This window comes from Streptomyces sp. NPDC040622, assembly GCF_055593965.1.
Genome location: NZ_JBVIXD010000019.1, coordinates 1 through 57,671, shown reverse-complemented (window position 1 = coordinate 57,671; position 57,671 = coordinate 1). Strand labels below are relative to the sequence as shown.

General features: G+C 71.3%; 36 protein-coding genes (1 of these 36 running past the window's edge). 9 read left to right on the top strand and 27 right to left on the bottom strand.

Annotated elements, in window-relative coordinates; all coding sequences use genetic code 11:
* Window positions 1-811, top strand: partial view of an RNA polymerase recycling motor ATPase HelR gene (gene helR / locus ACZ592_RS36990; RefSeq protein WP_471586142.1) — the end only. It extends 1,400 nt beyond the left edge of the window; the window shows 811 of its 2,211 coding nt (coding positions 1,401-2,211); its start codon lies beyond the left edge, outside the window; it ends in the stop codon at window positions 809-811.
* Here helR and ACZ592_RS36985 read toward each other — a convergent pair.
* Together ACZ592_RS36985 and ACZ592_RS36980 are read right to left on the bottom strand one after the other, a co-directional pair.
* Complete coding sequence (locus ACZ592_RS36985; RefSeq protein WP_471586125.1) at window positions 798-2,399, bottom strand: amidohydrolase; 1,602 nt, start codon at window positions 2,397-2,399, stop codon at window positions 798-800. The two genes, helR and ACZ592_RS36985, sit on opposite strands and share 14 nt — an antisense overlap.
* A gap of 74 nt (window positions 2,400-2,473) precedes the next feature.
* Window positions 2,474-2,686 carry an MbtH family protein gene (locus ACZ592_RS36980; protein WP_471586124.1) on the bottom strand — a complete coding sequence of 71 codons (213 nt, stop codon included), beginning with the start codon at window positions 2,684-2,686 and terminating at the stop codon, window positions 2,474-2,476.
* A gap of 201 nt (window positions 2,687-2,887) precedes the next feature.
* Between ACZ592_RS36980 and ACZ592_RS36975 the strand changes: the two genes are divergently transcribed.
* Complete coding sequence (locus ACZ592_RS36975; protein WP_471586123.1) at window positions 2,888-4,006, top strand: alpha/beta hydrolase-fold protein; 1,119 nt, start codon at window positions 2,888-2,890, stop codon at window positions 4,004-4,006.
* Window positions 4,007-4,119: 113 nt separating this feature from the next.
* On the opposite strand, the gene ACZ592_RS36970 is transcribed toward ACZ592_RS36975, so the two are convergent.
* The 8 genes from ACZ592_RS36970 to ACZ592_RS36935 all read right to left on the bottom strand — a co-directional run bounded on the left by ACZ592_RS36970 (window position 4,120) and on the right by ACZ592_RS36935 (window position 24,463).
* Complete coding sequence (locus ACZ592_RS36970; RefSeq protein WP_471586122.1) at window positions 4,120-5,823, bottom strand: ABC transporter ATP-binding protein; 1,704 nt, start codon at window positions 5,821-5,823, stop codon at window positions 4,120-4,122.
* Window positions 5,810-16,828: an amino acid adenylation domain-containing protein gene (locus ACZ592_RS36965; protein WP_471586121.1), complete on the bottom strand. Its 11,019-nt coding sequence runs from the start codon at window positions 16,826-16,828 to the stop codon at window positions 5,810-5,812. Before ACZ592_RS36965 ends, ACZ592_RS36970 begins: the two co-directional genes overlap by 14 nt.
* A gap of 58 nt (window positions 16,829-16,886) precedes the next feature.
* Window positions 16,887-18,698, bottom strand: coding sequence for an ABC transporter ATP-binding protein (locus ACZ592_RS36960; RefSeq protein ID WP_471586120.1), 1,812 nt, complete (start codon window positions 18,696-18,698; stop codon window positions 16,887-16,889).
* A gap of 46 nt (window positions 18,699-18,744) precedes the next feature.
* A complete protein-coding gene (locus ACZ592_RS36955; protein WP_471586119.1) occupies window positions 18,745-19,794 on the bottom strand; it encodes an iron-siderophore ABC transporter substrate-binding protein in 1,050 nt (349 codons plus the stop codon).
* Between the two features lie 183 nt (window positions 19,795-19,977).
* Window positions 19,978-20,817 (bottom strand): ABC transporter ATP-binding protein, encoded by an 840-nt coding sequence (locus ACZ592_RS36950; RefSeq protein ID WP_471586118.1) that lies wholly within the window; start codon window positions 20,815-20,817, stop codon window positions 19,978-19,980.
* 58 nt (window positions 20,818-20,875) lie between these two features.
* On the bottom strand, window positions 20,876-21,937 hold the full coding sequence (locus ACZ592_RS36945) for a FecCD family ABC transporter permease (protein ID WP_471586141.1): 1,062 nt from the start codon (window positions 21,935-21,937) through the stop codon (window positions 20,876-20,878).
* Window positions 21,938-21,948: 11 nt separating this feature from the next.
* Window positions 21,949-23,007 (bottom strand): FecCD family ABC transporter permease, encoded by a 1,059-nt coding sequence (locus ACZ592_RS36940; RefSeq protein ID WP_471586117.1) that lies wholly within the window; start codon window positions 23,005-23,007, stop codon window positions 21,949-21,951.
* 100 nt (window positions 23,008-23,107) lie between these two features.
* A complete protein-coding gene (locus tag ACZ592_RS36935; RefSeq protein ID WP_471586116.1) occupies window positions 23,108-24,463 on the bottom strand; it encodes a lysine N(6)-hydroxylase/L-ornithine N(5)-oxygenase family protein in 1,356 nt (451 codons plus the stop codon).
* A gap of 260 nt (window positions 24,464-24,723) precedes the next feature.
* Here ACZ592_RS36935 and ACZ592_RS36930 point away from each other — a divergent pair, with 260 nt between their 5' ends.
* Entirely contained in the window at window positions 24,724-25,671 is a 948-nt protein-coding gene (locus tag ACZ592_RS36930; RefSeq protein WP_471586115.1) for a methionyl-tRNA formyltransferase, read from the top strand.
* A 54-nt stretch (window positions 25,672-25,725) separates the two neighbouring features.
* Here ACZ592_RS36930 and ACZ592_RS36925 read toward each other — a convergent pair whose 3' ends face one another.
* Window positions 25,726-27,885 (bottom strand): RecQ family ATP-dependent DNA helicase, encoded by a 2,160-nt coding sequence (locus ACZ592_RS36925; RefSeq protein WP_471586114.1) that lies wholly within the window; start codon window positions 27,883-27,885, stop codon window positions 25,726-25,728.
* A 328-nt stretch (window positions 27,886-28,213) separates the two neighbouring features.
* On the opposite strand from ACZ592_RS36925, the gene ACZ592_RS36920 reads away from it, so the two are divergent.
* Window positions 28,214-28,852: a hypothetical protein gene (locus tag ACZ592_RS36920; RefSeq protein ID WP_471586113.1), complete on the top strand. Its 639-nt coding sequence runs from the start codon at window positions 28,214-28,216 to the stop codon at window positions 28,850-28,852.
* 240 nt (window positions 28,853-29,092) lie between these two features.
* Here the strand turns inward: ACZ592_RS36920 and ACZ592_RS36915 are convergent, their stop codons facing one another.
* The 3 genes from ACZ592_RS36915 to ACZ592_RS36905 form a co-directional block, all read right to left on the bottom strand.
* Window positions 29,093-29,779 (bottom strand): hypothetical protein, encoded by a 687-nt coding sequence (locus ACZ592_RS36915; RefSeq protein WP_471586112.1) that lies wholly within the window; start codon window positions 29,777-29,779, stop codon window positions 29,093-29,095.
* A 79-nt stretch (window positions 29,780-29,858) separates the two neighbouring features.
* Window positions 29,859-30,560 carry a ribonuclease HII gene (locus tag ACZ592_RS36910; protein ID WP_471586111.1) on the bottom strand — a complete coding sequence of 234 codons (702 nt, stop codon included), beginning with the start codon at window positions 30,558-30,560 and terminating at the stop codon, window positions 29,859-29,861.
* A gap of 107 nt (window positions 30,561-30,667) precedes the next feature.
* A complete protein-coding gene (locus ACZ592_RS36905; RefSeq protein ID WP_471586110.1) occupies window positions 30,668-31,282 on the bottom strand; it encodes a TetR/AcrR family transcriptional regulator in 615 nt (204 codons plus the stop codon).
* Window positions 31,283-31,421: 139 nt separating this feature from the next.
* Here ACZ592_RS36905 and ACZ592_RS36900 point away from each other — a divergent pair, with 139 nt between their 5' ends.
* Entirely contained in the window at window positions 31,422-32,981 is a 1,560-nt protein-coding gene (locus ACZ592_RS36900; protein WP_471586109.1) for an MFS transporter, read from the top strand.
* Window positions 32,982-33,030: 49 nt separating this feature from the next.
* Here the strand turns inward: ACZ592_RS36900 and ACZ592_RS36895 are convergent, their stop codons facing one another.
* The 4 genes from ACZ592_RS36895 to ACZ592_RS36880 form a co-directional block, all read right to left on the bottom strand.
* Window positions 33,031-34,563 carry a DUF4153 domain-containing protein gene (locus ACZ592_RS36895; RefSeq protein ID WP_471586108.1) on the bottom strand — a complete coding sequence of 511 codons (1,533 nt, stop codon included), beginning with the start codon at window positions 34,561-34,563 and terminating at the stop codon, window positions 33,031-33,033.
* A 641-nt stretch (window positions 34,564-35,204) separates the two neighbouring features.
* The gene (locus tag ACZ592_RS36890; protein WP_471586107.1) at window positions 35,205-36,113 is read right to left on the bottom strand and encodes an ADP-ribosylglycohydrolase family protein; all 909 of its coding nucleotides are present in this window, start codon (window positions 36,111-36,113) and stop codon (window positions 35,205-35,207) included.
* A 12-nt stretch (window positions 36,114-36,125) separates the two neighbouring features.
* Window positions 36,126-36,785 carry a histidine phosphatase family protein gene (locus ACZ592_RS36885; protein WP_471586106.1) on the bottom strand — a complete coding sequence of 220 codons (660 nt, stop codon included), beginning with the start codon at window positions 36,783-36,785 and terminating at the stop codon, window positions 36,126-36,128.
* Window positions 36,786-36,819: 34 nt separating this feature from the next.
* Window positions 36,820-38,430: an ABC-F family ATP-binding cassette domain-containing protein gene (locus tag ACZ592_RS36880; RefSeq protein ID WP_471586105.1), complete on the bottom strand. Its 1,611-nt coding sequence runs from the start codon at window positions 38,428-38,430 to the stop codon at window positions 36,820-36,822.
* A 343-nt stretch (window positions 38,431-38,773) separates the two neighbouring features.
* Here ACZ592_RS36880 and ACZ592_RS36875 point away from each other — a divergent pair, with 343 nt between their 5' ends.
* Window positions 38,774-39,475: a TetR/AcrR family transcriptional regulator gene (locus ACZ592_RS36875; protein WP_471586140.1), complete on the top strand. Its 702-nt coding sequence runs from the start codon at window positions 38,774-38,776 to the stop codon at window positions 39,473-39,475.
* A 79-nt stretch (window positions 39,476-39,554) separates the two neighbouring features.
* On the opposite strand, the gene ACZ592_RS36870 is transcribed toward ACZ592_RS36875, so the two are convergent.
* Together ACZ592_RS36870 and ACZ592_RS36865 are read right to left on the bottom strand one after the other, a co-directional pair.
* Complete coding sequence (locus tag ACZ592_RS36870) at window positions 39,555-40,160, bottom strand: YdbC family protein (protein ID WP_471586104.1); 606 nt, start codon at window positions 40,158-40,160, stop codon at window positions 39,555-39,557.
* Window positions 40,161-40,193: 33 nt separating this feature from the next.
* Window positions 40,194-41,015 (bottom strand): arylamine N-acetyltransferase family protein, encoded by an 822-nt coding sequence (locus ACZ592_RS36865; RefSeq protein ID WP_471586103.1) that lies wholly within the window; start codon window positions 41,013-41,015, stop codon window positions 40,194-40,196.
* 130 nt (window positions 41,016-41,145) lie between these two features.
* Here ACZ592_RS36865 and ACZ592_RS36860 point away from each other — a divergent pair, with 130 nt between their 5' ends.
* Complete coding sequence (locus ACZ592_RS36860; RefSeq protein ID WP_471586102.1) at window positions 41,146-41,724, top strand: TerD family protein; 579 nt, start codon at window positions 41,146-41,148, stop codon at window positions 41,722-41,724.
* A gap of 423 nt (window positions 41,725-42,147) precedes the next feature.
* On the opposite strand, the gene ACZ592_RS36855 is transcribed toward ACZ592_RS36860, so the two are convergent.
* A complete protein-coding gene (locus ACZ592_RS36855) occupies window positions 42,148-45,051 on the bottom strand; it encodes a vitamin B12-dependent ribonucleotide reductase (protein WP_471586101.1) in 2,904 nt (967 codons plus the stop codon).
* A gap of 138 nt (window positions 45,052-45,189) precedes the next feature.
* Window positions 45,190-45,735 (bottom strand): transcriptional regulator NrdR, encoded by a 546-nt coding sequence (gene nrdR / locus ACZ592_RS36850; RefSeq protein WP_471586100.1) that lies wholly within the window; start codon window positions 45,733-45,735, stop codon window positions 45,190-45,192.
* A gap of 495 nt (window positions 45,736-46,230) precedes the next feature.
* On the opposite strand from nrdR, the gene lexA reads away from it, so the two are divergent.
* Window positions 46,231-47,016, top strand: a complete 786-nt coding sequence (gene lexA / locus ACZ592_RS36845) for a transcriptional repressor LexA (RefSeq protein WP_135333994.1) — start codon at window positions 46,231-46,233, stop codon at window positions 47,014-47,016.
* Window positions 47,017-47,148: 132 nt separating this feature from the next.
* On the opposite strand, the gene ACZ592_RS36840 is transcribed toward lexA, so the two are convergent.
* The 5 genes from ACZ592_RS36840 to ACZ592_RS36820 form a co-directional block, all read right to left on the bottom strand.
* Window positions 47,149-49,119, bottom strand: coding sequence for an ATP-dependent DNA helicase (locus ACZ592_RS36840; protein WP_471586099.1), 1,971 nt, complete (start codon window positions 49,117-49,119; stop codon window positions 47,149-47,151).
* A gap of 40 nt (window positions 49,120-49,159) precedes the next feature.
* On the bottom strand, window positions 49,160-51,082 hold the full coding sequence (locus ACZ592_RS36835; RefSeq protein WP_471586139.1) for an IucA/IucC family protein: 1,923 nt from the start codon (window positions 51,080-51,082) through the stop codon (window positions 49,160-49,162).
* A 169-nt stretch (window positions 51,083-51,251) separates the two neighbouring features.
* The gene (locus ACZ592_RS36830) at window positions 51,252-51,968 is read right to left on the bottom strand and encodes a GNAT family N-acetyltransferase (protein WP_471586098.1); all 717 of its coding nucleotides are present in this window, start codon (window positions 51,966-51,968) and stop codon (window positions 51,252-51,254) included.
* Between the two features lie 36 nt (window positions 51,969-52,004).
* Window positions 52,005-54,101: an IucA/IucC family protein gene (locus ACZ592_RS36825; protein WP_471586097.1), complete on the bottom strand. Its 2,097-nt coding sequence runs from the start codon at window positions 54,099-54,101 to the stop codon at window positions 52,005-52,007.
* Between the two features lie 99 nt (window positions 54,102-54,200).
* On the bottom strand, window positions 54,201-55,703 hold the full coding sequence (locus ACZ592_RS36820; RefSeq protein ID WP_471586138.1) for a diaminobutyrate--2-oxoglutarate transaminase family protein: 1,503 nt from the start codon (window positions 55,701-55,703) through the stop codon (window positions 54,201-54,203).
* Between the two features lie 605 nt (window positions 55,704-56,308).
* Between ACZ592_RS36820 and ACZ592_RS36815 the strand changes: the two genes are divergently transcribed.
* On the top strand, window positions 56,309-57,538 hold the full coding sequence (locus ACZ592_RS36815) for a trypsin-like serine peptidase (protein ID WP_471586096.1): 1,230 nt from the start codon (window positions 56,309-56,311) through the stop codon (window positions 57,536-57,538).
* Window positions 57,539-57,671: the final 133 nt, after the last annotated feature.

Sequence of the window (57,671 nt, the reverse complement as noted above, 5' to 3'; positions counted from 1 at the left end):
GGCCCGCCTCAAGCGCCGCCAGGCCGTCGCCGTGGCCGCCGAGCGCGAGCGCATGTCCCACGTCATCGACGACATCCTCTCGGCCGCCGACTTCTCCTCGGCCGGCGACGACAGCGAGGGCGCGGTGCGGATGCTGCGCGGCAAGGACCTCCAGGACACCCTGATCGACGAGAGCGCGCTGCCCACCGCGACCCCGGACCGGCTCGCGGGCCCGTTCGTGCACGTCGTCGTGGACGAGGCCCAGGAGCTGACCGACGCCGAGTGGCAGATGCTGCTGCTGCGCTGCCCGTCCCGGAGCTTCACGATCGTCGGCGACCGGGCCCAGGCACGGCACGGGTTCACCGAGTCGTGGGAGGAGCGCCTGGAGCGGGCGGGGATCGACCGGATCACGATGGCCTCCCTGAGCATCAACTACCGCACTCCGGAAGAGGTGATGGCCGAGGCCGAGCCGGTCATCCGGGCCGCGATTCCCGACGCCAACGTGCCGACGTCCGTGCGCAGCAGCGGCGTCCCCGTCGTCCACGGGCCGCTCACGGACCTGGACCGGGTCCTGGACACCTGGCTCGCCGCGCACGACGAGGGGGTCGCCTGCGTCATCGGCGGGCCCGCGTTCCAGGAGAAGTTCCGGGAGAGGGCCCACGACGTGCCGCGCGTCCGGGCCCTGACGCCCGAGCTGTCGAAGGGCCTGGAGTTCGACCTGATCGTGCTCGTCGACCCGCAGACGTACGGCGAGGGCATCGAAGGAGCGGTGGACCGCTATGTCGCGATGACCCGGGCGACCCAGCAGTTGGTCGTGCTCACGAGCTCGTGACCCGGTCGGGGGCCGGGGCGTGGGCCGAGGTGCGGGCCTCGCCGTCGACGTACGTCGCCACCACCTCGATGTCCCCGATGCGTGCGGGGCCGACCGTCCTCGGGTCGTCGCCGAGCACGACCAGGTCGGCGAGCTTGCCCGGCGTGAGGCTGCCCACCCGGTCCTCCCAGTGGCAGGCGAAGGCGCCCGCGGTCGTGTAGGCGCGCAGGGCCTCGTCGACGGTGATGCCCTCGTGCGGGCCGACCGTCCGGCCCGACTCCGTGGCCCGTTCGACCATGAACTGGATGGCGCGCAGCGGGGAGCCGTCCGTGACGGGGCGGTCGGAGCTGCCGACGAGGGGGATGCCGTGGTCCAGGAATCCCCGGCCCCGGTAGAGCCAGGGGGCGCGCTCCTCGCCCATGATCGCCGCGTAGTCGTCGCCGAAGCAGCGCAGGAAGTTGGGCTGGACGACCGCGCTGAGGCCGAGCCGTGCGAAGCGCGGGAGCTGGTCGGGACGGATCAGTCCCGCGTGTTCGATGCGGTGCCGGGCGCCGGGGCGGGGCCGCAGGCGCTGGGCGCGTTCGAGGGCGTCCAGGGCGAGGTCGGCGGCGCGGTCGCCGATCGCGTGGACGGCGAGCTGCCATCCCGCGAGGTGGCCGTCCACGATCGTGTCGAGGAGGGCGTCCGGGTCGCCCTGCAACTGGCCCGCGTGGTCGAGGCCTTCGTAGGGGCTGCTGAGGGCGGCGGTGCGGGCCATCATGCCGCCGTCGGTCCAGATCTTCAGCGCGCCCACGGAGAGCCAGTCGTCGCCGAACCCGGTGCGCAGGCCCAGGTCGAGGGCCCGGGGGATGCCGTCGCTCGCGTGTGCGTCGACCGGGTTCAGGCGGTCCGCGGAGACCATGAGCTGCACGCGCAGCGGCAGCAGCCCTTCGTCGCGGGCGAGTTGGTAGGCGCCGAGCTCGACCGGACTGTGGCCGAAGAGGGCGCCGCCGATGCCCGCCTCGGCGCAGGCGGTGACGCCCTCGGCCAGACAGATCCGGGCGGCGCGCCCGATCGCCTCGGCCAGATCGCGCTGGGAGTGGGGCAGGCGCAGCGCGCGGGCGGCACCCATGGCGGCCTCGGCGAGGAAGCCGTTCTCGTGCGGGACGCCGGCGGGGAGCAGGTCGAGGACGGCGGAGTTGACGACGCAGCCGTGCCCGGAGTCGTGCAGCAGGAAGACCTTGCGTCCGTGACTGACACGGTCCAGTTCGGCGGCGGTCAGGTGGCGGCCCAGGGCCCGCTGGTCGTAGCCGGCGACGCTCACCCAGTCCTGCGGAGAGCCCGTGCGGGCGGCCTCCTCGACGACGGCGAGGACGTCGTCGGCCCGGGTGCGGCCCGCGATGCTCGCGGTGTTCTCCTTGAACCCCGTCCAGGCCAGGTGCACATGGGCGTCGATGAAGCCGGGCAGCACGGTGGCGCCCTGGAGATCGACCACCTCGCGTGCGGGCAGGGAGGTCACCGCCTCGTCGAGGCCCGCGATCCGGCCCCGCCAGATGCCCAGGTCATGGGCGACGGGGTGATCCGGATCCATGGTGAGGAAGCGCGCGTTCGTCAGTCTGGTGCAGAGCATCGGTACTGTCCTCCCCGGCGTGGCGGGCCTCCCTGTGGCCGGCCGTCGACGTGGTCAGCCGTCGGCGTGGCCGGTCAGCCGTCGACGGACGCCGCGAGGGAGCGGGGGCGCAGGTCGGTCCAGTTGGTCTCGATGTACTCCAGGCAGGCGTCCCGGGTGTTCTCCTCGAAGGCGACGGTCCAGCCGCCGGGCACCTCGGAGAAGGACGGCCAGAGCGAGTGCTGCCCCTCGTCGTTCACCAGGACCAGGAAGCGGCCTTCGGGGTCGTCGAAGGGGTTGGTGCTCATGTGTCAGTGCCTCCTTGGGGCGACAGGCGCTGAAGACGGGCGGGAACAGGGCCCGTTCGGCCGGTGGATCGGGATGGAAGGGAAGAATACGATTAGGTTAGGCTCCCCTAATTAGTCGTGAGCTTAGCCTCTCCCCCTTCTCTCTCACAAGGAGACGTTCATGCGCCTGGTGACCGACCCCTGCTGCCTCACCAGCCGGTCATGACGCATCCCGCAGCGGGCCGCGCGGCCGACACCGAGAACGCCTTCGCCCGCTTCGGGCTGCCCGGCGAACCGGGCGCCGACGCCTTCTGGGCGCAGGCCCGGGGACCGGTCTCGGTGTCTGCCGACGACGGCGGCTGGACGACCCTGTTCCTCTGGCGCGGGTCACCGGCGAGCATCGGCTTCGAGAGCTGGTCGGAACAGGTGCCCCTGCATCGGTGGCGCGACACGGACTGCTGGTACGCCGAGGTCGCCATGCCCCCTCGGCTGCGGGTGACCTACCAGTTCCTGGTGGGCGAGGACGCGTACGCCGATCCGTTCAACCCGGTCGGCGCGGGCGGCGACCGGTCCGTCGCCGCGACCCCCGACGCCCCGGCCCAGCCCCACTGGCCGCTCGTCGGCGGCGGCTCCGACGTCGTCCTGCCCGTCCCGCGCGCCCGGATCCGCTGGGCGAGCGAACGGCTCGGCGGGCGGCGCACCGTGCGGGTCCATCCGGTGGCCGGCGGCGGGCCCGTGGTGCTGCTGCTCGACGGGGACGACTGGCTGTACCTGCACCCGGCCATGACCGCGTTCGACGCGGCGGCCGCCGCCGGTGACCTGCCTCCCGTCACGCTCGTGTTCCTCCCCGCCAAGGACAGGGAGGCCGAGTTCACGTGCCGGCCCGAGCTGTGGGAGGCGGTCCGCGACGAACTGCTCCCGCTGGTGGCCGCGAGCGACGTGCCGGCCGACACGGACCGCCTGGTCGTCACCGGACAGAGCCTCGGCGGGCTGAGCGCGCTGTACGCGGCGCTGGAGTTCCCCGAGCTGGTGTCCCGCGTCGCCTGCCAGTCGCCGTCGTTCTGGTGGACGCCCGACGCCGTCGGCTCGGCGGACCCGTTGGGCGGCCCGGCGGGGGGCGCGCTCGCCGCGCGCCTGCGGGAGCGGCCCGATCTGTCGGGGCTGCGCGTCGCGTTCGACGTCGGGGAGCACGAGGCGCGGATGCTGCCCCACTGCGAGGCGGCCGAATCGCTGGTGCGCGAGGCCGGTGCGACGGTACGCGTCTCGCGCTCGGCGGCGGGCCACGACCGGGCGGGCTGGCGGGGGGCCCTGCTCAGGGACGTCGCCTGGGCTCTCGCCTGAGGAACGCCCCGTAGGAGTGCGCCCAGTACCCCCACCAGCACACCTGATGCGCCGCGCTGCCTTACCGCACAGTTCGGCGCATCAGGCGCATCACCGGCCGGCCGGCCCACCGCTCACCGCGCCACCGCCGCGCAGTAGTCCTCGTCCGTGGCGAGCAGGTTCCGGTGGCTGTCCTCGGCGGCGATGACGCCGTCGTCCAGGACCAGTACGCGGTCGGCCGCGTCCAGCAGCGCCGGGCTGCTGGTGATCACGACCGTGGTGCGGCCCCGGCGCAGCTTCGCGACGTTGCGCGCGATGAGCTGCTCGGTGACCGCGTCGACGGCCGTCGTCGGGTTGTGCAGGACGAGCACGTCGGTGTCGGCGGCCAGCGCGCGGGCCAGCGAAAGCCGTTGGCGCTGCCCGCCGGAGAGGTTCGCGCCCCGGTCGCGGACGCCGTACTCCAGCCCTTCCTTGTGCAGGGCGACGACGTCGGTCAGCATCGACGCCTCGACGGCCTCGGGCACCGTGGCGCTGTTGCCCGACGGGTCGATGTTGGTGCGCAGGGTGCCCGCGAAGATCTCGCCGTCGTACGGGTTGACCAGCATGTGCTCGCGTACCGACTCGGCCGAGAGGTCCGCGATCTCCTGCCCGCTGACCCGCACCACCCCTTCGTACGCCTCGGGCGGCACGTTCACCGCGAGGATCGAGGCGAGGTCGGCCACCGCGCGCGGCTGGTAGCCGGCGATCGCCACGAACTCACCGGCCGCCACCGTGAACTTCAGCTTGCGCAGGGACCCGTACCGCACGCAGTCGATCTCCAGGTCGCCGCCCGCGGCCGGACGCCCGGGGCCGGGCGTCGTCACCGGCGGCGCGGCGAGCACCAGTGCCATCCGCTCGGCCGACGCCCGGGCGATCATCACGTACTTGGGCATCTCCGAGAACATCTTGAGCGGTTCCATGATGAACTGCGCGAGGCCCACGGCCATCACCAGCTCACCGATGGTGATCTGTCCCTCGAAGGCCAGCCAGCCCGCGGTCAGGGTCACCGCGGCCGCGAGGACCGCGTTGAGCGCCTGGGCGGTGCCCGCGTACACGCCGTTCACCTTGGCGACGGTGATCGACTGGTGCTTCGCCTCCGAGCTGACCGTCCGGTAGGACCCGAACGCCGCGTGGTTGCCGCCGAAGCCGTGCAGCGGACGCAGGCCGGAGATGAGGTCGGCGACCTTGGCGCCGGCCCGTGCCACCCGCGCCTGCTGCTCGCGGGTGCTGGAGCCGATGCGCTTGGACATGACGCTCAGGACCGTCAGGATCGCGACGGTGCCCACGATCACGAGCAGGCCGAGCCGGAGGTCGGCCATGCCGAGGGCGACCGCCGCGACCACCACCGCGACCAGCGAACTGACCAGCAGCGGCACCACCTCGATGATGTCGGCGGTCTGGTCGGCGTCCTCGGTGGCGATGGTCAGGACCTCGCCGGACTTCAGGTCGACGTCCCTGGCCACCGGCTGGAGTCCGCAGGACGCGACCCGCACCCGCCAGCGGTGTGCCTCGGTCGTGTTGGCCTTCTGCAGGACGCGCATGCCGAACCGCCACGACAGCGAGACGGTCGTGATGATCACGGCGAGCGCGGCGATGGAGAGGCCGAGCGCGCCGAGGGTCCTGTCGTCCTGCATCGTGTGCTCGACGATCATGCCGAGCGCGATGGGGAAGGCCGTCTCACCTGCCTGGTACAGGCCCATGAGAAGGGTGCCCGCGGCCATGGCGCCCAGGTTGCGGCGCAGCGCGGTCCGCAGGATGTCGGACCCCTTACGGGGTCGCTGCGTGTCAGTTGTCGGCATTGTCATCGAGATGGCGGGCAATCGCTTCCGGGGTTCGCAGGGTGAACAGGTCACGGATGGTGACCACGGGACCGTACTCCCGGCGGAGCAGCCCGATCAGGCGCACCGCCAGCATGGAGTGTCCCCCGAGGGCCACGAAATCGCTCACCGCGCTCACCTCGTCGTCGTCGAGGTCCAGGGCTTCGGCGAAGAACTCGCAGACCACGGTCTCGGTCTCGGTCTCGGGGCCGCGCTCCCCCACCGTCGTCAGCGCGCCGAGCGGCTTGGCCTCGGGCAGCGCCTCGGTGTCGGCCTTCCCGTTCACCGTGAGCGGGATGCTCTCGACCTGGGCGTAGTGCGTGGGGCGCAGGAAGTCGGGCAGCCCCGCGCCCACGTCGGCGGCGACGTCGGCGAGGTCCGCGCCGTCGAGCACGAGGTAGGCGGCGAGCCGGTGGGCACCGTCGACCTGCGGGTCGGGCTGGGCGACCGCCGCGGCGAAGCGCACCGCCCGGTGCGCCGCGAACGCGGCCTCGACCTCGCCCAGTTCGACCCGGTGGCCCCGGATCTTGACCTGCTGGTCGGTGCGGCCCAGGTACGTCAGGTTCCCGTCGGGCCGGCGGACCACGAGGTCGCCGGTGCGGTACATGCGCTCGCCGGGCGCGCCGAACGGGCAGGCCACGAAGCGGTGCGCGGTCTGGCCCTCCTGGCCGAGGTAGCCGCGCGCGATGCCGATGCCCGCCACGTACAGCTCGCCGGGCACTCCGTCCGGCAGGGGCCGCAGCCACGGGTCCAGGACGTACACGTCGGTGTTGTCGATCGCGACGCCCACCACCGGGTCCTGGCACTCGAAGGTGCCGACGCCGAGGGTGTTGATCGTGTACTCGGTCGGGCCGTAGAGGTTGTAGCCGACCGTTCCCTCGGTGTCCGCGAGCCGCCGCCACAGCGTCGGGGTGACGGCCTCGCCGCCGAGCAGGACGAGGGCCGGGCGGCGCTCCGGGGTGTCGAGCAGCCCCTCGGCGACGAGCTGCTGGGCGTACGTCGGCGTCACGTTGACGACGTCGACGGCGTGCTCCAGGCAGTACGCGACGAGTCCGGGCGCGTCACGGCGGAGTTCCTCGTCGCAGATGTGCACCTCGTGGCCGTCGGCGAGCCAGAGCAGCTCCTCCCACGACATGTCGAAGGCGAACGACACGGTGTGCGCGATCCGGAACGTCCGGTGCCCGTGCTCCGCGAGGACCGGCTCGAAGATCCGGCGCTGGTGGTTGACCAGCATGTTGGTGAGTCCGGCGTACTCGGTCACCACACCCTTGGGCTTTCCGGTCGAGCCGGAGGTGTAGATCGTGTACGCGGGGTGGCGCAGGCGGTCCGGGTCGTCCGGCGCGAACGTCACGAACGGCTCGGCCGCGGGCAGCGGACGGTCCAGTTCGATCAGGGCGTCGGCCCCGACCACGCTCCCGGTCAGCCGCGGTGACACGGCGCTCACGGTGAGGATGACGTCCGGTCGGGCGTCCCCGACGATCGCGGCGATCCGCTCGTCCGGGTGGTCGAGCTCCAGGGGCACGTACGCGGCGCCGACACGCAGCACCGCGAAGAGCGCCACGATCGAGTCGAGGGAGCGCGGGATCGCGAGCCCGACGTTGCGCTCGGGGCCGATGCCACGCGCGGCGAGCACGCCCGCCACCGCCCGGCTGCGGTCCCGGAGCTGGGCGAACGTCATGGTCGCGCCGTGGGCGACGAGGGCGACCCGCTCGGGGTCGCGGTCCGCCGCGCGGTCGAACCGGTCGACGACGGTGTCCGTGCCGACATCGGTGCGCTCGACGGGCCGGGGCTCCTCTGCGAGGCCCGGCAGCGCGCCGACGGGCCCGGTCGACGCGGCCAGGTCCGCGAGGACCCGCACGTAGTCGTCGAGGAGGCGACGGGCGTCGTCGGCGTCGCCGTGGCGGTGCTCCAGCTTGACCGTGAGCCGCTCACCCGGGGTGACGACCCAGGTGAACGGGTAGTGGGTGGAGTCGTCTGCCTTCACCGAGGTGATGCCGTGCCGGGAGTTCATCTCGGCGAACGCGTCCATGTCCAGGAAGTTCTGGAGCACGAAGAGGTTGTCGAACAGCGTGTCGTGACCGCTGGCGCGCTGGATCTCGCCGAGCCCGAGGTGCTCGTGCTCCATCGCCTCGACCCTGGCCGCCTGGACGGCCGACAGGTAGGCGCCGACGGTGTCGTCCGGCCGGGCCTTCGTCCACATCGGCACGGTGTTGAGGAGCACGCCGACGATGTCGGAGAGGCCCTCGCCGTCACGTCCCGAGACCGTCACGCCGAACACCGCGTCGCCGCGGCCCGTGTGCGCGCCGAGCAGCAGGCCGAACGCACCGGTCAGTACCGAGTTCAGCGTGACGCCGTGCGCCTTGGCCGCGTTGCGCAGCAGCTCCGACTGCTCCTCGGAGAGCGTGCGCACCAGCGCGGGCGGCAGCTCCTGGGAGAGGTCGGGACGCGGCCCGGCCAGCAGCGTCGGGCCCGGTAGCGCCGCCAGGTGCTCCGCCCAGAAACGCTCCGAGACGGCGGGGTCCTTGGCGTCGAGCGCCCTGGCGTACTCCTCGAAGCTCGGGGTGGCGGGCGCCGGGTCGAGCGGCTCGCCCGCCACGACGGCCTCGTAGGCGTCGAACAGGTCACGGAGCACGATCTCGCGGGACCAGCCGTCCCACAGCAGCAGGTGGTAGCTGAGCAGCAGGCCGTCGTGGCCGCCGGGCAGGCGGACCACGGTCAGCCGGATCAGCGGGGGCTCGACGGGGTCGAAGCCGGTGTCCCGGTCCCGGGTGCGCAGGTCCTCGACGTCCGCGTCGCTCGTGAGCTCGACCGTGCGGACGTCGACCCGCCGGCCCGCCTTGAGGACCTGGACCGGATTGCCGTCGTCGTCCGTGGTGAAGCCGGCGCCGACGACCGGGTGCCGCGCGATGACGTGCGCCATCGCCTCGGCCAGGGCGTCCTTGTCCAGCCGCCGGTCGAAGGTGAACCAGCTCTGCGCCACGTAGTGCCCGGCCGAACCCGCCATCTGCGCCTGGAAGAACAGGCCGCGCTGGAGCGGGGTGACCGGCGCGGTGCGCTCGGCCGTCACGGAGGCCTCGGCGACGCTCTCCAGTGCGCCGCGCCAGTGCTCGGTGATCGCGTCGGGGATGCCGTCGGCGAGGGTGAAGGCCGCGTGCAGGCTGCCGGTGGCGTCGTCGATCCAGGCGTTGACCTCGACGGCGTACGGGCTCGCCTGGTCGCCGCCCGTGACGTGCACGGCCTGCGACTCGCTGCCCCGGCCCAGGTAGTTGAAGAGCACCTGCGGGCGGGCGGTCAGCAGCGGCGCCGTCTGCGGGTTGAGGTACTTCAGCCGGCCGTACGCGACGTGCCCGTGCTCGTCCGGCTGGCGCTCGGCGACCTCGCGCGCCGCGGCGACGGGGTCGGTGTGCGGGCTCAGGCGCACCGGCGCGATGGAGGTGAACCAGCCGACGGTACGGGTGTAGTCGTGCTGCTCGACGGCCGGGACGCGGCCGTGCCGCTCCAGCTCGACCGCGAGGTCGGTGGGCGACGGCTGGACGTGGGTCAGCGCGGTGCGCAGCGCGCCGCACAGCAGCTCGGTCAGGCCGACGCCGAGGGCGGCGGGCGCGGTGCGCGTCACCCGGTCGCTGACCTCGGGCGCGAGGACGACCGTCGTCTCGCGCAGCGCGGCGGGCGTGGCTGCGTAGTCGGCGGCCCCGGCGGTTTCGGCATCCTCGGCGAGCAGCAGCGCGGGCGCCCCGAGCGTGCTGATCCAGTGCCCGAGGTCGTCGGACGCCTCGGCGGAACAGAGCGTCAGCGCCTCGGCGTACTCGGCGTAGGACGTGGTCGGCGGCGCGAGCTGCGCCCCGTTCATGACGGTGGCCAGGTCGTCGAGGAGGATCAGCCAGGACACCGCGTCGACGGCGAGGTGGTGGACGGTGACGACGAGGGTCCGGCTCGTCTCCAGCCACGAGAACGCGACGACGTCGCCGGACTCGGGGTCCAGCCGCCCCGCGGCCTCGTCCGCCGCGGCCCCCGCGGCGACGGCGTCGGTGCGCACGACGGCGACGTCACGGGCGGGCTCGGTGCGCAGGCTCCACACGCCATGCTCGACGCGCAGCCGCAGCCGCAGCACCGGGTGCGCGTCGACGACGGCGCGCGCGGCACGCTCGGCGTCGGCGAATCCGGTGCCCTCGGGGGCCGTGAGCGTCCTGGCCTGGACGAACCGGGCGAGGGAGCCGCCCAGTTCGCGCTGGCGCAGGATGATCGGCGTCGGCGTCAGCGGCCCGTCCTCGCGGCGGGCGGGCGCGGGCGCGGCCGCCCGCGGGACGCTCGTGCCCAGCTGTTCGGCGAGCGCGCGCGGCGTCCTGAACAGGAACACGTCCCGCGGGGCGATCGGCAGGCCGAGCGCCCTCGCGCGGTTGATCACGGTGATGGCGACGATGCTGTCGCCGCCCGCGGTGAAGAAGTCGGTGTCGGCGTCCGCGGCGGAGCCCGGCAGCGTCTCGGCGAAGATGTCGACGAGCGCGGCCAGCGCGGAGTCACTCGCGCCCGCCGGGGAACCGCCCGGGGAGCCGGCGGGGCCCGACGTGGTGGCGTCCTCGGCCGCACGCGCGACGAGCGCCTTGCGGTCCAGCTTGCCGTTGACCGTCAGCGGCAGCGCGTCGGCCGTCAGGACCCGGCCCGGCACCATGTGCACGGGCAGTTTCGCGGCGAGCGCGCCCGCGAGGTCGGCGGGCGCCCGGCCCACGACGTGCGCGACCAGGTGGTCGCCGCTGTCCGCGACGGTGACGGCCACGTCGACCACGCCGTCGAGCTCGCGGACCGCGGCCTCCACCTCGCCGAGCTCGATGCGGAACCCCTTGAGCTGCACCTGGTCATCGGCGCGTCCGGCGAACTCCAGCTCGCCGTCGAGCGTGCGCCGGGCCAGGTCACCCGTGTGGTACATCCGGGAGCCGTCGTCCGCGAACGGGTTCGCCACGAACCGGCCTGCGGTGAGCCCCGGCCGGCCCAGGTAGCCGAGCGACACCTGGTCGCCCGCGACGTAGATGGCGCCGGTCCGGCCCGGCGGCACCGGCCGCAGCCGGTCGTCGAGCAGGTGGACGACCAGGCCAGGGATGGGTCCGCCGATCGGGCTGACGTCGTCGCCGGGGCCGAAGTCGTCGTCGGTCAGGACCCGGTGGGTGACGTGGACGGTGGTCTCGGTGATGCCGTACATGTTGACCAGCTCGGGCGTCCCCGTGCCGTGCCGCTCGACCCAGCCGCGCAGCCGTCCGAGGTCCAGCGCCTCGCCGCCGAAGATGATCCGGCGCAGCGCGCTCACGGGTTCACCGGCATGCCGGTCAGCCTCGATGAACCGGTAGAACGCCGACGGGGTCTGGTTGAGCACGGTCACGCCGCGCTCGCGGACCAGGCGGTGGAAGTCGACCGGGGAGCGGGTCAGACCGTACTCCGGCACGAGCAGTTCGGCGCCGTGCGCCAGCGCGCCCCACAGCTCCCAGACCGCGAAGTCGAAGGAGTAGGAGTGGAACTGCACCCACACGTCGTGCGGGCCGAACTCCATGGCGGGGCGGGTGTTGGCCAGCAGGGTCACGACGCTGGAGTGCGGGACGACGACGCCCTTGGGACGGCCGGTCGACCCGGACGTGTAGATCACGTACGCGGGGTCGTGCCAGCCGGCGGCAGGCGCGGGCCCGCTGGTGTCCGACGGCTGCTCCTCGCCCTGGACGAGTACACGGGCCGGCACGCCGGCCCGCTCCAGGAGTCCGGCGAAGCGGTCCCTCTGCTCGCGGTCGACGAGGACGACCTGCGGGGCGGCGTCGGCGAGGATGTACTCCAGGCGCTCGTCGGGGTAGGCGAGGTCCAGCGGCACGTACGCGCCGCCCGCGGTGACGATCGCGACCAGCGCGACGACCTGCTCGACGGAGCGCGGCACGGCGACGGCGACCCGCCGGCCCGGGGCGACGCCCGCGGCACGCAGCGTGGCGGCCAACGTGTCCTTGGCGTCGGCCAGTTCGCCGTAGGTCAGGGACCGGGTGCCGCCGTCGAGAGCGCACTGGGTGACGGCGGTGGCCGCCGGGTCGCGCTGCGCGGCCGCGTCGAACAGGGCGCCCAGGGTGGCCGGTTCGACCCGCGCGGGGAGCCGGGTGCCCTCGGCCGTCAGGTCGGCGACCAGGGCGTCGGGCCGCGTGAGCAGCCCGGTGAGGGTGTCGGCGAACGTCCCGAGGATCTGCCGGGCGGTGCTCTCGCCCAGCAGTTCACCGTCGTAGATCAGGTTGAAGCGCGGGCGGCCGTCGAGCGCGCGCTCGACGACGAGCGTCAACGGGTAGTGCGGGGCGCCCTCGTTGACGATCTCGGCGATGACGAGTTCGGCGTCGGGGGTGCGCAGGTCGGCCACGTCGGTCGCCACGTCGAACACCACCAGGGTGTCGAACAGCGAGCCCGCGCCGGCCTGCCGGCCGATCCGTGCCAGTGAGACGTGCTGGTGCGGCAGGACGGCGCTCTGGTGCTCCCGCACCGAGGCGAGCAGGTCGCCCGCCGTGGTCGTGGCGGTCCACCGGGCGCGCACGGGGATCGTGTTGATGAACAGGCCCACCATGTCCCCGATGCCGGGGACGTCCGCGTCCCGCCCGGACACGGTGGATCCGAACACCACGTCGCCGGTGTGCAGGATGCCGCCGAGCGTCACCGCCCAGGCGCTGTGCACGGCCACGCTCAGCGGCACTCCGGCCGTGCGGACGGCCGTGTCGATGTCGTCCGCCGCCTCGACGGCGGTGTCGGCGAAGGAGTCGGAGGGGGTGTGGCCCTCGGCGACCAGCGAGGAGCCGGGCAGCCCGTCGAGCTCCTCGCCCCACACCCGGTCGCTCTCCTCGTCGTCGCGTCCGGCGAGCCAGGTCACGTAGTCGGCGAAGCCGCCGACCGGGTGCACCGTGCCCGGCGCGTGGTACTCGGTCAGGAGCGCGCGCAGCATCGGCGGCACCGACCAGCCGTCGGCGATGATGTGGTGCACGGTCTGCACCAGGACGGCACGGCCCGCGTCGGCGCGCACCAGCGTGTACCGCATCAGCGGTCCGGTGGCCAGGTCGAATCCGGCGCGGCGGTCCCGCTCGGCGAGCTCGCGCAGCTCGGCGTCGGTGATGCCGGGGCGGTCCAGGGTGGTGAACGGCGCCTGGACGCCGCTGTCCAGGACGGAGACCACGCGGCCGTCGGCGAGGGCCGTGAAGCGCGCGGCGAGGTTCGGGTAGAGCGTGAGCAGGCGGGTGGCCGCGGCCGCGAGCCGGTCGGCGTCCACCTCGCCCTTCAGCGTGAGGAGCTGCTGTTCGACGTACGCGCCCGCCGAGTCGTCGTCGAAGACCGAGTGGAAGTACAGGCCCTCCTGCAGCGGGGTGAGCGGCAGGATGTCCCGCAGTTCGGGTCCGTCCAGGGCGTCGACGTCGGCCTGGTCGAGGGCCACCAGGGGGAAGTCGCTGGGCGAGTGGCCGCCTTGGTCGAGGGCGGCGAGGGCGGCCAGCGCGGTCCTGAAGTAGCCGCCGAGCGTCGCGATGTCCGCGTCGGTGAAGACTCCCTCGGGCCAGGAGATGGTGGTGACGAGCTCGTACTCGCCGCCGGCCGAGGCAGGTTCGGCGATCGCGTTGAACTCCAGGGCGCGCGGCAGGCGCATCGCGGGGTCGCGCTTCTCGCCCAGCTGGCCGGTGGCGCCGGCGAGCTGCCAGTCACCGCCGGCGCCCGCGTCGAAGCGGCCGAGGTAGTTGAAGAGGACCTGCGGGGCCGAGGCGTCGAACGCGGTGTCGGCCAGGTAGCGCAGGGCGCCGTAGGAGATGCCGTTGCTCGGCACCCGGGAGAGGTCCTCCTTGACCGCCTTGAGCGCGGCGGCGAGGTAGGCGGGGTCGGTGAGGTCGGCGGCGGTGCCGGGGTCGACGGTCACCGGGAAGAGGGTGGTGAACCAGCCGACGGTGCGCGACAGTTCGGGCTCGAACCCGGCGAGGGCCGCCACGTGGCGGCCCTCGCGGCCGTGGCCCTCCAGCTCGATGTGGGCGAACGTCTGGTCCTGTCCGAGGTCGCGGCGCCAGCGGGCGAGGGTGACGGCGAGCGCGGTCAGCAGGACGTCGTTGACGCCCGCGTGGAACTTCGCCGGTATCTCGCCGAGGAGCGCGGCCGTGACCTCGGGACCGACCGTGACGGTCCGCAGCCGCTCCCGGTCCACCGTGTCGGCCTCGGCCAGTTCGCGCCGGCCCACCCGCTGGTCCACGCCGGGCAGGGGGCGCTGGAAGTAGCCGAGGTCCGCGTCGAAGTCCGTGCGTGCCAGGAGCTGGGTCCAGCGCCGGAACGACGTGCCCACCGCGGGCAGTTCGACCGTCTCTCCCGAGATGACCTGGCGCCACGCCGTGGCCAGGTCCTCCATCAGGACCCGCCAGGACACGCCGTCCATCACGACGTGGTGGACGACGACGACCAGTTGCTGTGCCTCTCGGCGCCAGACGGCGCGCAGCATCGCGCCCTCGTCGGGGTCGAGCCCGTCGGTGGCGAACGCGACACAGCCGTCGAGCGGCAGGTCGCTCTCCTGCCACACCGGAGCGGTCCCGTCGGCGGCGCCCGGACCGGCCTCGGGGATGTCGAAGCTCCACCGGTCGCCGCGCACCAGCCGGGCGCGCAGCATGTCGTGCCGTGCGAGCAGGGCGGTGAGGATCGTGTCGAGCCCGTCGGCGGTCAGCTCCGCCGGGGTGTTCAGAACCACGGACTGCACGAATCCGTCGATCGCGTCGGTCGTCTCGCCGAGCCACCGCACGATCGGCGAGCCCACGACGGAGCCGGTGCCGACGTCGCCGTGGTCCACGGTGGAGACGTCCTCGCGGCTCGCCACGGCCGCGAGCGCCCCCACGACGCTGTGCGTGAAGATCTGCCGCACCGTGACGTAGAGGCCCGCTTCGCGCAGCGCGCCGAGCAGCGAGATCGTCAGGATGCTGTCGCCGCCGAGCTGGAAGAAGTCCTGGTCGACGCCGACCTCGTCCAGCTGCAGCACGGAGGCGACGGCCGCGCACACCGCGCGCTCGTCCTCGGTGCTCGGCGGGACGATCGACCCCGTACGGGTGTCGGGTTCGGGCAGTGCCTTCCGGTCGAGCTTGCCGTTCGCGGTGAGCGGGAACTCCGTCATCACGACGACGTGCGTGGGCACCATGTACTCGACCATGTGGTCGACGGCCCAGGCCTTGACCTCGTCGGCCGTCAGGTTCTCGCTGGTGCCGGCCGGGATCACGTAGCCGACCAGGTAGGTGCCGCCCGAGGCGTTCTTCTTCGCGATGACGCAGGTGTGCCGTACGCCGGGGTGCTCGGCGAGGCCGGCCTCGACGTCCTCGATCTCCAGGCGCATGCCGCGGATCTTGATCTGGTTGTCGGCACGGCCGAGGAAGTCGAGGGAGCCGTCCGGGGCGAACCGGGCGAGGTCACCGGTCCGGTAGAGCCGGGAGCCGTCCTGGGCGAAGGGGTTCGCCACGAAGCGGGAGGCCGTCAGGCCGGGCGCGTTGACGTAGCCGCGGCCCAGGAGGAAGCCGCCCGCGTACAGTTCGCCGCCGACGCCCACGGGGACCGGGCGCAGCTCGTCGTCGAGGACGTACAGCTGGGTGTTCGGGTTGGCCTTGCCGATCGACGTCGACAGGCGCTCGGCCTCGCCCCGGTAGATGACGTGCGAGACGCCGATGGTCGTCTCGGCCGGGCCGTAGCCGTGGTAGAGCGGGATGTCGAGCTGGGCGCGGAACCGTTCGTACAGCTCGGGGGTCAGCACCTCGCCGCCGCACCAGACGTGCCGCAGGCTGCCGAGGCGGCCGGAGTCGCCCGCCATCTCCAGGAGCACGTCCAGCATGGACGAGACGAGGTACGTGAAGGTGACGCGCTGCTCGTCGATGACGCTCAGGAGGTGGTGCGGGTCGCGCTCGCCGCCGGTCCGCAGGACCACCAGCCTGCCGCCGGTGACCAGCGGAAGGAAGATCTCGTTGATGGAGATGTCGAAGGACAGCGGCGCCTTGAACAGGGACGCGTCGTCGTGGCCGAAGCCCAGGATCTCGGCGCTCTGCCAGAGCAGGCGCTCGCTGATCGCCTCGTGCCGGATCATCGCGCCCTTGGGCCGCCCGGTCGAGCCGGACGTGAAGATCACGTACGCGAGGGAGTTGCCCGCGACGGCGATGGCGGGCGCCTCGGTGGGGCGGTCGCCGTAGCGCCAGTCGGCGAGGTCGACGGCGACGGCGTCCGGTTCGCCGACGCCCTCGGGCGACTCGCCGGAGGAGTTGAGCTGCAGGACGATGCGGGCGTCCTCGATGACGACGGCGCGGCGCGCGGCGGGCCACTGCGGGTCGAGCGGCACGAAGGCGCCGCCCGCCTCGAGGACGCCGAGCAGGCCGATCACCATGTCGGCGGAGCGGCCCAGCGAGATGCCGACGACCTGTTCGGCGGTGAGCCCGCGCTCGATCAGGTGGTGGGCCAACTGGGCGGCCCGTTCGGCCGCTTCGCGGTAGGTCAGGCTGCGGTGCTCGTCGACGATCGCGATCTCGTCCGGGCGGGTGCGCGCCTGCTCGCGGAACATCTCGACGATCGTCGGGCGGGTGCGCTCGGCGTCCGTGTCGTTCCACCCGGCCAGGACGCGCAGCCGCTCGGCGGCGTCGGAGGGGGCGATGGTGCCGAGCGGACGGTCCGGGAAGTCGGCCAGGTCGTCGAGGGCGCGCTGCGCGTCGGACGGCTCGACCCCCTCGGGGACGGGGACGGACCAGCCGTGCGCGCCTTCCTCCCGGCTGCCGGGCCCGGTACCGCCGTTGTCGACCCAGCCGAGGACGTCTGCGAAGAGGGTGCCGGGAGCGAGCTCGATGCCGTCGGGACTGCGGCCGGTGGCCCAGTAGGCGAGACCGATGGAGCACGCCTCGGCGATGGTCCGGTCGGAGTAGGCACCGTGGTCCCCGGCCCTGCGGCGGAGGTCGGCCAGGCGGGCGGGGGTGAGCAGCACGAGGCGGGTGCTCGGTTCCATCATCGAAGACACAGCGTCCCTTCCAGGTAATCGCAGTTAGGCTAACCTAAATTAGGGTTGCCTAACTACCCTCTCGCCAGGCCCGCCACAGGCGTGCGTACCGGCCGCCGAGGGCGACCAACTCCTCGTGGGTGCCCTGCTCCACCACACGTCCCGCGTCCAGCACGGCGATCCGGTCCGCCGCCATCGCCTGCGTCAGCCGGTGCGCCACGAACAGCGTGGTCCGCCCCGCGCACGCGGCCAGCACGGCCCGCTCCAGCTCGGCGGCGCCCTCGCTGCCCGCCTCCGCGGTCGACTCGTCCAGCACCACCACCGGCGTCCGGCTCAGCACGAGCCGGGCCAGCGCGATCTGCGCGATCTTGGTGACGTCCAGGCGCTCGCCGCCCTCGCCGACCGGGGTGTCGAGCCCCTCGGGCAGGTGCTCGACCCAGCCGGCGGCGCCCACCGTGCGCAGCGCGTCGGTCAGTTCGGCGTCGGTGGCGCCGGGCGCGGCGAGCCGCAGGTCCTCCGCGAGCGGACCGGAGAACACGTGCGTCTCCTGCGTCAGGATGCTGACCAGGGCCCGCGCCCCGGCCTCGTCCAGCGCGCCGAGGTCGTGCGTGCCGACGTGCACCGATCCCGCCTGGGGAGTCCCGACGCCCGCGATCAGCGCCGCCAGGGTCGACTTGCCCGCGCCCGTCGCCCCCACCAGGGCCAGCGAACCGCCGGCCGGGATCGTCAGGTCGACGTTCCTGAGGACCGGTTCGTCGGTGCCGGGATAGGTGAAGGTCAGGCCCTCCACCCGCACCGGGTGCGGTCCCGCGTCGGCCGCCTCGACGGACGCGTCGCCGACCAGCCGCTCCTGCGCGGACTCGCCGAGGACCCCGACGAGACGGGTCAGGCTCGCGCCCGACTTCTGGGCCTCGTCGAAGGTGAACATGATGGCGCCGAGCGGCGTGAAGAGCCGGTGGAACATCAGCGGGGCCGCCGACACCTCGCCGAGAGTGGCGGCGTCGGCCTCCAGGAGGGCGTAGCCCACCACGAGGATCAGGACGAGCCCGATGAACTCGGCGCGGTTCTCCCGCCCGACGAAGCGGCCGAAGAACCGGAACACCTCGACACCGAGGTCGCGCACCCGCCACGACTCGTGGGTGACCTTCTCGCGCACGGAGTCCTCCAGGCGGTACGCCCGGACCGTGTCGATCCCGTTCAGGCCACTGATCAGCGCCTGCGCGCGGTCGGCCTGCGCCACCCGCTGCTTGCGGTAGAGCGGGGCCGACCGGGGCAGGTACCACCGCAGGGCCAGCGCGTACGCGGGCAGCGCGGCGGCACCCGCGAGACCGAGCCGCCAGTCGAGGCCGAACATGCCGACCGTGGCGATGAAGACGAGCACGCCCGCCGAGAACACGGTGGGGATGGCCGTCCTGATGCCCTTGGAGAGCACCGCCACGTCGTCACCGACCCGGGAGAGCACGTCTCCCCTGCCGACCTGCTCGATCCGTGCGCTCGGCATCCCGAGCACCGCCCGGACGGCGCCCTCGCGCAGCGTCGCGAGCAGATCCGCGCCCAGCCGCCCGATCAGATACGTCGAGAGCGCGGTGGCCACCGCGCCGAGCAGCGCGGCGGCCCCCATCAGGACACCGACCGTGACGAGGACCGAGCGCGAATCGCCCCCGACCACCCCGTCCACGACCCGGCCGAGCAGGAGCACGGGCAGCACTTGGAGCGCCGCTCCCGCCACCGTGCTCACCACGGTGGCGGTCGTCAGCCACGGCACGTCGCGGCAGTGCGCCGAGACCCACCGGGTGGCCTCACGTCCGCTCGCCGTGCGCAGCGTCGCCGGGGCGACGGAGGTGACGGGGATGTCGGGGGTCGGTGTTTCAGTGGTGCTCACGCGAAGACCAAGTCGGGCCGGGGACGGGAGGGGTTGAACGGCACTGCTATGCGACCGACTTGACGAGCTCGTCGATCGCGTACGGCAGGGAGAGCGCGGTGCCCTGGGACATGGCGGCACCGACGGCCGGGCCTTCGCTGTCCAGCAGGTAGGACACGTTGCCCTTCTTGACGGCCTTCAGGTTCTTGAAGAGTTCGAACTTCTTCAACGCGGCCTGGTCCGCCTTGTCGTTGATGACGACGATGCGGTCGACGTCGACCAGGTCCGTGCGCTCGGGCGAGAGCTCGGTGGAGAACTTGCCGCCCGCGATCCTGTCGATCTTGGTCTGGTACTTGAAGCCCATGCCCGTCAGGAGCCGGCCGCGCACGTCGATGGAGGTGAACGGGTTGATGGAGTCCTTGTACCAGGACAGCGCAACGGCCTTCTGGCCCGCGAACTTCGGGTGCTCCTTCTTCGCCTTGGCCAGCTTGTCCTCGATGCCGGCGACAAGCTCCTTGCCCTTGTCCTCCTTGCCGAGAGCCTTGGCGATGTGGACGACGTTGTCCTGCCACGGAGCGCTGAAGAGCTCCTTCTCGCCCTTGGTGCGGCCCACCGTCGGGGCGAGCTGGGACAACTTGTCGTAGGCGGCCTTGTCGATCTCGGAGTACACCGCGATGATCAGGTCCGGCCGCAGGGAGGCGATCTTCTCGTAATTGGGGCCGGAGTCACCGTTCTTCATGATGACCTCGGGCTTGGTGTCGCCCCACTTGTCCTTCACCCACGGCCACTGGGTGTTGATGTCGGGGGACTTGCCCTCCGGGTTCGGGTACTGGTCGACCATGCCCACCGGCTTGGTGCCGAGCCCGAGAACGGTCTGGTCGTCGGTGTAGCCGACGGTGACGACCCGCTTGGGGGCCTTGGTTATCTTGGTGGATCCGAACGCGTGCTCCACGGTGACCGGGAACGCGCCTCCGGCCGCGGCCGGGGCCTCGTCACTCGCCTTGTCGTCCGAGTCTGAACCGCAACCCGCGAGGAGGCCGACGCCGAGCGTCGTGGCGGTGAGTACCGCCGCCAGGCGCCGCCAAGGCTTCGTAACGGTCGTTCGATGGAGGAGCATCCGGATTCCCTTGCTTTAGCGCTGTCCGCCGCGTCCCTGTCTAAGGGCAGCCAAACCTTATCCTGTACAGATGAGGTTAGCCTAGCCTTACCTGCCTGCCTGCCGCTTCGCGGGCAGGGTCTTCACCGACGACCGCACGGATCGGCCGAGTTGGACCGGCGGCGCGCGGTGGGCCGAGCGGGGTCAGTCGAGCTGGACATGCGTACGGCCGATGGGCACGATCAACGGCCGGTCCCCCACCGGGTCGTCGACCACCTTGGCGCGCAGCCCGAACGCCTCGTGCAGCAGCTCCGCGGTGATCACGTCGCGCGGGTGACCCTGCGCCAGGATCGACCCCTCCTTCATCACGATGAGGTTGTCGCTGTACCGCGTGGCGAGATTGAGGTCGTGCAACACCATGACCACGGTGTTCCCCGACTCGTGCAGGTCGTCCACCAGGTCCAGCACGTCGATCGCGTGCGCCAGGTCCAGGTACGTGGTCGGCTCGTCCAGGAGCAGCAGGTCGGTGCCCTGGGCCAGGGTCATCGAGATCCAGACGCGCTGCCGCTGCCCGCCCGACAGCGAGTCGACGGGGCGGTCGGCCAGGTCCGAGACCCCGGTCATGGCGAGCGCCTGCTCGACGACGCCGGCGTCGTCCGACGACCACTGGCGCAGCCAACTCTGGTGCGGGTGACGTCCCCTGGCGACCAGGTCGGCCACGGTCAGCCCCTCGGGCGCGACCGGCGCCTGCGGGAGCAGGCCCAGCTTCTTCGCCACGTCCCTGGTCCTGAGCTTGTCGATGTCCTCGCCGTCCAGCACGACGGTCCCCGCGGTCGGCTTGAGCAGCCGCGTCAGGGTGCGCAACAGGGTGGACTTCCCGCAGCCGTTGGGGCCGATGATGGTGGTGATCACCCCGGGCGGGATCGCCACGTCGAGGCCGTCGATGACGGTCCGGCTGCCGTAGCCGACCGAGACGCCCCTGGCGGCGAGCCGCGCGGCGTCCTCGACCTTCGGATCGGTCTCGGTGACGTACTGAGTGACCACAAGCCCCCCTGTTATTAGGATTGCCTCACCTTTGTACCAGCTATCGGCACGGTACCGGCTATTTGAGGTTCGCCCGCACCAGCAGGTAGACGAGGAAGGGACCGCCGATCGCGGCGGTGACCACACCGACGGGCAGGCTGATCGGCAGCGCGGTGCGCGCGACCAGGTCGGCGCCGATCAGCAGCAGCGAGCCGACCAGGCCGGAGGCCACCAACGGCGGCGTGGGGCAGCGCGCGAGACGCATCGCCACCTGCGGCGCCACCAGCGCCACGAACGGCACCGGGCCCGCCGCGCTCACCGCCACGGCGGCCAGCAGCACCGCGCAGAGCAGCAGGACGGCCCGCACCCTGGTGTACCGGACCCCCAGGCCCGCGGCGACGTCGTCGCCGAGGTGCAGCGGCTTGAACTGGAAGGCGACGGCGGTCACCACGACCAGCAGGGCGAGCGAGCACCACAGCGCCACCCACACCTGGTCCCACGACCGGTTGTCCAGCGAGCCGACCAACCAGGCCTGGGCGCGGGCGACGTCCCTGATGTCGGCCGAGACGAGCAGCCAGGTCGTGATCGCCTCCATCACCGCGCTCACCGAGATGCCGATGAGGATGAGCCGGAAGCCGTCGACACCGCGCCGCCAGGCCAGGAAGTACACCAGCAGGCCCGTGCCGAGACCGCCCGCGAGGGCCGCGGTGGACAGGCCGACGGAGTCGACGACCGCGGTGGCGGCCCCGCCGGACACCGTCACCAGGAACACCGAGACCGCGCTCGCCCCACCGGTGATGCCCAGAATGTCCGGACTGGCCAGCGGATTGCGCGCGACGGACTGCGTGATCGCCCCGGAGACGCCCAGCGCGATCCCGACGATGAGCCCGGCCAGGGCCCGCGGCATCCGCAGGTCCATGATCACGAACTCGTCGACCTGCTCGCCCCTGCCGGTGAGCGTGGCGAACACCCGGGACATGCCGATGGAGAAGTCGCCGATGCTGATGGACAGGCAGAACACCAGGAAGGTGGCCGCCGCGAGGACCAGCGTGACGAGGACGGGCCAGGGCCGCCAGACGAACGACATCGTGCCGATCCGTACGCCCGGCGCCACCGAGGGCTGCGCGTCCGCCTTGTTCATGACCGTCTTGTTCATGCGCTCTTGAACTTTCCTCGCCAGACCAGGACCGCGAAGAACGGGGCCCCCAGCAGAGACACGACGACTCCCGCCTCCAACTCACCGGGCCGCACGACCAGCCGCCCCACGATGTCGCAGACCAGCAGGACGACGGCGCCGAGCAGGCCCGCGTACGGCACGAGCCAGCGGTAGTCGGGTCCGGTCAGGTACCGGGCCACGTGCGCGACCATGAGCCCGATGAACGCGATGGGACCGCACGCCGCCGTCGTGGCGCCCGCCAGCAAGGTGATGGCGATGATGCCGACGGTCCGGCTCAGCGCGATGTTCACGCCGAGCCCCCGTGCCACGTCGTCGCCGAGGTTGAGGAGGTTGAGGGAGGGGAGCATGGTCAGGGCGAGGACCAGGCCGACCGCGATGAACGCGGCGACCGGCCAGATGACGTCGAAGCCGACGCCTGCGACGGAGCCCGCGTTCCAGAACCGGAGCGCGTTCAGCGACTCCTTGTCCGAGAGCGAGACCGCCGTGGTCATCGCCGTGAGGAACACCGTGATCCCCTGCCCGGCCAGCGCCAGGGTCAGGGGGTTTCCCGCGCCCCGCCCGATGCTCGCGAGGCCGAACACGATCACCCCGGCGACCGCCGCTCCCAGGAAGGCGAACCAGACGTACTGGAAGGGGTTCGAGAGACCGAAGACAGCGATCACCGACACCACGGCGAACGAGGCGCCGGCGTTCACGCCGAGCAGTCCGGTGTCCGCGATCGGGTTGCGCGTGTAGCCCTGGATCAGCGCGCCGCCGACGCCGAGGGCGATGCCCGCGACCACCGCGAGCACCGTCCGGGGCACCCGCACGGTCTGCACGATGAGCCGGATCTCGGTGAGCCGCTGGTCGGCCTCCGGTCCGGCGAACAGCCCGTGCCACACCTCGGCGGGGGTCAGCGAGCGCGCGCCGACCGCCAGGGAGAGTGCCCCCGCGACCAGCAGGACCACGGCAAGCACGGCCAGGCCCGCAACCCGCCGTCGCCGGGCTTCCGTTGTCCCCCTCGCTACGGGGCGCTCCACTGCAGTCGTGCTCATGTCGACGTACGTTATCCCTTTGATCGGACCGGGCCGCACGGCCGGTGGCCCGCTCCGCCCGGAACGGGCAAAGCGGGCCAGGGCGGGAAGGGGCAGCGGACTAGCGGGCGGCGCTGCCGGTCTCGTCGGCGACCGGGCGGGCCTCGCCGGAGGCGGAGCGGGCGGCGCGCTCGCGCACCGAGTCCAGGATCTCGCCGACCCGGATCGCGATGTTGGACAGCAGCGACGACGTGATGCCGTGCGTGTGCTCCGTACCGCCCTGGAGGTAGATGCCGCAGTGCAGGTCGTCGTCGGTGGCGATGCGGTAGTCGCGCTCGACGCGGACGCGGCCCTCCTCGTCCCGCAGGCAGCGGTCGGCGATGTCACCGAGGAGGCCGACCGGGTCGGCGGGGCTGTAGCCGGTGGCGAACACCACGACGTCGGCGTCCACGGCGTTGTCCTCGCCGGTGACGAGCGACTTCACGGTGGCGCTGACCCCCTCGGGGGTCTCCTTGACGCCCGTGAGGCGGGACACGTTGAGGAAGCGGAGCCGCTCGGTACCGAGGACCTTCTCCCGGTACATCTCCCGGTACAGGTCGTCGATCAGGTCGATGTCCACCACGGAGTAGTTGGTGTTCCCGTGGTAGTCCATCAGCCGGCGCTTGACGTCACCGGGCGCGTCGAAGTACTCGTCGACCGCGTCCGGGTCGAATATCCGGTTGGCGAAGCTGCTGTCGTCGGCGGGGCTGTAGCCGTACCGCGAGAAGACGGCGCAGACCTCGGCGTCGGGGAAGCGGCGGTGCAGGTAGGCGACGTTCTCCGCGGCGCTCTGGCCGGCGCCCACGACGACGAAGCGGGAGGGCGACGTGCCCTCCAACGCGTCGACCTTCGTCAGCAGTTCGGAGTTGTGCCAGACGCGGTCGCCGCGCTCCACGCCCTCCGGCATGAGGGGGCGCAGGCCGGTGCCGATGACGAGGTTGCGGGCCCGGTGGACCGCGAGACCCTCGGCCGAGCGGACCGTGACGTCCAGGTACTCCACGACGCCGTCGCGGACGAACGGGGTCACGCCGACGACCTCGTGGCCGTAGGAGACCATGTCGTCGACCTTGGCCGCGGCCCACTCCAGGTAGTCGTGGAACTCCACGCGCAGCGGGAAGAGGTTCTTGTGGTTGATGAAGTCGGTCAGCCGCCCCTTGCTCTTCAGGTAGCAGAGGAAGCTGAACTCACTGGTCGGATTCCGCTGCGTGACCAGGTCCTTGAGGAACGACACCTGCATGGTCGCGTCGTCGATCAGCATGCCGCGGTGCCAGCCGAAGCTCGCCTGCTGCTCGAAGAAGTGGGCGGTGACCGTCTCCTCCCGGCCGGCGCTGGCGTTGTGCTCGCTCAGCGCGATCGCCATGGCCACATTGGACGGGCCGAAGCCGATGCCAATGAGGTCGTGGACCAGTGGTGCGTCGCCAGGAAGAACCTGTGACATGTCACTCCCATCGTGCGGGGAATCCGCCTGTCAGGCGTGGGGGAAGGTACAGCGGTGGGCACATCGACAGAGCGACCCACTCGAACTTAGGTGAGCCTAAGCTAATCGAGCGACGCTGTCGACCGGGCAAAACGGACGTCAGGCCCCTTAGCACGGCCACCCGCCCGGCATCAACTGAGCCGTCGAACCAGCTCGTTGCACACTAAGGTAAGCCTTGCTTTACTGGGCGTCGGCCATTCCCTGCTCTGAGGAGGAACCCCATGCGGGTCGTCATGTTCGGTTACCAGACCTGGGGGCACCGCACCCTGCAAGCCCTCCTGGACTCCGAGCACGACGTGGTGATGGTCGTGACCCACCCCAAGAGCGAGCACGCCTACGAGAAGATCTGGAGCGACTCGGTCGCCGACCTCGCCGCGGAGCACGGCGTTCCGGTCGTCATCCGCAACCGCCCTGACGACGAGGAGCTGTTCGAGCGCCTCAAGGAGGCCGACGCGGACATCATCGTCGCCAACAACTGGCGTACGTGGATTCCGCCGCGCATCTTCGACCTGCCGCGCCACGGCACACTGAACGTCCACGACTCGCTGCTGCCCAAGTACGCCGGTTTCTCTCCCATCATCTGGGCGCTGATCAACGGTGAGCCCGAGGTGGGCGTCACCGCGCACATGATGGACGGCGAGCTCGACGCCGGTGACATCGTCCGGCAGGAGGCGGTCGCGGTCGGCCCGAAGGACACCGCCACCGACCTCTTCCACAAGACCGTCGACCTCATCGCCCCGGTCACCATCGGCGCGCTCGACCTGATCGCCGGCGGGCAGACGGAGTTCACCAAGCAGGACCGCTCCCAGGCGAGCTTCTTCCACAAGCGCTCCGCCGAGGACATCCGCATCGACTGGACCTGGCCGGCCGAGGACCTCGAGCGCCTGGTCCGCGCCCAGTCCGCGCCGTACCCCAGCGCGTTCGCCTTCCACAAGGGCAAGCGCCTCGAGGTCGTCACCGCGGTGGTCTCCGAGGGCCGGTACGGCGGCACGCCGGGCCGCATCTTCTACCGCGAGGGCGAGGGCGTCGTGATCGTCGCCGGAGCCGACGCCCGCACCGGCCGCAACCACGGCCTCGCCATCACGCGCGTACGGACCGAGGACGGCCGGGAACTGCCCGCCACGGAGTACTTCACCTCCATGGGCGGCTACCTGACGAGCCGTCCCTGATCCGAGGTCCCCTCAGACGCCACGGTCTCCCGCGCCCCCCTCGGCGCGGGAGGCTCAGCCCGCCGCGGCGAGCACCAGCGGCAGGACCTGCTCGCTGCCGGACCTGCGCAGCAGCCGGGCGGCGACCGCGAGGGTCCATCCCGAGTCGGTGAGGTCGTCCACGAGCAGCACGGGACCGGGATTCGCGGCCAGCGCGGCGGCCAGGTCATCGGGGACGGCGAAGGCGCCGGACAACGCCCGCAGGCGCTGGGCGGAGTTGCTGCGGCGCGCCGCGTGCGCGCCGTCCGCCCCGGTGTACGTGAGGGTCCCCAGGAAGGGCAGCCTGCCGACGGACGCGATGCCCTGGGCCAGCGATCCGACGAGCTGCGGGCGGGCCATGGACGGCACGGCGACGACTCCCACCGGGCGGGCCGAGGCATCCGGCGCGTCCGTCGCCCAGCCGCCCGACGAGCGCGCCCAGTCGGCGAGCACGGCCACGGCGGCCTTCAGGACGTCGTCGGGAACCGGAGCGTCCGGCGCGCTGTCCGCCAGCAGCGGGCGCAGCCGGTTGCCCCAGCCGATGTCCGAGAGCCGCCCGAGCGCACGCCCGGTGGAGCACTGCTCCTTGACGGGGATGCGGCCCTTGAGGTCGACGCCCAGCGCGGGCATGCCGGTCGGCCACATCCTGCGCGGCTCGACCTCGACCCCGGGGCGGTCCAGTTCCTTCGCCGCCCCGGTCAGCGCCTCCGCCGAGACGGACGCGTCGGTCCAGGGGCCCGCGCAGTTGTCGCAACGGCCGCAGGGCACCGCCCCCTCGTCGTCCAGCTGCCGGCGCAGGAACTCCATCCGGCACCCGGTGGTGCTCACGTAGTCCCGCATGGCCTGCTGCTCGGTCTGACGCTGCTTGGCGACCCACGCGTACCGCTCGGCGTCGTAGATCCACGGCTCGCCGGTGGAGGTCCAGCCGCCCTTCACCCGCTTCACCGCCCCGTCCACGTCGAGCACCTTCAGCATGGTCTCCAGCCGGGTGCGGCGGAGCTCGACCACGGCCTCGAGGGCCGGTACGGACAGCGGCCGTCCCGCGTCGGCGAGGGCCGTGAGCGTCTGGCGGACCATCTCCTCCGGAGGGAAGGCGGTGTCGGCGAAGTAACGCCAGATGGCCTCGTCCTCCTTGCCCGGCAGGAGCAGCACGTCGGCGTGCTCGACACCGCGGCCCGCACGGCCGACCTGCTGGTAGTACGCGATCGGCGAGGACGGCGAGCCGAGGTGGACCACGAAGCCCAGGTCGGGCTTGTCGAAGCCCATGCCGAGGGCCGAGGTGGCGACCAGCGCCTTGACCCGGTTCTCCTGGAGGTCGATCTCGGCCTGCAGCCGGTCCGCGTTCTCCGTGCGTCCGGTGTACGAGGCCACCTTGAAGCCGCGCTGGCGCAGGAAGGCGGTGGCCTCCTCGGCGGCGGCGACGGTCAGGGCGTAGATGATGCCGGAGCCCTGCAGCTCGTCGAGGTGTTCGGCGAGCCAGGCCAGCCGGTGCGCGGCGTCGGGCAGTTGGACGACGCCGAGACGCAGGCTTTCCCTGTCGAGCGGTCCGCGCAGCACCAGGGCCTCGCCCGCACCGGTGCCCAGCTGCTCGGCCACGTCGGCGGTGACCCGGGCGTTCGCGGTCGCGGTGGTGGCCAGGACCGGCACACCGGCCTGCAGCTCGGCCAGCATCGCGCGCAGCCGCCGGTAGTCGGGCCGGAAGTCGTGCCCCCAGTCGGAGATGCAGTGCGCCTCGTCGACCACCAGCAGGCCGGTCGTGGCCGCGAGCCGGGGCAGCACCTGGTCGCGGAAGTCCACCGAGTTGAGCCGCTCCGGGCTGACGAGGAGGACGTCGGTCTCGCCGCGCTCGACCTCCTCGTAGATGGTCTCCCACTCCTCCGGGTTGGCCGAGTTGATGGTGCGCGCCTGGATGCCGGCGCGCGCCGCCGATTCGACCTGGTTGCGCATGAGGGCCAGGAGCGGGGAGATGATCACCGTGGGGCCCGCGCCGCGCCGGCGCAGCAGCGCGGTGGCCACGAAGTACACGGCCGACTTGCCCCAGCCGGTGCGCTGGACCACCAGCGCCCGCCGCCGCTCCTCGACCAGGGCCGCCACCGCCTGCCACTGGTCCTCCCGCAGCCGCGCCGACCCTCCCGGGTCGCCGACGAGCTCGGCGAGGATGGCGTCGGCTTCGGTGCGCAGCTCCACGTTGGTCATGACCCCATGCAACCCGATGGCACTGACAATGCCCAATCCGCCACGGGCTCGTGCCCGGCCGACGGGGCGGCGTCGCGGGTGCCGGCGGTGCGGACGCCGTGCGGACGCCGTGCGCGTCGAAGGTCGACGATCTGGGCAGGGATATATGCAGCGCATCGCCCGATACCGGCTTTCGGCGCTGATTGCTCGTTGCCGGGGGCGACGGCGACAGGAAGAATTGGGACCGCTCCCCGTACGGCTCCCCGTGGTCCAGCAGAGCTGTGCCGCGGTGCGCTCCCCCAGTCCGTCCCCGCCCTCCCGCAGGGGGCTCGTAGCCGAAGGGAGGACCGTGGCCTTCGGATTCGCCTCGTCCGGTGCGGCGTCGATGCCCGAGACCCCGACATCCGCCGCGCTGTCCGCCGACTCCGCCCACCGACTGGCCCGGATGCTCGAGCCCGCCGAGTGGTCGGCCGCGGGGATTCCTCTGCTGCGCAACCCCCGGGAGGTCGTCAGCGGCCTCCACACGCGCCATCGGCCGACCCCGGAAACGGCCGTCGTGGCCGTGCTGGATCCGGACGAACGGCTGCGGGCGAGCGCCTCGTTCAGCCGGCGCGCCACCGCGACGGACGGCTGGGTCTTCCGCAACGCGCTGCTCGCGCAGTTGCGCCGGGTCATCCCGCACGACCTGCGGCGCCGCACACCGGTGCGTACCGCCGTACTGCTCTACTGCCGGGACGGGGACGCCCGTTGGACCCAGGAGGACGGCGCCTGGATGTGGGGTCTGCGGGATGCCTGCACCCTGCACGGGCTGCGCTGCGGCGCGTACATCACGCTGACGCGGGACGGCTGGCAGGTGCTCGGCGAGGGACGCGGCGGGCGGCGGCCGAGCGCCGGTTCGCAGCCCGAGGCCTTCACCGGGAGCGATCCGCCGGCGCCACGCACCGGAGGCGCCGCCTCCGATGTGCTGCGCCGCGCGGCGGCACGCTGATCACCGACCCGCTCGCCCTCGCGCGCCGGCAGCCGGGGCCGACGTCGGCCCCGCCCGCGCCCACAGCGCGCGCCGAGCCGGACCGGCACGCGGCCGACCGTGCTCCGCTGTCGCAGGGCATACGCCGGCCACCGCACCGTGCTTCCACCCGGCCCACGCCGCTCGGCGCCGAAGGACCGGACGACGCCCGAAGGCACCGCCGCGCGGTCGGCACCTGACGCCGACCGCCGGACGTCGGTGTCAGACGCCCGCGCCCAGCATCGAGTTGATCCGCTGCGGGTCGCCGCAGACGATCAGCAGGGTGCTCGCGCGGGTGAGCGCCGTCGGCAGCACCGTGACCGCGGTCTCTTCGCTGCCGCCGTTGACGGCGACGACGACCACGGGCCGGGCCGAGGCACGGGGCAGCGCGGCGGCGTCGGCGTAGAAGACGTCGTCACCCGCCTCGTGCTGGGCCCAGTAGGCGGCCTCGCCGAAGGACAGCTCGTGCGTGGCCCACGGGTGGGGGTCGCCGGTGGTGATCACCAGGACCTCTCCGGGCGCGCGCCCGGAGTCCAGCAGCAGGTCGACGGCTTCCTCGGCCGCGTCCAGCGCACCCTCGGCCGAGGCCGGGATCAGCTGGACCTGCGGAACCGATGCCGCGGCGGCACCGTCGGCGGTCGGTCCCGCGACGGGCGCCGCGGTGGCGACGGCCCCGGGGGCGGAGGGGGCAGCCGGGGCGGACGGCCCGGGCTTGGCGGCCGCATCACGCGGCGTGCGCTGCGCGGGCGGCATCGGCCGGGCGGGACCCGGACGGCCGGGACGCGGCGGAGCCGCGGGACGCGGGCCGGGTACGGGGCGGGGGGTCGGCGCGGTACGGCCACTGGCCGGCGTGGCGCGGGGACCCTGGGCACTCTCGTGAATCTGAGGCTCCTCGGGAATGAGAGGCATGAAGTGTTGTCTATCAAACGCCGATGCGAATCGCGTCGGCGGGTGGCACATGAGTGCGACCGGAAGTGCCGGAAAAGCGTCAGAACTCAAAGCCGAGCTGACCCTCGATTTCCGGAACCTTTCCGTCCGCCCAGCTGCGGGCCTTCTTGAGGTGCCGCCACTGGGGCAGCGCATCAAGATACGCCCACGAAAGCCGGTGGTACGGGGTGGGCCCCCGCTCCTCCAGCGCGGCCTTGTGCACCGGCGACGGATAGCCGGCGTTGGCCGCAAAACCGAAGTCTGCATGTTCGATGCCCAGTTCGGCCATCATTTTGTCGCGCCGGACCTTGGCGATCACCGAAGCCGCGGCGACGGCCACACAGGACTGGTCCCCCTTGATCACCGTACGAACGCTCCAGGGAGTGCCGAGATAGTCGTGCTTCCCGTCGAGGATGACCGCGTCCGGACGGACCGGCAGCCCCTCCAGGGCACGCACCGCGGCGAGCCGCAGCGCGGCCGTCATCCCCAGCTCGTCGATTTCGTCGTGCGAGGCGTGACCGAGCGCGTGTGCCGTGACCCAGCTCTCCAGTTCCTCGGCGAGCGCGGTGCGCCGCTTGGGGCTGATCAGCTTGGAGTCGGTGAGTCCTTGGGGCGGCCTGCGCAGTCCCGTGACCGCCGCACAGACGGTGACCGGTCCCGCCCACGCGCCGCGCCCGACCTCGTCGACACCGGCGACGATCTTCGCTCCGGTGGTGGCGCGCAGGGAGCGCTCGACGGTGTGGGTGGGTGCTTCGTACGGCATGGCGCCAGACAGCGTACGCCGCCTCGGCCCGGCCGCGACACCGGGGCTCGCCGCGGCGCCCCGCAGGTCATTTTCTGACATGTCCGAAAACAGTCGGGGGCGGCCCTTCAGGGGCGCAGCAGCGGGATCATCACCCGGTCGATCAGAGCCTCGAATTCCTCGTCCAGCCATTCGCTTCCGCACACCTTCGTGCGATACATGAACATCGCCGGAATGACATCGCAGACATAGTCGTCCACCCCTCCGGAACGCACCTCTCCGCGGTCAATTCCCCGGCTTATGACCTCTTTGATCAGCTTGACGCTCGGCTCGATGATGCCTTCGAAGATCACTTCATGGAAGCGCTCGGCCGTCGACGTATCGCATTCGTGAAGCACCGCACGGAGAGCGAATCCGGTGCGCGAGAACATCGTGACCCGCATTTGACCGCACAGCCGCAGCAGGTCCTCCCGGACGCTGCCGAGGTCCGGGGCGCTGTCGAGTCGTGGCAGTCCGGCCCGCAGCGCGTGCACGACGAGGTCCTCCTTGGACGGCCAGCGGCGGTACACGGCGGCCTTGCCGGTCTGCGCGCCGGTGGCCACGCCCTCCATCGTCAGACCGTTCCAGCCGACCGTACTGAGCTGCTCCAGGGCGGCATCCAGGATCGCCCGCTCCAGGACGACCCCGCGCCGGCGCGGGGATGCCGTCCGGGCGGAAACGGCCGTCCAGCGCGAAGTAGCCATCAATTCTTCTCCATCGAGCAGGCAAAGAAGTCGGGGGTCGGACAGAGAGTGAGGGAACGCTTGCGTTCACACAAGAGGAGTCACTACCGTCGTAGTTGACAGTGAACGGGACCGTTCACTAAGGAACTTGCGGGGGATCATGACGACCGCCTCTCCATTGACAAAAGATCAGAAGCCCGGGGCCGCCCGCCGGGAGGGACACCCCGGCATGGCCCTCACCGTCATCGCCGCCTGCCAATTGATGGTGGTCCTGGATGCCACCATTGTGAACATCGCGCTCCCCCACATCCAAGGAGCGCTCAAGTTCTCGACGACCGACCTCACTTGGGTGGTCAGCGCGTACACCCTCACCTTCGGCGGACTGCTGCTGCTCGGCGGGCGCGCCGGAGACATCCTGGGACGCCGCCGCGTCTTCATGACCGGCATCCTGCTGTTCACCCTCGCCTCACTCCTCGGCGGATTCGCCCAGGAGCCGTGGCAGTTGCTGGCCGCGCGCGCCCTGCAGGGCGTCGGCGGCGCCATCGCGTCGCCCACCTCGCTGGCCCTCATCACGACGACTTTCCCCGAAGGCCCGGCACGCAACCGCGCGTTCGGCGTCTTCGCCGCCGTCTCCGCAGGTGGCGGCGCCATCGGACTGCTGGCGGGCGGCATGCTCACCGAGTGGCTCGACTGGCGCTGGGTCCTGTTCGTGAACGTCCCCATCGGCATTCTGATCGCCGTCCTCACCCCGCTCTACATCAATGAATCCGAACGCCACCCCGGCCGTTTCGACATCCTCGGCGCCCTGACGTCGACGCTCGGCATGGCCTCCTTGGTCTACGGGTTCATCCGCGCGTCCGAGGAGGGCTGGCGCGACAGCGTCACCGTGGGGTCGTTCGGCGCGGCGATCGTCCTGCTCCTGGCCTTCGTACTCGTGGAGAAGCGTGCGAAGGAGCCGATCACGCCGCTGCGGATGTTCGCCGACCGCAACCGCTCGGGCACGTATGTGATCATGCTCAGCCTGGCCGCGGCGATGTTCGGCATGTTCTTCTTCATCGTCCTCTTCGTGCAGAACATTCTGAACTACACGCCGATCGAGGCGGGCCTCGCCTTCCTGCCGGTCACGTTCGTCATCGCGATCGGCGCGGCCCTCTCGCAGAAGTTCCTGCCCGTGCTCGGCCCCAAGCCGTTCATGGTCACGGGTTCGATCATCGTCGCGCTGGGGCTCGGCTGGCTGACCCTGCTCGGCCCCGACAATTCGTACGTCGGCGGAGTGCTCGGTCCGATGCTGCTGTTCGGCTTCGGCATGGGCCTGAACTTCGTGACGCTGACGCTGACAGCGGTCTCCGGAGTGGCCCCGCACGAGGCGGGCGCGGCCTCCGGGCTGCTCAACGCCACCCAGCAAGTGGGCGGTTCGCTCGGCCTCTCCATCCTGACCACGGTCTTCGGCACGGCGAGCCGGAACGAGGCCAAGGACCAGATGGCGGACTTCATGGCCAACGCCACCCCCGAACAGAAGGCCCAGTTCGCCCGGACCCACGAGCTCCCGGCTCCCTGGGGCCACGAGGTGCTGTCCCAGGGCATCTCGACCGCCTTCATCCCGGCCGTGGCCATGGCCGTGCTCGCCCTGCTCACCGCCGCGCTGGTGATCCGCGTACGCAAGAGCGACCTGGACGCACTGGCCGGCACGGCGAGCGCCGCGGGGCCCGCCGGCGGCTGACCGGCCGCAGAAGCTTCTGCCCCGCGGGCCGTTCCGCGGGGCCGGAGCTTCAGGAGGAGGAGAACGAGGTGTACGGGGTGTTCCTGCTCGCGTCGCAGACCACGGGGTCCACCGAGAGCGGCCGGTCCTCGATGATCCGCCTCGCCCTGGACTCCCCGAGGCTCGTCGCGAACCACGGCCCGCTCTCGGTCCCGAGGTCGGCGGCAATGCCCCTGAGCGCGCAGGAGCGCTGCGGCTCCGGCAGGCCGTCCAAAGCCGGTGCCGCGTCCGCCGACAGCTGCCGCGCGTAGTCGAGGTCGAACTTCCCGCTCTCCTCGTAGCGCTGCACATTCCTCTCGGCGATCAACGCGTCGGGCGAAAGCAGGCCGAACGCCAGCACACCGACGGCCGCACTGGCCGCCACGGCACGCGGCAGCCACCGGGCGCCCCAGACACCCGCGGCCATGATCAAAAGGATGATCACGCCGAGCCAGAGCTCCCCGGCCACCACCGATATCCGCAGCCTGGTCAGTCCGTACGCCTCCACGTACATGTCCATGCGTCGCACCGCCGACGCCACCACGACCAGTGTCATCACACAGAGCGCGCCGAGCACCGCGCGCACCAGCGTCCGGTCCCTCACTCCGCCGCGCGGAGCCCAGCGCAGGGCGAACACGATGACGAGCAAGGTCAGCAGGGTGGCGAGAAGCAGCTGCCAGAACCCCTGCCGCGCATAGGCGGAGTACGACAGGCCCGTCTTGTCGAGAACGGTGTCGTACCCACCGAAGAGCACGGCAAGCTGGACCGCGTTGAACGCCGCGAACAGTACGTTCAACACGATCAGCGGCAGCGCCCACTCGACCCGGCCACGGGCCCGGCCGGGCTTCACCACGAGCCGGTCCCAGCGCACGGGCGAGGCCGCCGCACGCGCCACGGCGAGCGCTCCGACGACTCCGGCGATCAGAAGCAGAATGCGCCAGGGGCTCCCCGAGAGCGAGGCATCGGGCATCAGCTCGCCCAGCAGGTCGGCGAAGGCGGCGTCGGCACCGGCGAACAGCGCACCGAAGACGATCAGCAGCACGGCCGCCACCGCGACGGCCCGCAGCAAGGGCGCGGCACCGCGCAGACCGCCCGCCTGTTCCCGCACGCCGCGCCAGCCCCAGCGGAGACCGGAGAAGATCCCGTCGAAGAGCCCGAGAGGGCTCAGGACGATCCCGACCCAGGTCCGGCTGCCGTGCAACGCCAGCGATCCGAGCGCCACCGAGGAGACGATCGCGAGGAACGACGGCCATCCCGCGTCGTCCAGCGCGGGCACCACCAGCAGCGCGAGCCCTCCGCCGGCCCACACCAACGACCAGGGCCGCGGCCGCCGTCCGGCCTTCCGTGCGGCGAAGTAGGCGGCGAGCATGGCCGGGACGGCGACGATCGGCAGATTCAGCGCCAGCCTGTCGCCCAAGAGCAGCATGCTCAGCACGCCGGTGGCCAGCACCGCCCAGAGCGTCGCCGCCGGAACGGGACCCGGCGGCTCCGCGCGCAGATCGGCGAGCAGCGGGGCCTGCGGCGCAGGTGCCGGGTAGCCCCGGCCGCCGCCCTGACCGGGCACGCCGTGCCCTGCCCGACCGCGCTGCGCATCCTGCCGCCTCGGCCGCTGTCTCCGCAGGCCGTCCTGGCTCTGCCGGCTCCCCTGCCGCACATGCCGTGTCACCACGGGCGCGGCGTCCCGAAGCTCGCCCACGGGTTCCTGCTCCGCCTCATGCGCCTCAGAACCCCCGGACATGTCAGCCACCTCAGACGACTCAGACGATTCGGGTGGCTCAGGTGGCTCGGGTGGCTCAGGTGGCTCGGGTGGTTGGGACGGCTCGGGTGGTTGGGACGGCTCGGGTGATTCACCGGGCCCCGGGCCGGGCCCGGGGCCGGGCTCGGGCTCGGGCTCGGGCTCGGGCTCGGGAACATGCGATGTGTCGCGTCCACCTGGTGTGTCAGTCACGGGACCCCCTCCCGGCCGGTTCACCCGCAGCACACACGCGTCCCACAGAGGTGGCTGCGGAACTGCCGGGACCGGCTTCTCGTTCGACGCACGCAGTCAAGATCAACTAGCGGCCCGCTTCAGCGTAGCCGCGCACCCAGGACGCCTCCCCTGCCTGGTCACCCCTGTGGCACGACCGTGACAGTGGGGCAGCCGAGGTCCGGCCCTCCCACCGCCCGACGCTCCCCCAGTCCGGACCTCCGACATTGGCCCCCGGGTCAGCCCGCGGCGACGGAGAGCCAGCCGGGCAGCGCTTCGGTGCTCTCCAGCCACTCCGCGGGCGGCGCGCCACCCGCACCGGACGCGACGACTCCGCCCACGATGGCGCAGGTCGTGTCCATGTCCCCGCCCGCCTGCGCGGTGTCCCAGATGGCCCGCTCGTACGACCCGAGACCACGAGCCGCCGACCACAACGCGAACGGCACCGTGTCATGCGCCGTCGTCCGACGCCCGCATCCCAGCACCGCCGCCACCGTGCCGGTGTCGCCGTAGTCGAGCATGTCCCGCGCCCGGCGCAGCCCCGCTCCCACCGCGCTGCGCGGCACCAGGGCGATGACGCCGTCGAGGAGTTGCCGCGGCGTGGGCGGCCCCGCGGGGTCGGCCGTCAGCGCTGCGGCCGCGGCCACCGCCATGGCCCCGACGACCGCCTCGCGGTGCTGATGCGTGGGGTATGCCGAGATCTCCGCCTGGTGCGTCGCCTGCTCCGGATCGTCCGCGTACCAGGCGCCGAGCGGTGCGATCCGCATCGCGGCACCGTTCCCCCATGATCCCAGCCCCTTGAAGAGCGCGGACGCCAGCTCCCGCCAGTCTCCGCCTTCCCGGACCTGCCTGAGGAGCCGGTTCACCGCGGGGCCGTACCCGCGGTCGAAGTCGTGGTGCTCGGCGAACGACCGCGCCAGTGCGTCCTGGTCGATCCTTCGGTGCTCACCGAGGACGGCCAGCACGGAGCAGGCCATCTCCGTGTCGTCGGTCCACTGCCAAGGGGCGTCGGGCAGCTGTCGGCGCTTGAGCAGCGGGTAGTGCGCGGGCACGAAGAACTGGGAGCCCAGCGCATCCCCCACCGCCAGTCCGCGCAGGCTGGCCAGAGCGCGCTCTAGGCGCAGGTCGGGAGAGGAGTCAGCGGTCATCGCCCTGCCACTCTATCCGGTGACGCCGTACGGCTCGGGCTCGCGCCAGCGTTCGAACGGCCGGTCCAGCGTGTACTTGCCGTCCTCCCCGAGCACCAGCACCCTCATCTCTCCGTTGCCCGGGTTGGACAACGACTCGAACTCGGCCACCGACCAGTGGAACCAGCGCATGCAGAACAGCCGCATGGTCAGTCCGTGCGTGACCAGCAGGACGTTCGGCGGATGGTCCGGAGCTTCGAAGCTCCGGTAGAGGCTTTCGAGGAAGGCCCCCACCCTGTCGTAGACATCGGCCCCCGACTCCCCCTGCGCGAAGCGGTAGAAGAAGTGCCCGTACGCGTCTCGGTACGCCTTCTGCAGCCGTACGTCGTCCCGGTCCTGCCAGTTGCCCCAGTCCTGCTCCCGCAGCCTCGGCTCCTCCCGCACACGCACCAGCTCGGGATCGAGCCGGAAGGCCTGGAACGTCTCGTGGGTGCGCCGGTACGGCGAGACGTACACGCTGACGCGCTCGCGTCCGAGCAGTTCCCGCAGGGGTTTGCCGGTGTCCTCCGCCTGCGACCACCCCGTCTCGGTGAGCGCGAGCGCGTGGTCGGGTTCGCGCTCGTACACGGTGTCGTCGGCGTTTCCGGCCGACTCGCCGTGCCGGACCAGGATGATGCGCCGCGGGCGTGCCATACGGAAACCCTAGATCGGGTCGTCGGCGGCCCGCTCAGTCGGGTAGCCGTCCGGACTCCATCCGGCGTATTCGACCGGTGAAGCGCCGGCGCAGCAACCGGTCGTGCGAGACGACCACAAGGGCTCCCGTCCACTGGTCGAGTGCCGCCTCAAGCTCCTCGACCAGGCCGAGCGCCAGATGGTTGGCGGGCTCGTCGAGCAGCAGCAGGTCGGCCGGCCTGGCGAGCAGCCGCGCGAGGGCCAGCCTCCGGCACTGGCCCGCCGACAGGGATCCCATCGGAACATGCAGGTCACGCGGCCGGAACAGCCCGTACGAAAGGAGGAGTTCCCGCTGCTCCTCCTCGACGAGCCCCAGTCCTCTGCCGAACACTTCGAGGACATGGTCGGCGGGCTGCCGTACCGGTATCTCCTGGGCGAGATAGCCGATCCGTCCTCTGCGGACGACGGTGCCCTCGTCGGGTTCGAGCACGCCCGCCATGGTGCGCAGCAGCGTGGACTTCCCCGCTCCGTTGCCCCCGTGGATCAGCAGTCGCTCGCCGGCCGAGACGGTGAGCGTGTCCACGGCGAGCCGCCCGCCCACCCGCACGTCCCGCAGAGTCACCAAGGCCCCTTCTGCCGCCCCCGAGACGGGACGCGCCGTGAAGCTCAGCGGTTCGGGAGGCCTGGTCACCGGCTGCTCCCGGAGTCTGCGGAGCCGCTCCTGCGCGTTCCGCACCCGACCCGCGACCGACGCCTGGACCCGTCCTCCGGCCCGGTCGTACGCCATTTTGTTGTTGTCCTTCATGCCGCGGCCACCGGCGACGGCATGGGCCGTGGTCGACATGAATTCCTGGAGTCGACTTGTCTCCTCGCACCACTGGGCGTACTCCTGCTCCCAGCGCAGCCGGGCGGCGGCCCGTTCCGCCACGAGCCCCTGGTAGCCCCCGCCGTGCCGCACCACCGTCCGGCGGTCGGCGTCCACTTCGAGGATCGCGGTGGTCACACGCTCCAGGAACACGCGGTCATGAGATACCGCGACCACGGTCCCTCGGTGCGCCGACAAGACAGCCTCCAGCCAGTCCAGCGCATCCTCGTCAAGGTGGTTGGTCGGCTCGTCCAGGAGCATGACCTCGGGCGCCGCGGCGATGAGGCAGGCGAGGCCGAGCCGGGCCTGCTCACCGCCGGACAGGCTGCCCAGAATCCTGTCCCGGCCGATGCGACCGAGCCCCAGCCCGTGCATCGCCTTGTCCACCCGCACGTCCGCCTCATAGCCCCCGCGCAGTTCGAAGGCCGTGAGCAGGTCGCCGTACTCGCTCAGTTCACGCTCGGTCGCGTTGCCGAGGCCCGTTTCGAGCTCGCGCAACCGTCCTTCCATCGACCGCAGCTCGGCCAGCGCGGCGTCGATCGCGTCACCGACACTGTGATCCGCGGGGAGTTGGGGAGTCTGCGCGAGGAGTCCGGCCCCCTGCTCGGCGACGGTCACGATCTCACCGTCGTCGGGCCGCTCGTCGCCGGACATCAGGTGCAGCAACGTGGACTTCCCCGCGCCGTTCTCCCCCACGACGCCTATGCGCTCGCCCGGCCTGATGGCGAGCGACACCCCGTCGAGCAGCAGCCGCTCTCCTCGCGCCTTGGTCACACCATGCAGAGAGATCTGAGTAGGCAAAAGCACCCCCGATTTGCATCCAACTCGAAGCTAACGCAACCTCCGTCGCATTACGATGAGTGTGGCACACTGATCCGGCTAACGCAACATGAGTTGCAGTTGAATGATCGAGCCGGGACGACGGAGAAGGAACGAGCCAATGGCGGACAAGCCTGTTGCGGCTGGTCAGGGCGCCGACGCACCTGACGTCGGACACAGCGGAACCAGCGGGGCGGGACGGCTCGGCGCGGGACGGCGAAGCCCGGCAGCGCGAGGCGGCTCGGGACGCGAGGAGCCACGGCAGCCACAGCCGCAGTCGCAGTCCCAGTCGCAGCCAGTGTCGACGCGCAGCTCAGAGACCCAGCTGCCGCGAGAATCCGCGCCGCAGCCCGCCGGAGCTGCTCCGCCCGCCGGGCCGGCGCGGCCCGGCGGATCCGCGTCGGCATCGCCCTCACCCGCTCCCGGCACCCGCCGCCCCGGCGGTCGCACGGCCCGCACCCGCGCAGCCGTCCGGGATGCCGTGCTGAGCGGCTTGGCGGACCACGGGTATCCCGGACTCACCGTCGAGTACGTGGCGGATCACTCGGGGGTGCACAAGACCACGCTGTACCGCCGCTGGGGCGGCCTCGAAGGCATGGTCGCCGATGCTCTGGACATGGCGGGCGAGGACACGTGGACCCCGCCGGACACCGGAAGCCTGGAGGGGGATCTGCGGGAGCTCGCCCGGGAGGTGGTCGATTCCTTCGCCGACGACGCGACATCCGCCGCACCCACGGCCTTCGTCGCGGCGGCCTTCCAGTCGGAACGGGCCGCCGACGCCCTGCGCACGTTCTACGCCGAGCGGTTCGGCCGGTGCGAGGCGGTCGTCGCACGCGCCGTGGCACGGGGCGAAGCGGCCCCGGACACCGACGCGGCGGCGGTGGTCCGTGCCGTCTCCGCCCCGATGCTGCTGCGCGTGTTCATCACCCGCGAGCCGATCGACACGGCGCTCGCCGACCAGTCGGCAGCGGCTGCGATCGCCGCCACCCGGGAGGGCGCGTTCGCCCGGCCCCCGGGCGACCGATAGCGCGGCCACGAACACCCGATCAAGAAGGGCGGCAGGTGAACGGGACCCCGGGCGGGGACGGGCGGGGACGGCGAAAGCGTCATACCGTCCACGACGGTTCCAGTTGCACGACGTCCCCCGCCAGCGCAGCGACATCCGCTTCCGTCTGCGCCCGCAGCGACAGCCTCTCCACGCGCTCGGCCCGGTACTTGCCGTGCTCGGCTGCCGACTGCCACATGGAAAGCACCAGGAACTCGTGGCCCGGCGCCTCCCCGAAGACCCCGCGCACCATCCCCGGCGAACCGGCCATCGCGGGGTTCCAGACCTTCTCCTGCATCAGCGCGAAGTGCTCCACCCGCGCCTCCCGGACCCTGCAGTGCGCGACGCGCAGCACGTCCGCGTCCGTGAAGCGCGGCTCGAACCCCGTCTTTACGTCGAAGCGGTAGTCGAAGAGCTTGGCCTGCAGATCCTTGTAGGTGCCCGCCTGGGAAGCCGCGAGACGATCGTGCGCCCGGGCCATGAAGGAGTCGTAGAAGGCACGGCTCTCCCAGAAGGCGACGACGTGCGCGACACCGGGACGACCCCGACTCCACCCCCCGCCCTGCCCCCGGAATCCCGGCTCCCCCAACAGCCCCGCCCACTTTCGCTGCCCTCGTTCGAACCCCCGACGATCGACCACGGTGCAGCGAATCCACTTGACCAGCACCGCGCCATCGTACGGCGCGGAGCACGACCCGGGTCACGCTCCGGCGTAGTGCACCCGGATCAACTCGGCCGAATCAGCGGCGTCCAGTTCAATACCGAACTCCCGGTCGAGAAGATCCGTCAATTCGTGCACAGGAACGGTCCGTTCCTCCTTCGAGCCGTCGGGACGCACCACGGTGAAGTGATCGCCCACCAAAGCGCGGCGCACCTCGGGGCCGGCCTTCTGCACCACCGGGCGCCGGATGAACGCCGACCTGGGGTGGGTCGACGTGTAGTGGTTCAGCACTACGTAGTCGACGGGAAGCCGCCGCTCCAAGGTGTAGGCGTAGAGGTCGGACCAGCCGTCGGCGCGCCAAGTCCGCAGCGCCAGAACACCGTCGTCCTCCTGACGGAGGACGTAGCGCCAGTCTCCTTGCCGCACTTCCACGCCACTGCGCAGCGGGATCGGCTCAAGGAGCCCGTCGGCGCCGAAGCCGACATCGCAGTGCCATGCTTCGCCGTCCACCTCGACCTTCAGGAGCATGTGCGTCACCGCGCGCGTGGTCGACGTTCCGGCCCTGACCCGGGCCGCGAGCCCGGTGACGGCGAAGCCGATACGTTCCAGGGCGGCCGCGAAGAGCAGGTTCTGTTCGTAGCAGTAGCCACCGCGCCGCCTGTGCAGCATCTTGGCCTGCAGCGCCGGCAGGTCCAGCGGAACCGGGCGGCCGAGCATCATCTCCAGGTTCTCGAAGGGGATGGCCGCCACATGCTCTCTGTGAAGCACACGCAGGGTGTCCAGGTCAGGCTTGGTCCCTCCGGTGTGCCCGAGCCTCGCCAAGTAGGCATCGATGTCGAGATCGTCCGAGTTCCACGTCATAGGGGCATGATCTCCCCGCGGCCGGGGGACGTGCCAACGGGCCACACCCAGGGCGCGGTTGCCCGGCACTGATCAGGAACGCCACTCCGTTGTCAGTCGTACGCCGTAGCGTGGGTCTGGGACGTGCCTGGTGAGCCCGCAGCGACCAGGTCATGAGGAGTCACGAGGAGGGGGAAGCCCAATGAGCAGTGTCAGCAAGGGAATCAAGAAGGTCGAGATCGGGCTCAAGTGGGACCCGAGCCCGACGGGGCAGACACCCAACGATCTCGACATCATCGCCGCGACGTACGCGGCGGATGCCCCCTACGGCAGCCCCGTGTACCTGGTGCACTTCGACAGCCGCTCCCCCGACGGCACGATCACCCTCAACCGCGACAGCCGGACGGGACAGGGCTTCGGGTTCGACGAGGTCATGACCCTGGAGCTGGACCGCCTCGCGTCCACGATCACCCGGGTCGTGGTGGGCGTGGCCATACAGCAGCAGGCGGAGGAGAAGGTCTTCGGCGACATCGCCAACACCGCGGTCCGGATCCGCGAAGGCCACACGGACCTGGCCCAGATCGACCTCGCCGGTGTCTCCGGATACGCGGCCTCAACCGTCGCCGAGTTCATACGGGACGAGGCCGGGGCGTGGTCGTTCCGCGAAGTCGTCCGGGGCTTCGACGCCGATCCGACGTCGTTCGCGGCGCTCATGGGCGGCGATCACTGACCCCTCGGGGCACGACGGCCGGTTCCGGCGGCGAGAAGTCGGTGGCCATCCGGGGGAACGGGACGGCCCCGGGCAAGGGCGACGGCCACCGACTCCTGGCATTCGCCTTCCGGCGTGCGCCCATGCGTCGACGGCAGGTCCCGGATTCGTGTCGGCGCGCGACCCCGACTCGTCGACGGCAGGCTCACGATCGGGACACGCCCGCGGCCCCGATTGCGGCACCTTGTAGTCGCCGAGCCGGCGCCTCCGGCTGTCCCCGCCCCCCCGGCGCGCGTGGGGCCGGGTCCACTCCTCGCGGTCGAGCGCCCGGCATAGGTCGTCCCAGGCCCCCAAGACCCCCCTCACACACGCCGGAGGCGGTGGAGCCGCGCAAGCGACTCCACCGCCTCCAACAGGTACTTCACGCCTCAGCGGCGCCCAGGGTCAGCTGCAGCCGCTGGTCGAGCCGCAGCCCTCGCAGATGTAGCAGGAACCGGCCCGCTGCATCTTCGTGCCGCAGGAGAAGCAGAGCGGGGCGTCGGCCTGGATGCCCAGCTGCATCTCGACGAGCTCGGCGCTGGTGTGCGCCTGCTGCGGGGCGTCCTTGACCGTCTCGGCCTCCGCCTTCGGCGTGGCGACCGCCTTCAGCGACTCGGTCTGCCGCGGGGCGGACTGGGCCAGACCCTCGACGTCGACCTCGGACTCGTCCATGGAGGGCTCGTACGAACCGGTCTCCAGGTGGCGCTGACGCTCCTCGGCGGAGTGGATGCCGAGCGCGGAGCGCGTCTCGAAGGGCAGGAAGTCCAGCGCCAGGCGGCGGAAGATGTAGTCGACGATCGACTGTGCCATCCGCACGTCCGGGTCGTCCGTCATGCCGGCCGGCTCGAAGCGCATGTTCGTGAACTTGGAAACGTACGTCTCCAGGGGCACGCCGTACTGCAGACCGACCGAGACGGCGATGGAGAAGGCGTCCATCATGCCCGCGAGGGTCGAGCCCTGCTTGGACATCTTCAGGAAGACCTCGCCGAGACCGTCGTCCGGGTAGGAGTTGGCGGTCATGTAGCCCTCGGCGCCACCCACGGTGAAGGAGGTGGTGATGCCGGGACGCCCCTTCGGGAGGCGCTTGCGGACCGGGCGGTACTCGACCACCTTCTCGACCGCGGCACGGATCGTGTCCTCGGTCTTCTCGGTGATCTCAGCCTTGACCTCCTCCTTCTTCTTGGCGGAGAGAGGCTGGCCGACCTTGCAGTTGTCGCGGTAGATGGCGAGCGCCTTGACGCCCATCTTCCAGGCCTCGTAGTAGACCTCTTCGACGTCCTCGACGGTGGCGGTCTCGGGGAGGTTGACCGTCTTGGAGAGGGCGCCCGAGATCCACGGCTGGATCGCGGCCATCATGCGGACGTGGCCCATCGCCGAGATGGAGCGCTCGCCCATGGCGCAGTCGAAGACCTCGTAGTGCTCGGTCTTCAGACCCGGGGCGTCGATCACATTGCCGTTGTCGGCGATGTGGGCGACGATCGCCTCGATCTGCTCCTCCTGGTAGCCCAGGCGACGCAGGGCCTGCGGCACGGTGCCGTTGACGATCTGCATCGAGCCGCCGCCGACGAGCTTCTTGAACTTCACCAGGGCGAGGTCGGGCTCCAGGCCCGTGGTGTCGCAGGACATCGCGAGACCGATGGTGCCGGTCGGGGCGATGACCGATGCCTGAGAGTTACGGAAACCGTTCTTCTCACCGAGGCGGAGCACGTCCTGCCAGGCCTCCGTGGCCGCGGCCCAGACCGGCGTGTCCAGGTCGTCGATGCGGACGGCCGTGGCGTTGGCGTCGGAGTGCTGCTTCATGACGCGCTTGTGCGGGGTGGCGTTGCGGGCGTAGCCGTCATAGGGACCGACGACCGCGGCGAGCTCGGCGGACCGCTTGTACGAGGTACCCGTCATCAGCGACGTGATGGCGCCGGCCAGGGAGCGGCCGCCGTCGGAGTCGTACGCGTGACCGGTGGCCATCAGCAGGGCGCCGAGGTTGGCGTAGCCGATGCCCAGCTGGCGGAAGGCGCGGGTGTTCTCGCCGATCTTCTGGGTCGGGAAGTCCGCGAAGCAGATCGAGATGTCCATCGCGGTGATGACCAGCTCGACGACCTTGGAGAAGCGCTCGGCGTCGAAGGACTGGTTGCCCAGGCCGTCGTCCTTGAGGAACTTCATCAGGTTCAGCGAGGCGAGGTTGCAGGACGTGTTGTCCAGGTGCATGTACTCGCTGCACGGGTTCGAGCCGTTGATGCGGCCGGACTCCGGGCAGGTGTGCCAGGCGTTGATGGTGTCGTCGTACTGGATGCCGGGGTCGGCACAGGCCCACGCGGCCTCGGCCATCTTGCGGAAGAGCGACTTGGCGTCGACCTCCTCGATGACGTCGCCCGTCATGCGGGACGTCAGGCCGAACTTGCCGCCCTCCTCGACCGCCTTCATGAACGTGTCGTTCACGCGGACCGAGTTGTTGGCGTTCTGGTACTGGACGGACGTGATGTCGTCGCCGCCCAGGTCCATGTCGAAGCCCGCGTCGCGCAGGGCGCGGATCTTCTCCTCTTCCTTCACCTTGGTCTCGATGAAGCCCTCGATGTCGGGGTGGTCGACGTCGAGGATGACCATCTTGGCCGCGCGGCGCGTGGCGCCACCGGACTTGATCGTTCCTGCGGAGGCGTCGGCACCGCGCATGAAGGAGACGGGACCCGAGGCGTTGCCTCCGGAGGACAGCAGTTCCTTGGAGGAACGGATGCGGGAGAGGTTCAGGCCGGCACCGGAGCCGCCCTTGAAGATCATGCCCTCTTCCTTGTACCAGTCGAGGATCGACTCCATGGAGTCGTCGACGGCCAGGATGAAGCAGGCGGAAACCTGCTGCGGCTGGGGCGTTCCGACGTTGAACCAGACCGGCGAGTTGAAGCTGAAGATCTGGTGCAGGAGGGCGTACGCCAGCTCGTGCTCGAAGATCTCGGCGTCGGCGGGCGAGGCGAAGTAGTTGTAGTCCTCACCGGCCTTGCGGTAGGTCTTCACGATGCGGTCGATCAGCTGCTTGAGGCCGGTCTCGCGCTGCGGGGTACCGACGGCCCCGCGGAAGTACTTGCTGGTGACGATGTTGACCGCGTTCACCGACCAGAAGTCGGGGAACTCGACGCCACGCTGCTCGAAGTTGATCGAGCCGTCGCGCCAGTTGGTCATGACGACGTCACGGCGCTCCCAGGCCACCTCGTCGTACGGATGCACGCCGGGCGTCGTGTGGATGCGCTCGATACGCAGACCCTTGTTGGCCTTGGTTCCCTTGGCGCGGGAACCTCGTGCCGGGCCGCTCGTCGTCTCGGTCATGCCGCCTCCCTGTATCAGGCTAAAACGCCCTGAAGTGCCACGTTGTTCCCCGTGGCACGGATGTGTGTCTGATGTTGCGGGCATCACGAATGACGCCCTCAACAGGTCTGGTTCGCCGCCGGCCGGTCGGTAAGCCGGTCAGTCGGCGGCGGTGGCGGGCACCGGGACTTCGACAGTCCCTCCGGGCCCGCTGTCATTCACGACGCGCTCTCCGCCCGCGTCGCGCGGCTCCGCGTCGAGCCGCTGTTCCCTCAGCTCCCCGATGGCAGCCTCGAAGTCCTCGAGCGAGTCGAAGGCCCGGTACACGGACGCGAAGCGCAGGTAGGCGACCAGGTCGAGCTCCTGCAGCGGACCGAGTATGGCAAGGCCCACGTCGTGCGTGGTCAGTTCGGCGCTCCCGGTGGCCCGCACGGCCTCTTCGACCCGCTGGCCGAGCAGAGCGAGGGCGTCCTCGGTCACCGGCCGCCCCTGGCATGCCTTGCGGACGCCATTGATGACCTTCGTACGACTGAAGGGTTCGGTCACGCCGCTGCGCTTGACCACCATCAGTGAGCACGTCTCCACGGTCGTGAAACGACGGGAGCAGTCTGGGCACTGACGGCGCCTGCGGATCGACGTGCCGTCGTCAGTGGTGCGGCTGTCGACTACGCGACTGTCGGGGTGCCTGCAGAAGGGGCAGTGCATGGAACTCCCAACCCTCCTTCACGGCACGACTCATAAGCCTCAACGGACCCTGGGGGCCCTCGAAGCAGCCCCAAGCATAGGCGATCCCCGAGCCCCTGAAAGACCAGGGACCACAACTTCTGGGCTGCTGCCGCAATCCAACCACTAGATCTGGGGTTTGGCCGCTTTTTCGACCCCGCGCGTGTCGTCCCGCCCCAGGCGGCGCCGGGCGCACTCAGCCGTCACTCGCGCCGCTCGGCACGGGGGCCGGTGCGGGGTTGACGGGGCGCCGGGTGGCAAGATGGAGACCCCACCGAGGGGCTCATCGTCCCGGCGGTGAAGCGTACCGTAATGAACCGAAATGCCGTTCGGCCCGAGCGTGAGCCATACACCCAAACACATGATCACGATAGGTAATCTGCGGTTTTTCACTCGAACGTGTGTTTGGCGCAACCTTTCGAAAGCAACTACCGTTGGCTAGCTAGGGAGAGAACATCTCGAGAGGGGCCGACCGACGTGACCACCACCGCAGACAGCGCCACCATCACTGCCCAGGACCGCTCCCAGAGCCGACTCGAGCCGGTGCATGCCATGAATGACGCAGCCACGAACCAGGAGGGGCCCAAGCCCACCCGCTCCCTGCCGGGCCGACCTCCAGGCATCCGGGCGGACAGCTCGGGACTCACGGACCGGCAGCGCCGGGTCATCGAGGTGATCAGGGACTCCGTGCAGCGACGCGGTTACCCGCCGTCGATGCGGGAGATCGGACAAGCCGTCGGCCTCTCCAGCACCTCCTCGGTCGCCCATCAGCTGATGGCCCTGGAACGCAAGGGCTTCCTGCGCCGCGACCCGCACCGCCCGCGCGCGTACGAGGTGCGGGGCTCGGACCAGCCGAGCAGCCAGCCCACCGACACCGCGGGCAAGCCCGCCGCTTCGTACGTGCCGCTCGTCGGCCGTATCGCGGCCGGTGGGCCGATCCTCGCCGAGGAGTCGGTGGAGGACGTCTTCCCCCTCCCCCGGCAGCTCGTCGGCGACGGTGAGCTCTTCGTGCTGAAGGTCGTCGGTGACTCGATGATCGAAGCGGCGATCTGCGACGGCGACTGGGTCACCGTGCGCCGCCAGCCCGTCGCGGAGAACGGCGACATCGTGGCCGCCATGCTGGACGGCGAAGCCACCGTCAAGCGCTTCAAGCGCGAGGACGGACACGTCTGGCTCCTCCCGCACAACTCCGCGTACCAGCCGATCCCCGGCGACGAGGCGACGATCCTCGGCAAGGTCGTGGCGGTGCTGCGGCGGGTGTGAGACACCGCCCCTGACCGGGCCCCGGAACCAACTGCGCCGGTTCCGGGGCCCTGCCGCGTCCGGCAGTGGCAGCCCCGGCTCCCCGGAGCGCCGGGGGGGAACAAATCCGTCCGGCCCGCGGGACTCCGCGGGCTACGCCTCCTCGGCCTTCGCCGCGGCGTCGATCGCGGCCAGCGAGCGGCGCGCTTGATTACGGTCCGTCGTGTACCAGAAATCGGGCAGCGAGGCCCGCAGATAGCTGCCGTAGCGCGCGGTGGCCAGCCGGGGGTCCAGGACGGCGACCACACCGCGGTCCCCCGACGCTCGTACGAGACGTCCCGCGCCCTGCGCCATCAGCAGTGCCGCGTGCGTCGCCGCGACCGCCATGAAGCCGTTGCCACCCGCGTCGTCGACCGCCTTCTGGCGGGCGCTCATCAGCGGATCGTCAGGACGCGGGAACGGAATCTTGTCCATGATCACCAGCTGGCAGCTGGTGCCCGGCACATCGACGCCCTGCCAGAGCGAGAGCGTCCCGAAGAGGCACGTCTTCGAGTCCGCCGCGAAGCCCTTGATCAGCTCGCCCAGGGTCTCCTCGCCCTGCAGCAGGATGGGCACGTCGAGGCGCTCCCGCAGCTCCTCCGCCGCGCTCTGGGCCGCGCGCATGGAGGAGAACAGGCCGAGGGTGCGCCCGCCGGCCGCCTCGATCAGCTCGGCCAGCTCATCGAGCATGTCGCTGCGGGTGCCCTCGCGTCCCGGACGGGCCAGGTGCTTGGCGACGTACAGGATGCCCTGTTTGCCGTAGTCGAACGGCGAGCCGACGTCGAGGCCCTTCCAGACGGGTACGTCCTCGGCCTCGGTGCCCTCCGGAGACAGGCCGAGCGAGGCCCCCACGCCGTTGAAGTCACCGCCGAGCTTGAGCGTGGCGGAGGTGAGAATCACCGAACGGTCGGCGAAGAGCTTCTCCCGCAGGAGCCCCGACACGGACATGGGCGCCACGCGCACGGAGGCACCGAAGCGGTCGTGCCGCTCGTACCAGATGACGTCGTACTCGGAGCCGTTCGTGATGCGCTCCGCCACGTCGTGGATCGACTCCACGGAGGCGAGCGCCTGCTTACGGACCGCGTCCTCGTCCTGGACCGACTTGTCCCGGGTCGAGCCGATCGCCGTGATGACCGTGCGCGCCGCGTCCCGCAGGGCCATCAGCGCGTACCCGAGGTCCTCGGGGACCTCTTCCAGGCGGCCCGGCAGGGCCAGCTCCATCACCCGTTCGAAGCCCTCCGAGGCGGTCTGGAGCTGGTCCGCCGCCTTTTCGTTGACGAGCTTCGCCGCGCGGCGCACCGCGCGGTTGACCTGCCCCGGGGTGAGCTCGCCCGTGGCCACGCCCGTGACACGGGAGACCAGCTCGTGGGCCTCGTCCACGATCAGCACCTCGTGCTGGGGCAGGACGGGTGCGCCCTCGATGGCGTCGATGGCCAGCAGTGCGTGGTTCGTGACGACGACGTCGGAGAGCTTGGCGCGCTCGCGGGCCGCCTCGGCGAAACACTCCGCACCGTAGGCGCACTTCGACGCGCCCAGGCATTCCCTGGAGGAGACGGAGATCTGGGACCAGGCCCGGTCGGACACGCCGGGGGTGAGGTCGTCCCGGTCGCCGGTCTCGGTCTCGTCCGCCCAGTCCCGCATCCGCAGGAGGTCCTGGCCCAGCTTGCTGGTGGGGGCGGCCGCCTCGAACTGGTCGAAGAGCCCCTCCTCCTCGTCCTGCGGCACGCCTTCGTGGAGGCGGTGCAGGCACAGGTAGTTCGAGCGGCCCTTGAGCATCGCGTACTGGGGGCGACGGCGCAGCAGCGGATGCAGCGCGTCCACCGTGCGTGGCAGGTCCCGCTCCACCAGCTGGCGCTGCAGGGCGAGGGTGGCCGTCGCGATCACCACGCGCTCGCCGTGCGCCAGGGCCGGCACGAGATAGCCGAGGGATTTGCCGGTTCCGGTGCCGGCCTGGACCAGCAGGTGGGAACCGTCGTCGATCACCTGGGCGACGGTCTCGGCCATGGACACCTGGCCAGGGCGTTCCGTGCCGCCGACGGCGGTGACGGCGGCGTGCAGGAGCTCGGTGAGGGAGGGCTTCGTCATAGCGCGACCACCCTACGGTGCCCCACTGACAATCCGGCGATCACGGCTGGTGGAGGGGGTTGGCCACGGTGCCGTGCACGGCGGCGTGCGGACGCTCCGAGCGGTCGCGGTAACCGTCGAGGTGGAGACGGTTCCGGTTCAGGCAGAGCCGCTCGATACGGGGAGTGAGCAGGTCGAACATCTCGTACCGTTCCTTCAGCTCCGGGGCATTCGCCTGGTACCGGAGGATCTCCGCCCGTACGAAGCCCCAGAAGTCGGTCTCCGGCACGCTGAGTTGTTCCTCGCACAGAGGCGCCAGGTATCGGAAGACGCCCACGAAAAGACCCGAGTGGATGAACTGCGTGAGAAACCCGGGGGGCTCGGTGAGCAGTACGTCGCGCACGTCGTCCGGCATCGAGTCCTGCTCGGGCAACGGCACGGCGCTCACGTTGACGTCGTCCACGAAGTCCTTCACCGCGAGCCGGACGGGCACGTCCTGGTCGTCGAAGACGACGATGGTGTTCTCCCCGTGAGGGGAGAACACGGTGCCGTACCGGTAGAGGAAGTGCAGCAGCGGGGGAAGCAGAGCGCTGAAGAGCCGGCGCAGCCAGGCCTCGGGAGCCAGCCCGGAACGTTGCACGAGCTCGGCGACGAAGGCGCGGCCTGCGGGATCGGTGTGCGCGAGCGAGGCGAGGGTGCGGGCACGTTCGCCGGGGGCGAGGTAGCGGCCGATCGGCTCGCGCCAGATGGCGCCGAGCAGTTCCCTGTACTGGTAGGGGACTTCGGGCAGGCCGTCGTACACGGGGTGTTCGACGGCGACCGAGGCGACTTCGCCGAGCAGGATCACCCCGCATTCTTCACGCAGGAACGGGTCCGCGTCGCGCAGGGCGTGCATCCACGCGGTGACGGCGGGCGCGGCGATCGTGCGTTCGGTGGGCAGGCCGCGCCACACGAGGGTGTTGAGGACCGACAGCGGAAGCTTCACGGTGTGGCGGTCGGGGCGGGACATGTTGAGGAACGTACGGATCGACTGTTGCGGAAGGCGCAGATCCCCGTCGCTGCAGAGCGGAACGATGGCGTCCGAGGCCACGGACGGCGCGAAGAGAGGCAGCACGATCTCGTCCCACTGCCAGGGGTGCACGGGCAGGTAGAGGTACTCCCCCGGGTCGAGTCCGCGTGCGCGGATTAAGTGCGCGAAGGATTCCCGGGTGTCCTCGGCGAGTTCACGGGCGTAGAGCTGCTGCGCGGTGTCGAGCCCCGCGACGCCTCGGTAGGTGGCGAGGGTGGTGTGGACGGCGATCCAGGGAAGGGTCGTGGAGCGCCGGGCTTCGGGCACCCACCGGTCGGTGTCACCGGCGGAGAATCCGATCCGTCCCTTGTTGAGGACGAGCCAGGGATGGCCGGTCTGGTGGCCTTCGAGTTCGGCGTAGCCGAGGTCGGCGAGTTGCGCGGCGCCGAGAGCCGTGTGGCCGATGCGCACGTCGGCGCTGAGCGTGACGGTGAGCTCACGGATGAGATGGCCGAGCGTGGCGCCGTCCAGGCCCAGGGTCCGGCGGGCCAGCACGAGGAATCGCAGGGGGTCGCCGAAGGGGAGGGCGGGCCCGTCGCCCTCAGCCAGGGCGAGACTTGCCGGGTCCACGTACCAACTGCCGTACGAGCCGCGGCGGGCGCGGAAGATGAGGCAGGCGTCCTGTCGCCCGGTCAGTGCGGGGGCCGGTGCGGGTGCCGATGCCAGTGCGGCGGCCATGCCCTGTTCGGCAAGCTTGGGCGCATCGTCCTCTTCGGTCGACTCGGACGCGTCGTCCTCTGCGGTCGGCTCGGGGACCCCGTCCTGTTCGGCCGGCTCCGAGCCCCCGTCCTGTTCGGCCGGCTCGGAGACCCCGTCCTGTTCGGCCGGTTCGAGGGGGAGCAGGTAGGTGTCCACCCGCCCCTCCCCTGCCGGTACGGGCCGGATGACTTCCTCGTACGCGAACTCGCCGATCATCTTGGCCAGCAGGCGGCGCCCGGCCTCCCGCCATCTGTCCTGGTTCAGCTCGGGCGGGGCATGCAGCTCGGCGGCGGGGCGAAGAATCTGGCTGGCGGACGGATTCGGCACGGGGACTCCTCAGGGAGGGAACCGGATCGGGGCGAGCGGTGTACTAAGAGTGACCGGGTCAGAGCACGGCGCGCAGGGCCCGGTCACGGACCATGAGCGCCGCGCGTTTGTCGGGCAGATCCAGCTCGGCGGAGAAGCGGAAGCCGGCGCTCAGGAATGCGGAGACGGAGGGGGTGTTGCGCAGGTCGGGTTCTGCTACGACACGTGCGCAGGCGGGGCGGTGGTCGAGCACCAGGTCGGCGACGGCTCTCAGCAAGGACGTGCCGAGGCCCCTGCCACGGTCCGCGACACCACCGACCAGGAGGTGAATTCCGGTGTCGTGCGGGCGTGAAGGGTAGTGCCGGGCGAGCGGGTCGAGGTCCGCCCGGTAGATCTCCCAGTAGCTCATCGGCATGCCCTCCAGCACGCCCAGGCAGGGGACGCTGCGCCCGTCTCCGTCGAGCTGGGTGCGCAGGTGATCCTCTGTGACGCCTTCGGGTCCGGCCAGTTCCCAGAAGGCGGTCACGGCCGGGTCGTTCATCCAGCGGCTGATCAGTGGCAGGTCGCGTGCGAGGCGTACGGGGACGAGCTGGAAGACGCCGGCGGCGGTGGTGACGGGGCCCCAGCCGCCGACGCCGTCCAGGAGATCGTCCGTCGCCGTGGCATCGCGCCCGTCGCTCTCGGCCAGCAGGGCGACGAGCTCGTCGGACAGACGCAGGTCGAGGGTGTCTGTGCAGTCGGAGCCGGCTGCGGCGGATTCTGTCCCGGCGTCGGTGCTCGCATCGGTGGGAGGCACGGCGTCGCTCCTGTCAGAAGAGGTGGGTCATGTTCCTCAGGAATGAAGGGGGTTGGCGATGGTGACGTAGACGGACTGGGTGTCGACCGGGCCGACGAGTTCGTCGAGGCCGTGCAGCCGGGTCAGCAGGTTGGCCTTGCACCGCAGCACCGGTGAGTCGAGCAAGGTCGCGGGCAGCGAGGTGCGCAGCCTGTCCGGTCCCGACGCGGCATCGCCGAGGAAGCGGCGGAAGGCGGCGAGCAGCAACCGTTCGTCCGCGAGCCGTTCGGCACCGAGCGCACCGATGAGGCCGAGGACGTTGTTGATGCCGAGGTAGTAGGCGAACCGCTCGTCCGCCACCTCGTCGGAGACGAAGGTGTCGCTCTCCCGGCCGAGGCCCGGAAGCCGCCGCTCGAGGTCGGCACGCCGGGATTCGCGGAAGTAGTAGCCCTGGTTGTCGCGGTAGCGGCCGCCCACGGGCCACCCCTCGGGGTCGAGCAGGAGGAGGGTGTTCTGCTGGTGTGCCTCGAGGGCGACGCCTGCCTCGCTGTCCAACCACAGCACGGGGCGGACGACGATCTCGAGGTAGCGCAGGAACCACTCGGCGGCAACGGCGCCGCGGGGACGTCCCGTTCGTCCGGCGAGGCGCGTGATCGTCTCGCCGAGCCGGGACCGCATCACCGGCCGGTCCTGGCAGGCGGGCAGCGCCGACGGCCGAGGCGAGACGAGTCCGGCGATGCACGTGGCGTCGTCACCGGGGCCGAAGGGGTTGTGCCGGATCATGACGTCGAGCCCGGCCACGGGCGTGCCGTCGGAGCCGGTGACGGCGAGCCAGGCGGGGTCGCGGACCACGTCGAAGCAGGGGTGGGCCGACTGCCACGCTTCCCCGAGGCCGCTGCGCAGCAGGCGGTGCACCTCGACGCCGCGGTGGAGTTCCTTGCGGAGGTTCTCCCGACGGGAGTTGGTGATGCGCAGACCGAGCGAGAGCTTCAGCATGGCGGCCGCGCCCGAACGGTAGAGCGTGCGCACGGAGGAGGTGGGGGACCAGGGGGTGCCGTGTGGGCCGAGGTCACGGAGGAGTCCGGCGTCGAGGAGCTCGGCGGTCGAGGGGCGGTGCCGGAGCTCGCGGATCTGCCAGGGATGCACGGGCAGGGCGACGAAGTCGTCCGGGAGCGGCAGGTCCGAGCCGGCGAGCCGGGCGGTGAGCCGGTCGGCGGGGACCGTGCGCCCGCGCTCGGTCCAGGCCGAGTCGGAGGCGAGTACGGAGCGGTCGACGGCCAGCCAGTGCAGAGGGAAGGCGCCGCGCATCTCCGGTGAGTAGAGGCGGGATTCGGTGTCGGACAGGCCCTCGCGGCTCTTGGGGGTCGGATGCAGGGGGTGCCCGAGGAGCAGTGACTGTTCGGCGGCGAGAAAGAGATCGGTCTCGTCGATGGGCCTGTTGCGGCGGTCGGCGATGAACTCGGCCGTGCGCCGGACCGAGTCGGCGACCCGTCCGACCAGGTCGGCGCCGTCGACCGGATCGGGCGCTCCACGCGTGCCGGACAGGTCGGCAGCGTCAACGGCGTCAGCGGCACCTTCCGTATGTGCCACGGCACCCGGTCCGGCCTGGTCGCCCGCCCCGGCCGGATCGCCGAGGGCGGCTGCCTCGTTCCGGGCCGGCCCAGTCGACCCGGCCGGCCCAGTCGACCCGCTCGTGCCCGGTGCCTGCGATTCCGTGGCGCGGCGGGCGGTCTCGCGGCCGAGGAGGGCGGCGACGGTGACGGCGTCCACGGGCGGGGCGGTCGCCGGGCCTTCCTCCAGGTAGGGGAGGCTGAAGCGGTGCCAGCCGGTGGCCGACCAGTAGTGCACGGGGACGAGCAGGGCGGTTCCGCTGGCCTCGAGAGGAATCCGCAGGACACCGCGGTCCGGGGCGGGGAGGTTGTTCTCCCTGACCCAGCAGCGCAGGAGGTTCTCGACGGCCGCCGCCTGTGCGGCGGTGTGCGGGTCGGGGTGCTCCAGCAGGTCGGTGGAGGCGCCGCGCAGGCGCTCGGCCTCCTGGCCGCCACCCTTCTGCCGGGGGACCGTACCGGACTCCGCCACCGTGGAGGTGTGCGCGCCGCACGCGTCTGGGGCGTGGGGGTGGGGCCGGCCTTCGGATGCGGGGGTGGCGTTCAAGAGGGCTTCCTTGTGAGGTTGTTCGGGGCTCCGCGCGGCGGTGGGCCGGTGCGCGCCCGGTGGTTCACGTCCGCCGAGAGCGGCTCCGGTCCGTCGTGGCTATCCGCGGTGGGTCCTCGCCGCGGTGACCAGCGCGTCGGCCAGGCGGTCGAGGACCGCCACCGCCTGTTCGTCGGTGATGGTCAGAGGAGGAAGGAGGCGTACGACGCTGGAGTGACGGCCACCGAGTTCGACGATGAGGCCACGGCGCAGGCACTCGCGCTGCACCGCCGCGGCCAGTTCGGGGGCCGGTGGGCGGGGCCGGGCGGCAGGAAGATCGTCCGAAAAGGCGTCCGAGCGGCCGGGAAAGACGTCCGGACGGTCGGGTGCCGTCTGGGCACGGGTGGGGCCCGCCGAGCCCTCGGGGTGCCCGCCCCGCGCGTCGGCACAGGGCGCCAGAACCGCCTCCGACACCGTTCCCCGCTCATGGGCCACATCCACTCCCGAGCCTTGCCCCAACCCCGACGAAGGGACCAACTGCGAAGCAGGATCCACCAGTTCCACGCCGATCATCAAACCCCGGCCGCGCACTTCACCGATGCAGGGGTGATCCTCGGCCAGGGAACGGAGTTGGGCGAGCATGTGGGCGCCGAGGGTGGCGGCGCGTTCTGCGAGGCCGTTCTCGCGGACGAACGTGAGGGTCGCGGCGCCCGCGGCCATGGCGAGTTGGTTGCCGCGGAAGGTGCCTGCGTGGGCGCCGGGCGGCCAGACGTCGAGGTCGTCCCGGTAGACCACGACGGCCAGCGGGAGACTGCCGCCGATCGCTTTGGAGAGCACCATCACGTCCGGGACGACTCCGCTGTGCTCCACGGCCCAGAACGCGCCCGTGCGCCCGACACCGGTCTGCACCTCGTCCGCGATGAGCGGGATGTCGCGTGCGGCGGTGATCTCGCGCATCCGGCGCAGCCAGGAATCGGGAGCCGGGAAGACCCCTCCCTCGCCCTGGACCGGTTCGAGGATCATGCCGGCCGGTACCGGGACGCCCGACTTGGTGTCGTCGAGGAGGTTCTCGGTCCACCGGGCGGAGAGTTCGGCGCCGCGGGCACCGCCGAGGCCGAACGGGCAGCGGTAGTCCTGCGGGTAGGGCAGGCGCGTGACGCGTACGCCGGGTGCGCCGCCGGAGACTTCGAGCGCCCCGGCCGTCATCCCGTGATATGCGCCGGTGAAGGCGAACATGCCGTCGCGACCGGTGGCGGCGCGGACCAGTTTGAGCGCCGCCTCCACCGCGTCCGTACCGGCGGGGCCACAGAACTGGATGCGCGCGCGGTCGGCCAGGCCACGCGGCAGTGTCTGGAACAGCTCGGTGGTGAAAGCGTCCTTGACGGGCGTGGCCAGGTCGAGGACGTGCAGCGGTGCCCCGGAGTCGAGGACTTTCCTGATCGCTTCGAGCACCACGGGGTGATTGTGGCCGAGGGCCAGGGTGCCGGCGCCGGAGAGACAGTCGAGGTAGCGCCGCCCGTCGGCACCCTCGATGGTCAGGCCGCGGGCGCGGACCGGCACGATCGGCAGGGCGCGCGCGTAGGTGCGTGCCGCCGATTCGCGCGCCGACTGGCGCCGCAGGATCCCCTCCTGTGCCGCGGATGCCGCGGAGGGCGCCGGAGTGTCCGCTTGGGCGTGCGCCGCCGCGTGCGTCTCTGCGTCCGGTGCGGTCCGCCGCGCGGACCGAGGTGTGCTCTGTGGCGCGGACTGAGGTGCGATCCGCGCGGTGGAATGCGGTGCGGACTGCGCCGCGGAGGGCGTTACGGAATCTTCCGCGGACACTGCCGCGGGCGCAGGCTCGATCACGGCCACGACTGTTGGTCCTCCCGCTGGGGACGAGCGCGCCGGTCCGAAGGCGGCTCCGGGGAGCTCCATGTGGGCAAACGCGCGGGCGAGTTGGCAGGGGAATGAACGCAGGACGCGACTCCCCCGTACGTACCAACGACGAGGGCTCCGGGGGATCACGGGTCAACGGAAGATCCTTGCCGTGACGGAACCGTTGCCGTTCCGTCGGCCGTCCCCAACGGCACCGGCATAGTGTGGGGGCCGTTCATCAGCGACCGGTGCACCGCTCCCCCGCGCAAACCCGAGCAAATCCTGCGAAGGGGCCCGCACCGGTGGCAACGGGTGCTCCGCACCCGGATGTCCAGCACTTTGGAACGATTTCGAGGCCCAGGGGGATTCTCACGATGCGACCCATACGTCCGCTCTTCACCGTTCGCAGTGGGAGGAGTGTGCGCAGCAGAACGTCCCCCGTGGCTGCTGTGGCGCTCGGCGCGGCGCTCGTCCTGACGGCCACGGCCTGCGGCCCCAGTGAGGACAACGCCGGCGGCGACTCGTCCTCGTCGCAGCCCGGCGGCAGCAACGGCGACGACAAGATCAGGATCCCGGACGCCTGGAAGGACAAGCTCAAGGAAAACGGGATCGATCTGGACGAGTGGAAGAACGGCGCCTGGAAGAACTGGAACAAGGACGACTGGCTCCGCGAGGCGGGCGACTTCGTCAACCCGATCATCGAGGACCTCTGGGACCCGGACAGGATGCGCGACGCCGACAAGAACCCGGACCGGGGCGTCGACGACAACGACATCTCCGGTGACCAGGGCGTCACCGACCCGACCCCCAAGCCCGTGGAGGCGGCCGCCGTGAAGGCGCCGTACCATGACCAGGTCGCCGAGTCGGGCAAGCTCTTCTTCGACAGCCCCGAGGGTTCGATGGTCTGCTCCGCGACCGTCGTGAAGGACCCGGCCCACCCGGGCAAGTCCAACATGGTGTGGACCGCGGGCCACTGCGTGCACGCGGGCGCCAAGGGCGGCTGGTACCGCAACATGATCTTCGTTCCCTCGTACAACGACAGCGGCAAGTCGGCCGAGGAACTGCAGAACGCCCCCAAGGAAGAGGTCGCTCCCTACGGCGTCTGGTGGGGCGACTGGGCGCAGACCTCCGACCAGTGGATCGAACAGGGCGGTCCCACGGGCGGCAAGGGCGCCCCGTACGACTTCGCGGTCATCCACGTGAAGCCCGAGAAGGGCAGCGAGGGCAAGTCCCTCGAGGAGACGGTCGGTTCCGCGCTCCCGGTGGACTTCAACGCCCCGGCCGTGCCCCGGATCGACACGATGACGGCCACCGGCTACCCGGCGGCGCCGCCGTTCGACGGCCAGAAGCTGTTCCAGTGCGCGGACAAGCCCGGCCGGCTCTCGCTGACCAAGGCCGACCCGACGATGTACCGCGTCGGCTGCACCATGACCGGCGGTTCGTCCGGCGGCGGCTGGGTCGCCAAGGGCCAGGACGGCAAGCAGGCCCTGGTGTCGAACACCTCCATCGGCCCGGTGACGGCGGGCTGGCTGGCCGGCCCGCGCCTGGGCAAGGAGGCCAAGGGCATCTACTCGGCGGTCAGCAAGAAGTTCGCCGACAAGTAGAGCCGACAAGTAGACACGTACGGCGGCGGGGGGGGGACCTCCGAAAGGCAAGCGCCCCCCCCCCCCCCCCTGCCAGCCAACGCCACGCAACCGTCCTGCCCCCCCACAACAAACAAAGGTCCCCCCCCCGCCA

What these genes read in the sequence shown, in the direction of transcription:
- ACZ592_RS36815 (WP_471586096.1), top strand. Translation starts at nt 56,309, where the DNA reads ATGCGACCCATACGTCCGCTCTTCACCGTTCGCAGTGGGAGGAGTGTG.
- ACZ592_RS36905 (WP_471586110.1), bottom strand. Translation starts at nt 31,282, where the DNA reads ATGGCTACTTCGCGCTGGACGGCCGTTTCCGCCCGGACGGCATCCCCG.
- ACZ592_RS36885 (WP_471586106.1), bottom strand. Translation starts at nt 36,785, where the DNA reads ATGGCACGCCCGCGGCGCATCATCCTGGTCCGGCACGGCGAGTCGGCC.
- ACZ592_RS36940 (WP_471586117.1), bottom strand. Translation starts at nt 23,007, where the DNA reads ATGAGCACGACTGCAGTGGAGCGCCCCGTAGCGAGGGGGACAACGGAA.
- ACZ592_RS36855 (WP_471586101.1), bottom strand. Translation starts at nt 45,051, where the DNA reads ATGACCGAGACGACGAGCGGCCCGGCACGAGGTTCCCGCGCCAAGGGA.
- ACZ592_RS36970 (WP_471586122.1), bottom strand. Translation starts at nt 5,823, where the DNA reads ATGCCGACAACTGACACGCAGCGACCCCGTAAGGGGTCCGACATCCTG.
- ACZ592_RS36955 (WP_471586119.1), bottom strand. Translation starts at nt 19,794, where the DNA reads ATGCTCCTCCATCGAACGACCGTTACGAAGCCTTGGCGGCGCCTGGCG.
- ACZ592_RS36910 (WP_471586111.1), bottom strand. Translation starts at nt 30,560, where the DNA reads ATGCCGTACGAAGCACCCACCCACACCGTCGAGCGCTCCCTGCGCGCC.
- ACZ592_RS36890 (WP_471586107.1), bottom strand. Translation starts at nt 36,113, where the DNA reads ATGACCGCTGACTCCTCTCCCGACCTGCGCCTAGAGCGCGCTCTGGCC.
- ACZ592_RS36965 (WP_471586121.1), bottom strand. Translation starts at nt 16,828, where the DNA reads ATGATGGAACCGAGCACCCGCCTCGTGCTGCTCACCCCCGCCCGCCTG.
- ACZ592_RS36935 (WP_471586116.1), bottom strand. Translation starts at nt 24,463, where the DNA reads ATGTCACAGGTTCTTCCTGGCGACGCACCACTGGTCCACGACCTCATT.
- ACZ592_RS36980 (WP_471586124.1), bottom strand. Translation starts at nt 2,686, where the DNA reads ATGAGCACCAACCCCTTCGACGACCCCGAAGGCCGCTTCCTGGTCCTG.
- ACZ592_RS36930 (WP_471586115.1), top strand. Translation starts at nt 24,724, where the DNA reads ATGCGGGTCGTCATGTTCGGTTACCAGACCTGGGGGCACCGCACCCTG.
- ACZ592_RS36915 (WP_471586112.1), bottom strand. Translation starts at nt 29,779, where the DNA reads ATGCCTCTCATTCCCGAGGAGCCTCAGATTCACGAGAGTGCCCAGGGT.
- nrdR (WP_471586100.1), bottom strand. Translation starts at nt 45,735, where the DNA reads ATGCACTGCCCCTTCTGCAGGCACCCCGACAGTCGCGTAGTCGACAGC.
- ACZ592_RS36985 (WP_471586125.1), bottom strand. Translation starts at nt 2,399, where the DNA reads ATGCTCTGCACCAGACTGACGAACGCGCGCTTCCTCACCATGGATCCG.
- ACZ592_RS36900 (WP_471586109.1), top strand. Translation starts at nt 31,422, where the DNA reads ATGACGACCGCCTCTCCATTGACAAAAGATCAGAAGCCCGGGGCCGCC.
- ACZ592_RS36945 (WP_471586141.1), bottom strand. Translation starts at nt 21,937, where the DNA reads ATGAACAAGGCGGACGCGCAGCCCTCGGTGGCGCCGGGCGTACGGATC.
- ACZ592_RS36975 (WP_471586123.1), top strand. Translation starts at nt 2,888, where the DNA reads ATGACGCATCCCGCAGCGGGCCGCGCGGCCGACACCGAGAACGCCTTC.
- ACZ592_RS36865 (WP_471586103.1), bottom strand. Translation starts at nt 41,015, where the DNA reads ATGACGTGGAACTCGGACGATCTCGACATCGATGCCTACTTGGCGAGG.
- ACZ592_RS36925 (WP_471586114.1), bottom strand. Translation starts at nt 27,885, where the DNA reads ATGACCAACGTGGAGCTGCGCACCGAAGCCGACGCCATCCTCGCCGAG.
- ACZ592_RS36835 (WP_471586139.1), bottom strand. Translation starts at nt 51,082, where the DNA reads ATGATCGGCGAGTTCGCGTACGAGGAAGTCATCCGGCCCGTACCGGCA.
- ACZ592_RS36840 (WP_471586099.1), bottom strand. Translation starts at nt 49,119, where the DNA reads ATGACGAAGCCCTCCCTCACCGAGCTCCTGCACGCCGCCGTCACCGCC.